General features: G+C 39.3%; 46 protein-coding genes (2 of these 46 cut by a window edge). 18 read left to right on the forward strand and 28 right to left on the reverse strand.

Going from position 1 to position 57,671, the window contains the following annotated elements; all coding sequences use genetic code 11:
* Together ACST15_RS12195 and ACST15_RS12200 are read right to left on the reverse strand one after the other, a co-directional pair.
* Positions 1–358: the 5' end (the start) of a sugar phosphate isomerase/epimerase family protein gene (locus tag ACST15_RS12195; protein ID WP_459454939.1), read on the reverse strand. It extends 503 nt beyond the left edge of the window; only the first 358 of its 861 coding nucleotides appear in the window; its start codon is at positions 356–358; its stop codon lies off the left edge, out of view.
* 194 nt (positions 359–552) lie between these two features.
* The gene (locus ACST15_RS12200; RefSeq protein ID WP_459454940.1) at positions 553–918 is read right to left on the reverse strand and encodes a LytR/AlgR family response regulator transcription factor; all 366 of its coding nucleotides are present in this window, start codon (positions 916–918) and stop codon (positions 553–555) included.
* Positions 919–1,206: 288 nt separating this feature from the next.
* Here ACST15_RS12200 and ACST15_RS12205 point away from each other — a divergent pair, with 288 nt between their 5' ends.
* Positions 1,207–2,178 (forward strand): aldo/keto reductase, encoded by a 972-nt coding sequence (locus ACST15_RS12205; protein WP_459454941.1) that lies wholly within the window; start codon positions 1,207–1,209, stop codon positions 2,176–2,178.
* Here the strand turns inward: ACST15_RS12205 and ACST15_RS12210 are convergent.
* Complete coding sequence (locus ACST15_RS12210; RefSeq protein WP_459454942.1) at positions 2,159–2,878, reverse strand: thioredoxin domain-containing protein; 720 nt, start codon at positions 2,876–2,878, stop codon at positions 2,159–2,161. The genes ACST15_RS12205 and ACST15_RS12210 overlap by 20 nt on opposite strands.
* 137 nt (positions 2,879–3,015) lie before the next feature.
* Between ACST15_RS12210 and eno the strand changes: the two genes are divergently transcribed.
* Complete coding sequence (eno, locus tag ACST15_RS12215; RefSeq protein WP_109321895.1) at positions 3,016–4,293, forward strand: phosphopyruvate hydratase; 1,278 nt, start codon at positions 3,016–3,018, stop codon at positions 4,291–4,293.
* A 4-nt stretch (positions 4,294–4,297) separates the two neighbouring features.
* Positions 4,298–4,615: an FtsB family cell division protein gene (locus ACST15_RS12220; protein ID WP_459454943.1), complete on the forward strand. Its 318-nt coding sequence runs from the start codon at positions 4,298–4,300 to the stop codon at positions 4,613–4,615.
* A gap of 156 nt (positions 4,616–4,771) precedes the next feature.
* On the opposite strand, the gene ACST15_RS12225 is transcribed toward ACST15_RS12220, so the two are convergent.
* The 3 genes from ACST15_RS12225 to ACST15_RS12235 are packed head-to-tail and all read right to left on the reverse strand — an operon-like array spanning position 4,772 to position 7,741.
* Positions 4,772–5,431: an acetyltransferase gene (locus ACST15_RS12225; protein WP_459454944.1), complete on the reverse strand. Its 660-nt coding sequence runs from the start codon at positions 5,429–5,431 to the stop codon at positions 4,772–4,774.
* A gap of 54 nt (positions 5,432–5,485) precedes the next feature.
* Positions 5,486–7,006 carry a 2,3-bisphosphoglycerate-independent phosphoglycerate mutase gene (gene gpmI / locus ACST15_RS12230; RefSeq protein WP_459454945.1) on the reverse strand — a complete coding sequence of 507 codons (1,521 nt, stop codon included), beginning with the start codon at positions 7,004–7,006 and terminating at the stop codon, positions 5,486–5,488.
* A gap of 51 nt (positions 7,007–7,057) precedes the next feature.
* Complete coding sequence (locus ACST15_RS12235; RefSeq protein WP_459454946.1) at positions 7,058–7,741, reverse strand: NAD-dependent epimerase/dehydratase family protein; 684 nt, start codon at positions 7,739–7,741, stop codon at positions 7,058–7,060.
* A 46-nt stretch (positions 7,742–7,787) separates the two neighbouring features.
* Here ACST15_RS12235 and ACST15_RS12240 point away from each other — a divergent pair, with 46 nt between their 5' ends.
* Together ACST15_RS12240 and ACST15_RS12245 are read left to right on the forward strand one after the other, a co-directional pair.
* Complete coding sequence (locus tag ACST15_RS12240) at positions 7,788–8,183, forward strand: Dabb family protein (protein WP_459454947.1); 396 nt, start codon at positions 7,788–7,790, stop codon at positions 8,181–8,183.
* Between the two features lie 24 nt (positions 8,184–8,207).
* On the forward strand, positions 8,208–9,605 hold the full coding sequence (locus tag ACST15_RS12245) for a Gfo/Idh/MocA family protein (protein WP_459454948.1): 1,398 nt from the start codon (positions 8,208–8,210) through the stop codon (positions 9,603–9,605).
* A 3-nt stretch (positions 9,606–9,608) separates the two neighbouring features.
* Here the strand turns inward: ACST15_RS12245 and ACST15_RS12250 are convergent, their stop codons facing one another.
* Together ACST15_RS12250 and ACST15_RS12255 are read right to left on the reverse strand one after the other, a co-directional pair.
* Positions 9,609–10,847, reverse strand: a complete 1,239-nt coding sequence (locus ACST15_RS12250) for a DEAD/DEAH box helicase (RefSeq protein WP_459454949.1) — start codon at positions 10,845–10,847, stop codon at positions 9,609–9,611.
* Positions 10,848–10,952: 105 nt separating this feature from the next.
* Positions 10,953–11,624 (reverse strand): TVP38/TMEM64 family protein, encoded by a 672-nt coding sequence (locus ACST15_RS12255; RefSeq protein WP_459454950.1) that lies wholly within the window; start codon positions 11,622–11,624, stop codon positions 10,953–10,955.
* A 92-nt stretch (positions 11,625–11,716) separates the two neighbouring features.
* On the opposite strand from ACST15_RS12255, the gene hisH reads away from it, so the two are divergent.
* Genes hisH through ACST15_RS12280 form a run of 5 tightly spaced genes read left to right on the forward strand, consistent with a single transcriptional unit; the run spans position 11,717 to position 14,753 of the window.
* Positions 11,717–12,304, forward strand: coding sequence for an imidazole glycerol phosphate synthase subunit HisH (gene hisH / locus ACST15_RS12260; protein WP_459454951.1), 588 nt, complete (start codon positions 11,717–11,719; stop codon positions 12,302–12,304).
* 3 nt (positions 12,305–12,307) lie between these two features.
* Positions 12,308–13,042, forward strand: coding sequence for a 1-(5-phosphoribosyl)-5-[(5-phosphoribosylamino)methylideneamino]imidazole-4-carboxamide isomerase (hisA, locus tag ACST15_RS12265; RefSeq protein WP_459454952.1), 735 nt, complete (start codon positions 12,308–12,310; stop codon positions 13,040–13,042).
* Positions 13,036–13,791, forward strand: coding sequence for an imidazole glycerol phosphate synthase subunit HisF (hisF, locus tag ACST15_RS12270; protein WP_459454953.1), 756 nt, complete (start codon positions 13,036–13,038; stop codon positions 13,789–13,791). The genes hisA and hisF overlap by 7 nt, the downstream gene beginning before the upstream one ends.
* Positions 13,792–13,816: 25 nt before the next feature.
* Positions 13,817–14,413, forward strand: coding sequence for a bifunctional phosphoribosyl-AMP cyclohydrolase/phosphoribosyl-ATP diphosphatase HisIE (hisIE, locus tag ACST15_RS12275; protein ID WP_459454954.1), 597 nt, complete (start codon positions 13,817–13,819; stop codon positions 14,411–14,413).
* 1 nt (position 14,414) lies between these two features.
* On the forward strand, positions 14,415–14,753 hold the full coding sequence (locus tag ACST15_RS12280) for a phage holin family protein (protein ID WP_459454955.1): 339 nt from the start codon (positions 14,415–14,417) through the stop codon (positions 14,751–14,753).
* On the opposite strand, the gene ACST15_RS12285 is transcribed toward ACST15_RS12280, so the two are convergent.
* Entirely contained in the window at positions 14,754–15,143 is a 390-nt protein-coding gene (locus ACST15_RS12285; protein WP_459454956.1) for a hypothetical protein, read from the reverse strand. It lies immediately after the preceding gene.
* A 68-nt stretch (positions 15,144–15,211) separates the two neighbouring features.
* Between ACST15_RS12285 and ACST15_RS12290 the strand changes: the two genes are divergently transcribed.
* Positions 15,212–16,363: a glycerate kinase gene (locus ACST15_RS12290; RefSeq protein ID WP_459454957.1), complete on the forward strand. Its 1,152-nt coding sequence runs from the start codon at positions 15,212–15,214 to the stop codon at positions 16,361–16,363.
* On the opposite strand, the gene ACST15_RS12295 is transcribed toward ACST15_RS12290, so the two are convergent.
* From ACST15_RS12295 to rpsA, 10 genes are all read right to left on the reverse strand, one after another.
* Entirely contained in the window at positions 16,358–17,503 is a 1,146-nt protein-coding gene (locus ACST15_RS12295) for a methionine aminotransferase (protein WP_459454958.1), read from the reverse strand. The genes ACST15_RS12290 and ACST15_RS12295 overlap by 6 nt on opposite strands.
* A 1-nt stretch (position 17,504) precedes the next feature.
* Entirely contained in the window at positions 17,505–18,596 is a 1,092-nt protein-coding gene (gene nagA, locus ACST15_RS12300; protein ID WP_459454959.1) for an N-acetylglucosamine-6-phosphate deacetylase, read from the reverse strand.
* 9 nt (positions 18,597–18,605) lie between these two features.
* The gene (gene ggt, locus ACST15_RS12305) at positions 18,606–20,294 is read right to left on the reverse strand and encodes a gamma-glutamyltransferase (RefSeq protein WP_459454960.1); all 1,689 of its coding nucleotides are present in this window, start codon (positions 20,292–20,294) and stop codon (positions 18,606–18,608) included.
* Between the two features lie 280 nt (positions 20,295–20,574).
* The gene (locus tag ACST15_RS12310; RefSeq protein WP_459454985.1) at positions 20,575–23,943 is read right to left on the reverse strand and encodes an efflux RND transporter permease subunit; all 3,369 of its coding nucleotides are present in this window, start codon (positions 23,941–23,943) and stop codon (positions 20,575–20,577) included.
* Positions 23,944–24,018: 75 nt separating this feature from the next.
* Positions 24,019–25,131, reverse strand: coding sequence for an efflux RND transporter periplasmic adaptor subunit (locus tag ACST15_RS12315; RefSeq protein ID WP_459454961.1), 1,113 nt, complete (start codon positions 25,129–25,131; stop codon positions 24,019–24,021).
* Between the two features lie 21 nt (positions 25,132–25,152).
* A complete protein-coding gene (locus ACST15_RS12320; protein ID WP_459454962.1) occupies positions 25,153–26,493 on the reverse strand; it encodes a TolC family protein in 1,341 nt (446 codons plus the stop codon).
* Between the two features lies 1 nt (position 26,494).
* Positions 26,495–27,094, reverse strand: coding sequence for a TetR/AcrR family transcriptional regulator (locus tag ACST15_RS12325; RefSeq protein ID WP_459454963.1), 600 nt, complete (start codon positions 27,092–27,094; stop codon positions 26,495–26,497).
* Between the two features lie 116 nt (positions 27,095–27,210).
* Positions 27,211–27,720, reverse strand: coding sequence for a cupin domain-containing protein (locus tag ACST15_RS12330; protein WP_459454964.1), 510 nt, complete (start codon positions 27,718–27,720; stop codon positions 27,211–27,213).
* A gap of 78 nt (positions 27,721–27,798) precedes the next feature.
* Entirely contained in the window at positions 27,799–29,232 is a 1,434-nt protein-coding gene (locus tag ACST15_RS12335; protein ID WP_459454965.1) for a Gfo/Idh/MocA family protein, read from the reverse strand.
* Between the two features lie 240 nt (positions 29,233–29,472).
* Positions 29,473–31,305, reverse strand: a complete 1,833-nt coding sequence (rpsA, locus tag ACST15_RS12340) for a 30S ribosomal protein S1 (RefSeq protein ID WP_459454966.1) — start codon at positions 31,303–31,305, stop codon at positions 29,473–29,475.
* Positions 31,306–31,452: 147 nt separating this feature from the next.
* Here rpsA and ACST15_RS12345 point away from each other — a divergent pair, with 147 nt between their 5' ends.
* Positions 31,453–32,601 (forward strand): aldose epimerase family protein, encoded by a 1,149-nt coding sequence (locus tag ACST15_RS12345; RefSeq protein ID WP_459454967.1) that lies wholly within the window; start codon positions 31,453–31,455, stop codon positions 32,599–32,601.
* A gap of 50 nt (positions 32,602–32,651) precedes the next feature.
* Here the strand turns inward: ACST15_RS12345 and mazG are convergent, their stop codons facing one another.
* Together mazG and ACST15_RS12355 are read right to left on the reverse strand one after the other, a co-directional pair.
* Complete coding sequence (mazG, locus tag ACST15_RS12350; RefSeq protein WP_459454968.1) at positions 32,652–33,452, reverse strand: nucleoside triphosphate pyrophosphohydrolase; 801 nt, start codon at positions 33,450–33,452, stop codon at positions 32,652–32,654.
* 271 nt (positions 33,453–33,723) lie between these two features.
* Positions 33,724–34,587, reverse strand: a complete 864-nt coding sequence (locus ACST15_RS12355; RefSeq protein WP_459454969.1) for a glycoside hydrolase family 16 protein — start codon at positions 34,585–34,587, stop codon at positions 33,724–33,726.
* 78 nt (positions 34,588–34,665) lie between these two features.
* On the opposite strand from ACST15_RS12355, the gene uvrB reads away from it, so the two are divergent.
* The gene (gene uvrB, locus ACST15_RS12360; RefSeq protein WP_459454970.1) at positions 34,666–36,690 is read left to right on the forward strand and encodes an excinuclease ABC subunit UvrB; all 2,025 of its coding nucleotides are present in this window, start codon (positions 34,666–34,668) and stop codon (positions 36,688–36,690) included.
* 76 nt (positions 36,691–36,766) lie between these two features.
* On the opposite strand, the gene pdhA is transcribed toward uvrB, so the two are convergent.
* On the reverse strand, positions 36,767–37,777 hold the full coding sequence (pdhA, locus tag ACST15_RS12365; RefSeq protein WP_459454971.1) for a pyruvate dehydrogenase (acetyl-transferring) E1 component subunit alpha: 1,011 nt from the start codon (positions 37,775–37,777) through the stop codon (positions 36,767–36,769).
* A 180-nt stretch (positions 37,778–37,957) separates the two neighbouring features.
* On the opposite strand from pdhA, the gene recF reads away from it, so the two are divergent.
* The gene (gene recF / locus ACST15_RS12370) at positions 37,958–39,061 is read left to right on the forward strand and encodes a DNA replication/repair protein RecF (protein WP_459454972.1); all 1,104 of its coding nucleotides are present in this window, start codon (positions 37,958–37,960) and stop codon (positions 39,059–39,061) included.
* On the opposite strand, the gene ACST15_RS12375 is transcribed toward recF, so the two are convergent.
* A complete protein-coding gene (locus ACST15_RS12375; protein ID WP_459454973.1) occupies positions 39,056–40,240 on the reverse strand; it encodes a glycosyltransferase in 1,185 nt (394 codons plus the stop codon). The two genes, recF and ACST15_RS12375, sit on opposite strands and share 6 nt — an antisense overlap.
* Positions 40,241–40,364: 124 nt before the next feature.
* Between ACST15_RS12375 and ACST15_RS12380 the strand changes: the two genes are divergently transcribed.
* The gene (locus ACST15_RS12380) at positions 40,365–43,997 is read left to right on the forward strand and encodes a sialate O-acetylesterase (protein WP_459454974.1); all 3,633 of its coding nucleotides are present in this window, start codon (positions 40,365–40,367) and stop codon (positions 43,995–43,997) included.
* Between the two features lie 62 nt (positions 43,998–44,059).
* Here the strand turns inward: ACST15_RS12380 and ACST15_RS12385 are convergent, their stop codons facing one another.
* The 5 genes from ACST15_RS12385 to ACST15_RS12405 form a co-directional block, all read right to left on the reverse strand.
* Positions 44,060–45,778, reverse strand: a complete 1,719-nt coding sequence (locus ACST15_RS12385) for a GMC oxidoreductase (protein WP_459454975.1) — start codon at positions 45,776–45,778, stop codon at positions 44,060–44,062.
* 23 nt (positions 45,779–45,801) lie between these two features.
* A complete protein-coding gene (locus tag ACST15_RS12390) occupies positions 45,802–46,404 on the reverse strand; it encodes a gluconate 2-dehydrogenase subunit 3 family protein (protein ID WP_459454976.1) in 603 nt (200 codons plus the stop codon).
* A gap of 283 nt (positions 46,405–46,687) precedes the next feature.
* Positions 46,688–48,355, reverse strand: coding sequence for a RagB/SusD family nutrient uptake outer membrane protein (locus ACST15_RS12395; RefSeq protein ID WP_459454977.1), 1,668 nt, complete (start codon positions 48,353–48,355; stop codon positions 46,688–46,690).
* Positions 48,356–48,368: 13 nt separating this feature from the next.
* Positions 48,369–51,296, reverse strand: a complete 2,928-nt coding sequence (locus ACST15_RS12400; protein ID WP_459454986.1) for a SusC/RagA family TonB-linked outer membrane protein — start codon at positions 51,294–51,296, stop codon at positions 48,369–48,371.
* Positions 51,297–51,578: 282 nt separating this feature from the next.
* Positions 51,579–52,598 (reverse strand): LacI family DNA-binding transcriptional regulator, encoded by a 1,020-nt coding sequence (locus ACST15_RS12405; RefSeq protein ID WP_459454978.1) that lies wholly within the window; start codon positions 52,596–52,598, stop codon positions 51,579–51,581.
* A gap of 176 nt (positions 52,599–52,774) precedes the next feature.
* Between ACST15_RS12405 and ACST15_RS12410 the strand changes: the two genes are divergently transcribed.
* The 3 genes in view from ACST15_RS12410 to ACST15_RS12420 are tightly spaced (at most 4 nt apart) and all read left to right on the forward strand, a layout consistent with a single transcriptional unit that may run on beyond the window.
* Complete coding sequence (locus tag ACST15_RS12410; protein ID WP_459454979.1) at positions 52,775–54,145, forward strand: MFS transporter; 1,371 nt, start codon at positions 52,775–52,777, stop codon at positions 54,143–54,145.
* Positions 54,146–54,149: 4 nt separating this feature from the next.
* Positions 54,150–55,619, forward strand: a complete 1,470-nt coding sequence (locus tag ACST15_RS12415) for a DUF1501 domain-containing protein (protein ID WP_459454980.1) — start codon at positions 54,150–54,152, stop codon at positions 55,617–55,619.
* Positions 55,616–57,671: the 5' portion of a DUF1553 domain-containing protein gene (locus tag ACST15_RS12420; protein ID WP_459454981.1), read on the forward strand. Its footprint extends 734 nt past the window's final position; the window shows 2,056 of its 2,790 coding nt (coding positions 1–2,056); it begins with the start codon at positions 55,616–55,618; its stop codon lies beyond the right edge, outside the window. The genes ACST15_RS12415 and ACST15_RS12420 overlap by 4 nt, the downstream gene beginning before the upstream one ends.

The raw sequence follows: 57,671 nt of genomic DNA on the forward strand, positions 1-57,671 counted from the left end.
GATGTAAATCTTCTACTGCTTTTTGCCAACCGTCAGACAAAGTACCTTTGGACTTAATGGCAATACCTGAGGTATGGTGAGAACTAACCACTTTTAAACCTACACGGTCTAAAATACCTTTAAATTCATGTGCGGTTTTCCCAAAAAATGTACCATTGTATCCGTAGATTTCTAAGTTTTTATATCCTAGGCCTGCTAATTTTTCTAAAGACCCTTCAAGATCCCTGGCAACAGCATCACGTACCGTGTATAATTGTACACCCAAAGGTCCTAAATAGGGATTGGATGCTAAGCTGGAGTGAGCATATAAGCCAGAAACTCCTAAGGCTAAGCCTTTTAAAAATATTCTTCTTTCCATTGTATTAATATGATAAAATAGATATCTACGAATTTAACTATTCGCATAAATAAATGAAATTAATTGGGTAATTAGTTTTACTATCCTCAAGATTTCAGGAGATACGCAGATTTCAAAGTCTTGCTTTTCGACAAGATTTCATCGAAAAACAGACTTCTATAAATTAAAAGAACAAAGGAATACAAAAAATGAATTTATGAGGCCACGATCAAGGCTTGGGCAGTCATGAAGTCGCGCAGTGGTCTAACTTGTCGCCGAGATATAGAAATATTCACGTCATTTGTCAACTTGATGACCTTTCCATGTTTCAAATCAACTGAAGAAATACTTTTAGGGTTAACTAATGCAGATTTGGAAGGACGAATGAATCCATACCCTTGTAATAAAGTTTCGTAAAATTTTAAGGTACGGCAGGAAAGAACTTTACGACCGTCATTCAGAAAAATATTGGAATAATTGCCCTCTCCGCGGATGAACAAGATACAAGATGGGCAAACTTTAAAAGTTCCTAAATTAATTAATAACTTTTCGTCTTGATTAACAGGTTTAACATTATTCATAAATTTGAGTAGATTAGTGTAACACATGGAACTAATACGATGTAAAGCTAGGCAATGTTCTCAAATAAAATCTAACCATTCGCGTTATTTGTGTTATTAACGCATTTAAAGCCCATTAAGGCGAATAAAATTCCATATTTAATCTCAAAAAAATAATCTGTACAAACATAATTCTTTTTATAATTTCAATCATATTGAGAAAAATAAGTTCTTACAATATACCCAAATACTTATTTAACAGGTCAAAGTCCTTTTAGAAAATCCCTACCTTTAAGAAAAAAAACAACTATGAAATACAGACGTTTTGGCAAAACAAATTGGCAAATAAGTGAAGTAGGCTATGGCATGTGGGGCCTAGCTGGTTGGACGGGCTCCGATGATAATGAAGTACAAAAATCCCTCGAATTATCGGTAGAATTAGGTTGCAATTTCTTCGACACTGCCTGGGGCTATGGTGAAGGATTATCCGAACAAATTTTAGGTGCCTTGCTCAAAAAACATGCAGATAAGCAATTGTATGCTGCCACTAAAATTCCACCAAAAAATTTTATTTGGCCCTCGAAATCACATTTTGAATTAAAGGATTGTTTTCCTGCTCAACACATCATTGAATACACCGAAAAAAGTTTGAAAAACTTAGGTGTAGAGCAAATTGATCTTCAACAATTCCATGTTTGGGAAGATGCTTGGGCGGACAACGATGATTGGAAAGAAGCTGTCCAAAAATTAACCCAAGAAGGAAAAGTAACACATTGGGGAATCTCTGTTAATCGTTGGGAACCTGCTAATTGTTTGCGTTCATTAGAAACCAATTTATTTTCAGCGGTACAGGTGATTTACAATATCTTTGACCAAAACCCAGAAGACCAATTGTTTCCACTATGTCAAAAATTAGACATCGGCATCATTGCACGTGTACCCTTAGACGAGGGTAGTTTAACCGGTTTATTGGATTATAATACCACTTTTCCTGCGGACGACTGGCGTTCAACCTATTTTGTTCCTGAAAATTTGATATCAAGTGTAGATCATGCAAATGCATTGAAACCACTGGTTCCTGCCAATATGGATATGCCTGAAATGGCACTTCGATTTATATTGTCGAATCCTGATGTGGGAACGATTATTCCAGGAATGAGAAAAATCAAACACGTGAAAAGTAATATCGGAACTTCAGATGGACATGGATTAAGCCCAAGCCTATTGGAAGAATTGAAAAAACACCGCTGGGAAAGACAGCCTACCGAGTGGTCTCAATAGATTGATCAAATAGTTCCTTTAACTGAGCCTCTTCACGGAATCCCGATGTTTTTTGGAGTAATTTTCCTCCTTGGAAAACCAAAAAGCTCGGGATTTCATCAATTCCGAATGACTGTAAGATCGCCTGATTCCCATCAGCCTCCACTTTCAAGACTGTCACCTTTCCTGCGTAATCTTGAGTCAATTTATCGACGGTGGGCATCATTTTTAAACATGGGGCACACCATTTGGCATAAAAATCAACGACCACTGCTTTTTCTTGTTGGACTTTCTTGGTAAATTCTGCTAAATCCCAGCCTTTATCATGGGCTACTTGAGGAACACCCTCCAAAGGTTTTAACTTAGTTGTCCATTTCAAATAACCGCCTTTCAGCTCCGTCACTTGAAAGCCTTCCTTTCGCATCAATTCCGCAGCTTGTGCCGAACGTCCTCCAGACAAACAGTATATTAAAACCGGCTTATCCTTCGGCAATTTTTTGATTTGCTCCGAAAAATCAGCTGACCTGAAATCAATGTTTAATGCCTTTGGCAAATGGCCTCCTCCAAATTCACCGGATGTTCTAACGTCAAGTAAAATAGCATTGGGAGTTTCTTGAATCTTTTTTTCAAAAACCTCAACCTCAGCAGACTGAGCATGAAGCGAAGAAGTTAATAAAAGAGCAAAGGCGAAAAGAGTAGGAAAAAGTATTTTAGCTTTCATTATTATTTCATTAATTATCAGCGATTTAAGTAGCTGACTTTCGGTAAATCAGTGATATTATCTAAAAATTACGTTATTTTGCAGGGCAATTTAATCAATTACAACGTAATCCATTTATTCACAATAATAATTATACGATGAGTGCAATACAGTACGTTCACGCAAGACAAATTTTAGATTCACGTGGAAATCCCACAATCGAGGTAGACATCAAAACTGAAGATGGCGCTTTCGGTCGTGCAGCCGTTCCTTCTGGAGCCTCTACAGGTATCCACGAAGCAGTGGAATTACGCGATGAAGACAAATCTGTTTATGTAGGAAAAGGTGTTTTAAAAGCCGTAGAAAACGTAAACACAACTATCGCAGAGGAATTATGGGGCCTAGAGGTATCTGAGCAGAACATGATCGACCGTTTGATGATCGAATTAGACGGTACACATAACAAAGGAAAATTAGGTGCTAACGCTATTTTAGGTGTTTCTATGGCTGTTGCTAAAGCGGCTGCACAAGAAGCAGGTCTTCCATTATACCGTTATATCGGTGGAGTAAACGCTAATACTCTTCCTGTTCCTATGATGAACATCTTAAATGGTGGTTCTCATGCGGATAACAGCATCGACTTCCAAGAGTTTATGGTAATGCCTGCAAAAGCGGAAAGTTTCTCTCATGCTTTACGTATGGGAACAGAAGTTTTCCATGCCCTAAAAGGTGTATTAAAAAGCAAAGGTTATTCAACCAACGTAGGTGATGAAGGAGGTTTTGCTCCAAATATCAAGTCGAACGAAGAAGCTATCGAAATCGTTTTACAATCGATTGAAAAAGCAGGTTACAAACCAGGTGAAGAAATCTTCATCGCCATGGATGCTGCATCTTCTGAATTCTTTGATGAGAAAACAGGATTGTATACTTTCAAAAAATCGGATGGCAAGCAATTGAACAATATGGAAATGGCTGCTTATTGGCAGACTTGGGTAAATAAATACCCTATCATTTCTATTGAGGACGGTATGGCTGAAGATGATTGGGCAGGTTGGGCTGAGCAAACTAAATTGATTGGTTCCAAATGTCAATTAGTTGGTGACGATTTATTTGTAACCAATGTGAAGCGTTTACAGCAAGGTATTGAGCAAGGTGTTGCTAATGCTGTTTTGGTTAAGGTAAATCAAATTGGTTCTTTAACAGAAACCATCGATACGGTTAACTTAGCGAAACGCAATTCATACAAAAACATTATGTCGCACCGTTCTGGTGAAACAGAAGATGCCACCATCGCTGACTTGGCTGTAGCTTTAAATACGGGTCAAATCAAAACTGGTTCTGCTTCTCGTTCTGACCGTATGGCTAAATACAACCAATTACTTCGTATTGAGGAGGAATTAGGTGCAAATGCATATTTCCCAGGTTTAAATTTCTAAGAATATGGACCGCATTAAAGGGCTTTTTCTTGGACAATATCGTTTCTACGTAATTTCAACCAGCATCTTGTTGGTTTGGATGTTCTTTTTAGATACGAATGACCTTAGAGTCCAGTATCGACTTTGGAACGAACTTAGGGTGATGAAAAATGAAAAAGCTTTTTACCAACAAAAATTAAAAGAACTGGAAAAAGAGCGCCGAATGGTGATTGGAAACCCAGCCTTGTTGGAAAAATATGCGCGAGAAAAATATCTGATGAAACGACCCAATGAGGATATTTTTGTCATCGTTGATGAGGAAAATAAGCCCTTGGAACCTTAATAAAAAAGCTCCCTTTGAATGGGAGCTTTTTTTATTGCTTTGAATCAATTTCTTTATCAAGAAATTGGACAATATGGTAAAATCTTAAACGTTTTCCACAACGCTGTCAAGGTTTGGAACCTTGCCAGCGTTAAGGGAAAAAATCAATTTCATTAACTAAAACTTCAAGTCCTTACTGGAAATAGTTGATTTCTCTGCCGCATTTCCTTTCCAAACACTCCAAGGCTCTGTTCTTTGCTTCATGACCGTAGCGCCCATACTCACAAAAGTTCCTTCGCCAATCACTGAGCTATCTCGGATGGTGGCATTTACGCCAAAGAAACAATAATCATTCACCTGGCAATTTCCCGAAAGAACAATTTGTGAGGTGAAAAATACATGGTTCCCAATTTTGCTATGATGACCAATGTGATTTCCTGACCATAATACGCAGTTATTTCCAATCTGAACGTATGGTTGAATGGTATTGTCTTCCAAAATAAAACAGTTTTCTCCTATTTTATCGGTTAGGACAGTCGCATGTGAACTGATGTATGAAATGTATTTATAGCCTTTTTCAAGACCTTGCTCATAAACTCTGGCTCGAACTTGATTCATTCCTGCCGCCGTCATAGGCGCAAAAAATAGGTATTCCGCAGGAGGAAAACGCTGTTCCACCGTTTCAAACGGAACCAAAGGCAAACCATGAAATTCATTCTCTTTGATATACTGCTCCTCCACAGTAAAACCAGCTACTTCATGTTCACTATCGTTCTTTAAGTAATATAATGCTAATTCGGCAGACTGTGTATTTCCAAAAATGATAACCTTTCCCATATATTCAATCGATAGAATGACTCAAACACAAAACGTAAATGTGGCAGAAATTGTTTAAAATAACGCAAAGCCTGTCATCTCTTTAGGTTGCTCTACTCCCATCAATTTTAAGATGGTCGGGGCAATATCTCCTAATTTTCCATTGGACAAGCTTGGGTGATCATGAGCATCCACTAAAATGCAAGGTACTAAGTTGGTGGAGTGAGCTGTATTAGGTGAACCATCTTCATTTATCATGACATCCGCATTACCGTGATCAGCAATGATGATGAAAGTATAACCATGAGCTAAACCTGCTTTAACCACTGCCTCGGCACAGCGATCAACTGTTTCTACCGCTTTCACTACCGCAGAAAACACACCCGTATGACCCACCATGTCAGGATTTGCAAAATTTAAACACACAAAATCCACTTCTCCTTTCTCCAATTCCGGAATCAAAGCATCTCTTAAATCAGCCGCAGACATTTCAGGTTGCAAATCATAAGTAGCCACTTTCGGTGAATTTCTTAGGATGTTGGTTTGGCCAATAAAAGGCGTCTCGCGACCTCCTGAAAAGAAGAATGTTACGTGTGGGTATTTCTCTGTTTCCGCAATTCGAATCTGCTTTTTACCTGCTCCTTCCAAAACCTCTCCTAAAGTCATCGGTAAATTAGAATCATTGAAAATGACATGAACATTCGTAAACTCTTTGTCGTACTCCGTCATAGTCAAATAATACAAATTCAACTTATGCATGTTTTCCTCATGGAAATCCTTTTGCGTCAAAGCTTGGGTGATTTCTCGCCCACGATCCGTACGGAAATTGAAACATATCACCACATCTCCTTCTGTAATCTTGGCTAAAGGCACCCCATTGGCATCTGTGGCTATGATGGGCTTAATAAATTCGTCCGTCACATCGGCAGCATAACTATCCTTGATAGATTGAATAACATCTTGTGTCAAATGACCTTCTGCATCCACCATGGCATGGTAGGCTAAAGCCACACGCTCCCAACGATTATCTCTGTCCATGGCAAAGTAACGACCCGTTACCGAGGCAACATGGGCTCCCGTTTTTTCACAATGCTGAACTAAATCAGTCATGAACTTCAATCCTGACTTAGGGTCCGTATCACGTCCATCTGTAAATGCATGTACAAAGACCTTAGGCAATTCTGCTTCTTGAGCCGTACTTAATAAAGACTTTAAATGTTCAATATGGGCATGAACTCCGCCATCAGAAACAAGACCCATAAAATGAACCGCCTTGCCCTCTTTTTTGGCATAGTCAAATGCTTTTGCCAATTCGGGTTCTTGTCCTAAGGTATTTTCAGTCACCGCTTTATTAATCCTAACCAAATTTTGGTAAACGATTCGACCAGCACCTAGGTTCATGTGACCTACTTCTGAATTACCCATTTGACCTTCAGGAAGACCAACGGCCAATCCTGAGGCCTCTAATTTAGCATGTGGGTATTGGGTATATAAGGACTTAACAAATGGGATATTGGCTGCATCTATGGCAGAAACCTTTGGGTTGGTAGCAATTCCCCAACCATCTAATATCATTAGTACAACTTTCTTATTCACAGTATTTCATTTATTTCCTATAAAATTAGCCAAATTCAGGGAAAAAATCGGCTATTCATCCTTCAGAACTTTCGATAAGCGAACAATATCTGCTACTTCTATGGCAGTTTTGTCATAACCATGAATGGTAACAGCAATCATCGCTTGCCCTAACTCCTTCAAGGTACAAACCATATTGGGGGCCGCCCAACGTAAAAATGGGTACATCCAATTGATGTATTTATAAAATGGTAAAGCGTGTTGTAAACCCTCCGTAGGATGAAGCATTCCAGGTCTAAATGCATAAGCCGCTTTAAAACGTAATTTTCTTAGGTCATTTTCCGTTTTTCCTTTGACCCTTGCCCACATTAAACTCCCTTTCTCAGTTGAATCGGTACTTTTCCCCGAAACATAGATAAACGTGAGCTCGGGATTATTTTTTTCAATAGACTTCGCAAATCCCAAAGTCAAATCGTAAGTCAACCGCGTGTACACTGCTTCATTTTTACCGATGGACGTAACTCCCAAACAAAAATAGCATGCATCATATCCCTTTACTTGGTCTTGCAATTCCTCCGTTTGATAAAAATCTTTCAAAATAATCTCCTTTAATTTGGGGTGGGATTTACCTGAAGGACGGCGACTTATGACCAATACTTCTTCTACATGAGGTGATAGCAAACATTCCTGCAAGACTCCTTCCCCCACCATACCGGTAACCCCCGTTACGATTACTTTGATTTTTGAATTTTTCATGGTAGAATTGAATTAAAATAATTTGAGTTTAAATTTAAATGAACACATGAACAATCGTCGCGAATTTTTACAACAATCTGGCCTATTAGCCGCAGGTTCAGCACTAACAGGTTCAGCAGCTACTCCTTCTATGAATTTCATCCACCACGTTTTATTTTGGGCCAAAAATCCAAGTAACGAAGCCGAAAAAACCCAACTTTTCAAAGCGCTCAAAGCGCTAGGAGGCCTTCCAATGATCCAATCTGCTCATGTGGGCAAACCGATCATTACGGAGTTTGACAAACCAGTTACTGAGGGAAGTTATACTTTTTCTGTCGTATTGACTTTTGCCGATGCAGAAAAGGAAAAAGAATATTTATATCACCCTTTACATAAAAAGTTCATAGATGACAACAAGCATTTGTGGGGGAAGGTTCAAGTAATTGACTCTCAAGCTATATAATTTGAATAAAACCTATTAAAAACTATGAATAATAATCGAAGAGACTTTCTCAAACTTAGTGGATTAGCCGCATTAGGTGGATCCGCTAAATGGGAAATTAAGGACTTGGCTACGAGCATGCAAGTAGAACAAGGCAAGCAAACTTTTAACATGTCGGGCTATGCCGCGCCAAAAATTGAAACCGTACGTATTGGATTTATCGGTTTGGGAAACCGTGGTTCTGGTGCTATTACCCGCGTCAATCGCATTGATGGAGTAAAGACGGTTGCGGTTTGTGATATCCGAAAAGAAAAAACGGATGCCGCTTTGAAAGCCTTGGGTAAAATGGGTATTCAACCTATCGTTTACACCGAGAAAGAGGAAGCTTGGAAAGCGATGTGTGATCGACCGGACATTGATTTGATCTACATTGCCACCCCTTGGCATTTACACACCCCTATGGCTGTATATGCCATGAAACAAGGCAAGCATGTGGCGGTAGAAGTACCGGCAGCCACCACCTTAGAAGAATGCTGGCAATTGGTTGAGACTTCTGAGAAGACTAAAAAGCATTGTATGATGCTGGAAAATTGCTGCTATGACTTCTTTGAGTTATTAACTCTCAACATGGCTCGCCAGGGATACTTTGGAGAAATTATCCATGCGGAAGGTGCTTATTTGCATGATTTATTAGACCATAATTTCACGCAAAGTACCTATTACCAAAGCTGGCGCTTAAAAGAAAACCTACGCAACGGCAATTTATACCCAACCCACGGCCTAGGACCTATTTGTCAATTATTGGATATTAACCGAGGTGATCAAATGGATTATTTGGTATCTACCTCTACCAATGATTTCTCTATGCACCAACGAGCGGTAGAGTTAGCCCAAAAAGACCCTTTCTACCAACAATTCACCAATAAGAGTTTCCGTGGGAATATGAATACCACCACGATTCGTACCGTGAAAGGTAAAACCATGATGGTTCAACATGATGTTTCTACACCTCGCCCCTATTCCCGAATCCATTTGTTAAGTGGAACTAAAGGTATGGCTGTAAAATATCCTGATCCTAAAATTTCTGATCACCACCATAACTGGATTTCAGCCGCTGAGATGGCAGAATTGGAGAAAAAATATGCGCCACCGATTGTAGCCAAGATAGGTGAATTAGCCAAGCAAATAGGCGGACATGGAGGCATGGACTTCATGATGGACTGGCGATTAATTGATTGCCTACGCAATGGATTGCCTTTGGATCAAAATGTTTACGATGCCGCCGCTTGGAGCTCGATAGGACCATTAAGTGAAATGTCCGTTAAAAACAGATCTAGATCCATGAACGTCCCTGATTTTACCCGCGGAAGTTGGAAATCCAATACCCCGGTGGATATCACTTTAGCACAAGGAGGAACTACGGGAGTAAAAGCCCAAAAATAAGCTTTACTTTTTCTTTTTCCCCCAAAACTTCTTACCACCTTTTTTAGGTCCAGAAAAATTTCGCCCCTTATCGCCAGCCTTTTGTAAGGCTGGCTCATAAGCGGGGCCAGCTCCAAACTCTTCTGGAATAGGTGATTTTGTCACTTCTTTTTCTAACAACTTTTCAATACTCGCAAATTTTCTCTGTTCGGCAGGACTGATTAAAGTATAGGCGGTACCTTGACTTTCTGCCCTTGCCGTACGACCAATGCGGTGAATATAATCCTCTCCATCATTAGGGACGTCGTAATTGATGACCAACTCAATTTCGTCGATGTCAATGCCTCGACTTAAAATATCTGTGGCTACTAAAATAGTCGTCTTTTTATTTCTAAAATCCTGTAATACTTGTTCACGAACATCTTGTTCCAAATCCGAATGGATTTCCTCTACTTTGAATTTGGCCCTCTTTAAATCGTTAGTAAGTGTTTTTACGTTTTGCTTTCTGGAACAAAAAATAATCACACGACTATACTCTTTTAATCGCAATAGGTGCTTAATCAAAGGTGATTTTTGCTCCTCAAAAACTACAAAAGCTTCTTGAACAATTTGCTCAGGGGGTTTTGAAACAGCAATATTTATCTCTACAGGATTTTTCAATAACTTTCTGGCCAATTCCCGCATTTTATGCGGCATAGTAGCTGAAAATAAGAGGTTTTGACGCTCTGGACTTAAAAAAGAGGTGATTTTGATTAGATCATCTTGGAAGCCCATATCCAACATCCGATCAGCCTCATCCAACACCAAGTATTTGACCTCTTTGAGATTAACATAACCCATATTTAAGTGGGCAATCATACGACCAGGCGTACAAACTACAATATCGCAACCACTGGTTAAAGCGGTTTTCTCCGTCGTAAAAGACTGGCCATCCCCACCACCATAAACGGCGATGCACGATACATTAGTAAAATACCCTAAACCTTCCATATTATCCGCAATTTGTATGGCCAATTCACGGGTAGGAACAATGATTAGAGCATTGATTTTATTTTCAGCATGTGGCTCAGTGATGATTTTATTTACAATAGGCAGCAAAAAAGCAGCAGTTTTACCCGTACCTGTTTGTGCTGATGCAATAATATCTCTCCCCTCCAAAATCGGTTGAATAACTTGAGACTGTACGGGAGTTGCGGTCTTATAGCCCATGGAATCAATTCCTGCTAAAAGGCTGTCGGCCAGACCTAATTCTTTAAATGTCAAAATCGTTTGATTAAAATGATGCCTCTTCCGAAGATGGAATTGGAAAGACAAATTTACGCCTTATATCTCACATTTCTTTCACTTTACCTTTGGACACCCTACAGACTAGGCTTTGACCTGTCTTTTAGCCAGGAAGTACATTCCTAAGCCGGAAAATACTAGTAAAACCACACTTGCTCCGTCTTGCCAGGTAAACGATTCTGGATGATGCAAAAGATATTTCCAACTCTTTGCTTGAGTCCCTGTCCAAACAGCCAAAGCGGTTCTTGGTAACATACCTATCATTCCTGCCAAACAAAAATCCAGGAAACTTACTCCTAAAAACGACATCATGGCATTGGTGATAGCAAAAGGAAATATAGGCGAAAGGCGAGCTAAAAATACCCATGAAAATGATTGCGCCTGCACATTGGACAAAAATTGTGCACCTTTTTTCGTACGTTTTATCCAGCGAATCATGGCTTGACCTTTCCATAATTTGGCCATACCAAAACCCAACATTGACGCTAAACTATAGGCAAAAATCAAAGGCCAAATACCTTGAAAACCCCAAATATAGCCTACAAATAAGGCCAAAAAAGTAGTTGGGCACAAGGCCAAACCCATCACAAATACAGTAGCTAACCAAAATAATATTTGTTGACTTAAACTAAAGTCTAAAAAAAAGCTTGGATTAGATACGGCAAAATAACCTAAGGCTAAACTTGAAATAAAAGGTAATAGACCCATCCACAAAAGGTAAGCCATTTCTAAAAAAAGTTTTTTACGAAAGCGCATGTGGTATGAGATAGAACAACAAAGATAGGGGAATTTCATAATCCAGCCTATTTGCCTACCTTTGCAAGGCTGTTTACCCAGAAAGAAAGCCCATGGAAATTGCCATCGTTAAATACAATGCCGGGAATGTTGCCTCCGTGATGTACGCACTTGATCGAATCGGAGTGCCGTATCGCTGGACAGACGATGAGACGATTTTACGCCAAGCAGATAAGGTGATTTTTCCTGGCGTAGGAGAAGCTAGTACGGCCATGGCGCATTTAAAAGAGAAGGGCTTAGATTTACTTATTCCTCAGTTAAAGCAACCCGTTTTAGCTACTTGCATTGGTATGCAACTTCTTTGTAAACACTCAGAAGAAAACGATACAACTTGCATGGGAGTATTTGATGTGGAAGTAAAACGTTTTCAGTCGCAGGACTTAAAAATCCCGCATGTAGGATGGAATTCCATCCAGGCCAATCAAGCGAATCCTTTGATGGAAGGCTTAAAAAATGAAGAATACGTTTATTTTGTTCACTCGTATTATGTGCCTGTAAACCCTCTGACCACAGCCATATGTGATTATGTACAGCCATTTTCAGCCATGCTTCACCAAGACAACTTTTATGCTGCCCAGTTTCACGCAGAAATTAGTGGAATGGCAGGCCAACGAATTATAGAAAATTTTCTCGCATTATAAATCATGTTTCAACTTATCCCCGCTATAGATTTAATTGGAGGCCAATGTGTTCGCTTGACCCAGGGTGATTATGCTCAAAAAAAGGTATATCATTCGGACCCATTGGAGATTGCAAAGGAATTTGAGGGGGCAGGTATCCAACGATTGCATTTGGTAGATTTGGACGGGGCAAAGGCTAAAAAAATTGTCAATGCGCATGTTTTGGAAAGAATTGCCAAAGGAACGAACCTTCACATTGATTTTGGTGGAGGTGTACAATCCGACGAAATGATTGATATCGCCTTTTCAGCAGGAGCCCAACAGATTACGGCTGGTAGCATTGCCGTTAGTCAGCCAGAATTAGTAAGAAGTTGGTTGAAAAAATACGGTGCTGACAAAATCATTTTAGGCGCTGATGCCCACAATGAGCAAATTGCCGTTTCAGGCTGGCAGGAAAATTCCCAAATTTCCATCTTTGATTTCCTAAGAGACTATTGTGCTGCAGGAGTAAAATATGTGATATCAACGGATGTGGCCAAAGATGGCTTATTGCAAGGACCTAGTTTTGATTTGTACGAAAAAATACAAGCTCAAGAGCCTGACTTACAGCTCATTGCAAGTGGCGGGGTGGCTTGTTTAGATGATTTATACCGACTGCGCGACATGAACATTTTTGGTGTGATAGTTGGAAAAGCCTTTTATGAAGGACGAATTAGTTTAGCTGAATTAGCCACCTTTGCCAAAGAATCTGCATGTTAACCAAAAGAATCATTCCTTGTTTGGACATCAAAGATGGGAGGACCGTCAAAGGAACCAATTTTGTGGATTTACGTGATGCAGGAGATCCTGTAGAGCTTGGAGCTTTATATGCTCAAGAAGGAGCCGATGAATTGGTTTTCTTGGATATCACTGCTACCGTAGATGACAGGAAGACCTTGGTTAATTTGGTACGAGAAGTGGCAAGACATGTGAATATTCCTTTCACCGTGGGAGGGGGAATATCTTCTATACAGGATGTTTCAGCCTTATTAAACGCTGGGGCAGATAAAGTTTCGATCAACTCCTCAGCTGTTAGAAATCCTGATTTAATTGATGAATTAGCCTTACAATTTGGCTCACAATGTATCATTGTGGCCATTGACACCCGTTGGGTTGATGGAACAGATTGGGTACATACTCATGGAGGAAGAAAAATTACGGATATCCAAACCATTCCATGGGCCAAAGAAGTTGAGAATCGAGGTGCTGGAGAAATTCTATTGACTAGCATGGATGCTGATGGAACGAAAGCTGGATTTGCCAATAAATTGACATCTACAATCTCCCTTAATTCCTCCATACCGATCATCGCCTCGGGTGGAGCGGGTAGCATGGAACATTTTTATGAAGTATTTACGGAAGGGAAAGCCGATGCCGGATTGGCGGCCAGCATTTTCCACTTCAAAGAAATCGATATTTTAGATTTAAAGAATTACCTAGCCAGCAAAGGAATTCCGATGCGTATTTAATAAATTCACCAGTATTTTTGACAAAATGAACTCAAGCCCCGACTTTTCTAAAGGATTAATACCTGCTGTTATTCAGGATGCCTCCACTCTACAAGTATTAATGCTTGGCTATATGAATGAGGAAGCCTATGTAAAAACACAGTCAGAAAATATTGTCACTTTCTATTCTCGATCAAAAGAGCGATTATGGACCAAGGGAGAAACTTCCGGAAATTTCTTTCATGTTAAAAATATTCATTTAGATTGTGACCAAGATACCCTGTTAATCCAAGTTAACCCGGTAGGCCCTGCTTGCCATACAGGTGCAGATACCTGCTTTAATACCTCTAACCAAGACAATGCCGCTTGGCTTGACTATTTAAAACACATCATTCGCTCTAGAAAAGGAGCTTCTGCCGATACTTCATATACCGCATCTTTATTCCAAAAAGGAACCAATAAGGTAGCTCAAAAAGTAGGAGAAGAAGCCGTAGAACTCGTGATAGAAGCTATGTCAACTAACGATGAATTATTTAAAGGTGAGGCGGCGGACTTAGTTTTTCACTTATTGGTTTTATTAGAAGACCGAGGAATTGGATTGGAAGAAATCATAAAATTATTACAGCAAAGACACGCGAAATAACATGATAGGGTTCATCATTCGATACATCATCATTGCAGGGGTCATTTTAGTCATCCCGCGCTATTTAAAGGGAATTGTCGTTGACGGATTCACCACTGCTCTTTTAGTAGCCTTAGCCATGGGCTTTTTAAACTCATTTGTAAAACCCTTTTTGCAAATCATCAGCTTTCCTATCACCTTTATGACCTTGGGGTTGTTTTCTTTGGTCATCAATGTGGCCATGGTTTACTTGACAGAATTATATGTTCCAGGTTTTCAAGTAAGTGGTTTTGTGGCTCCCTTAATCTTTAGTTTTCTCGTAAGTTTTTCTAGCACCGTGGTGGGCTGGTTTACCAAATAATCATGGCAAACCACGTTGAAAGGTGATTTCAGTAGCTAAACCAATGGCACTAAAACGAAATGCCATGGAATAAGCTTGTGATGGATTTGTCATTTTATCACAATGAGGACCTTTTTCCAAAAAATACACATAGTATTCTTGATTTCGATCTGCCAATTGTTGGATATCCGGTTTGCCAAAAATATCCTCAATATCATTGGAACTAACCCCCTTTAAATTCTCTTTGTGGGATTTCAACCAATCAACTTGAGAGCCTCTGCTACCTTGACATCCAGCTTCATCTTGTACAAATTTATTGACATCAAAACCACTTAAATCGGGCTGTTTGGTACAAGAGGACAAAAGCCATATTAGTAACAAAAAGCAGGATATTCGAAATGAAAACGACATAGGGCTTTATTTATTTATTCAAAAATACCAAAAGGATTCCCGTCAGGAAAGCACTCGAGGATAAATTCATGGATTTAAACAAATTGTTGGTAAATTCAGGTCAAATTCACGTGATGCGCATATTACTTTGTCCTGATAAATTTAAAGATTCCCTTAGTGCCGCCGAGGTTTGCCAGGCTTTAGCCAAAGGGATTAAAAAATCCTATCCAGATGCTATCATCCAATCGCTGCCATTAGCAGATGGTGGAGAAGGGACATTGGATGTCATTCACGAAATTTTTGGAGGAGAATGGATGCATCTCAAGGTCAATAACCCACTCTTTCAACCTATTCATGCCCCCTACCTTTGGGTAAAAGAAAAAAAACAGGCATTTATCGAGATGTCAAGAGCCTCGGGGATAGAATTATTAGCACCCAAAGATCGTAATCCTGCATTAACGAGTACCTATGGCACAGGAGAGCTAATCCGACATGCCTTAGAATTAGGGGCTAAAAAAATCACCTTAACCGTGGGTGGATCTGCCACGAATGATGCAGGAATGGGTATGGCGGCCGCTTTAGGATTCCGTTTTTTAGATGAACAAGGAAATGAATTAGCTCCGATTGGAGAAAATTTGATACATATTCATCGAATATTGCCTAGTAATTTGCAGGATCAATTAAGTCAGATTCAGTTTCAAGTAGCCACAGATGTTCGAAATGTTTTGCATGGGCCTCAGGGTGCAGCATACGTTTTTGCCAAGCAAAAAGGAGCTGACGAAATCATGATTGAGCAATTAAATGAAGGTTTAATACATCTAGCAAAATTCTTTCCAAATGCTAGCATGGCACATACACCTGGAGCAGGAGCAGCAGGAGGTTTAGGAGCAGGAGCCTTGTTTTTTCTTCAAGCTAGTATTCACCTCGCTTCTGAGTGGATATTAGAATTAGTGTCATTTGACCAGCATGCTGCCCAAGCAGATGTCATCATCAGTGGTGAAGGAAAAATTGATGTCCAATCTTGGGAAGGGAAATTAATATCTACCCTAATTCAACATAGTCAAGCCTGCCAAAAGCCCATCATCCTAATTTGTGGTGGACTACAAGATGTAGGGAAAATTCCTGCATCGATGCAACACATACCTGTTTATCCCATTTTGGTGCCTCCCATTCGATTAGAGGATGCCATGACTCATGCCGCAGACTATCTAAGCCAAATAGGGCAAAAATTAATCTTATAATTGAACGAGTCTTGCAGCCGCTTCCAATAAAACCTCATCCGATTTGGCGAAGCAAAAACGCAAAATTGTATCACCGGGAGCCTTTTCATAAAAAACAGAAATAGGAATAGACGCCACTTGGATTTCTTTAGTTAACCTTTCTGCTAAATCTACATCTCGTTCTTGGCTGATTGCACTATAATCCATGCATTGGAAAAAACTGCCATGACTTGGTAATAATTTCCATTTACTTCCTTCAAAAGCCGAAGCAAATAAATCCCTTTTTCTTTGGTAAAATTCAGAAAGTCCCAAATAATGTGCAGGTTCTTTAAGGTAATCCGCAAGGGCATATTGCAATGGAGTGGCACTGGAAAAAGTCACCCATTGGTGTAGTTTTTGAAACTCCTTGGTCAAATAGGCGGGCGCCAAACAGTAACCAATTTTCCAACCCGTTATGTGATAGGTTTTACCAAAAGAACCACAAACAAAACTTCGTTGACGAAGCCCTGGGTGCAACAATACGGAATAATGCTTTTGACCGTCAAAAACTATGTGTTCATATACCTCATCGGAAATAATCAGGATATTGGTCCCTTTCACTATTTCAGCCAAGGCATTTAAATCATTTTCAGTCCAAATGGAGCCCGTTGGATTATGCGGACTATTCACCATGATGGCCCGTGTCTTGGGACCAATGGTACGAGCCAGCTCTTCCCAATCTATTTGAAAGCCCCGCTGCGCATCCATGGATAAATGAATGGGTATGCCGCCTGCCAAACGAACAGCAGGGTCATAAGCATCATAACTGGGGTCAAACATGATGACTTCATCACCCGGAAAAACGCAACAATGAATGGCACAAAATAAAGCTTCTGTAGCCCCGGAAACAACTGTTACTTCCTTATTAGCATCGACGTCAATACCATAAAACAAACTAGTTTTATCCGCTATGCTTTGTTTAAAAACGGGCACTCCAGCCATAGGAGCATATTGATTATGGCCTTTGGAATAGAATGCCAACAAAGATTGAAGTTCTTCCGAACAGTCAAACCCAGGAAAGCCTTGCGACAAATTTAAGGCATTGTGCTCGGCTGCTAGAGCCGACATTTTAGTGAAGATAGTGGTTTGTACTTGCGCTTGTTTGGAAGGAAAACTAATCATATTAATCCATCAAAGGTTCACCGTCCAACCATACTTGTTGAACTTTTAAATCGTCACTCATATGTATCAAGCAGGCCTTTTTCCCTACTTCGACCGATCCTATTTCTCGATCTAAATTGGCCACTTGGGCTGGATAAAGGGTAGCCATACGAATGGCTTCTTCCACATCTATCCCCACCTGATGCACGCAATTTTGAACGGCCTGTTCCATCGTTAAAGCAGAGCCCGAAAGCGTACCCGATTCATTAGAAAACTTTCCATCCTTTTTTTCAAATAAATAAGGGCCAGACACATCATGAGTCACGGCATCGGTAATCAAAAATAAACGATGTTTCTTCAATTCTTTGGCCAACTTCACAGAACGAAAATCACAGTGTAAGCCGTCCACGATAATACTAGTCCAGGCATCGCTCGACAAACTAGCTCCCACAAGCCCCAATGCTCGGCTTTGCCACTGTGACATGGCATTAAATAAATGTGTAATCCGATGAGCCCCCTTGGATAAAGCATTATTTGCTTGGTCAATAGTTGCATCTGAATGCCCCAAAGAAACCATGATGGGGCTTTTGATGATATAATCTAATTCCTCTTCCGAAAACATTTCCGGAGCGATGGTCATGTAGATAGGCAAATCACCAGCACGATGCACAATTTCTTGGATGTAGTCAATGGAAGGCTTTTGTACAAATTCTTCTTTATGAGCCCCCTTTCGTATAGGGTTGAAAAAGGGCCCTTCTAAATGTAAACCAATCAAACCTTTGCCTCCCTTTGCCAGATAGGCTTTACAAGCATCAATAGCCTTCCACATGGTTTCCTTAGGGGAGCAGTTCAAGGTAATCTGAAAATGGCTTGTCCCTGTTTGCTGATGCTCTTCAAAAGTTTTGGCTATAGCCGCTTCAGTAGGATGGTTGGAAAATAAAATTTCGCCTCCACCATACACTTGCAAATCAATAAAACCGGCACAGATAAAACCAGATCCCTCTAAATCACCTTCCACTGATTTAATCTCCTGAATACGACCTTGATGCACATGAATTTGTTGATCGATCAACCATTCATGTCCCGTAAAAACGCGTTTTGCTAATATAACCATTGACCTTTATTAATAACCAGCTGCTTGTCCGTCTTTTCTAGACTCAGACGCGCCAAAATAAACTTTTCGAACGGGATCCCATTTGATGGCTTGATAACCACCATAAATTCCATTCATAAAACCAACTTGATGACCTTTTTGTAATAATTCTCGAATGACTTCATAAGGGTATCCGCTTTCCAGCGTAATTGTTCCACCCGTCAATTCCATCGCCTCCCCAGTAGGTTCAGAAGACCCTTCGTGATTTAACCTTGGCGCATCTCCAGCTTCTTGAATATTCATACCAAAGTCCACTACATTCATCACAATCTGCACGTGGCCCATCGGCTGAAAAGCTCCACCCATAACACCAAAGCTTAAAAAAGGCTGACCATCCTTGGTAACAAAAGCCGGAATGATGGTATGAAATGGACGTTTTCCAGGGGCATAGGTATTATTTTCTCCTTCATTCAAACTATACATTTCCCCACGATCTTGGAACATAAATCCGAGTCCATCCGGCATCATACCAGAACCAAATCCACGGTAATTACTTTGAATCAATGAGACCATGTTGCCATCTTTATCGGCTACTGTCAAATAGATGGTATCTCCCTCTTTTAAAGCTGGATTTCCTGCGTCATAATGCCTAGCAGCACGGTTCGCTTGAATTAGTTTTCTTCGCTCAGCTGCATAGGATTTTGAGATTAAATTAGCCACTGGAATTTTGGCAAATTCAGGGTCGGCATAGTATTTAGCTCGATCTTCAAACACCAATTTTTTGGCCTCTGTAAATAAGTGAATGTGCTCTGCACTACCATGCTTTATTTTGGAAAAATCGTAACCTTCTAAAATATTTAACATTTGTAAAGCTGCAATTCCCTGACCATTGGGTGGCAATTCCCAAACGTCATAACCACGGTAATTAACCGACACAGGATCAATCCAAGTGGAGGTATGGGTCGCTAAATCCTCATAGCTTAAAAATCCACCATTCTTTTTCATAAATGCATCCATGGTTCTTGCCATATCGCCTTTATAAAACACATCTCGGCCTTCCTTTCCGATTCTTTCTAAGGTATTTGCCAAGTTAGGGTTTTTAAACACATCCCCCACAACAGGAGCTTTTCCAGAAGGATAATAGTGTTGTGCTACATTGGGAAACCTTCCATAATTCGCTTCTACCCGTTGCAAGGCTGAGGCAAATTCCCCATGCACAGGAAATCCATTTTTAGCATAGGAAACAGCCTTTTCCAAGACCTTTGACATAGGCATGGATCCAAATTTTTTATGTAATTCAAACCATGCATCGACGCAGCCCGGTACACTAACAGGTAAGGGACCTGTGCTTGGAATATGTTTCAATCCTCTTTTCTTCAATTCAGCAAGGGTCAAGGATTTAGGTGATCTACCAGAACCATTTAATCCGTATAATTTTTTGGTTTTCGCATCCCAAACGATCGCAAACAAGTCGCCACCAATTCCATTTACATGGGGCTCCACAACACCTTCCATGGCATTGGCAGCAATGGCGGCATCGATGGCGTTCCCACCAGCCTTTAAAACATCCAAGGCCGCTTGGGTAGATAATGGATGGGAAGTAGCAGCCATTCCGTTTTGGGCTATAACCTCAGAACGGGTAGCCCATAATTTTCCATATGGCCTATCTTGAGCCCAAAGGCTCACAGGAAATAACAATAATAAGAGTAGTTTTTTCATGATGAATGTAAGTTAAGGCCTTGAATTTAATGAGATTAATTTGATTATTTATGCGGATGTACCAAGCCTTAACGCTGGCAAGGTTCAAAACCTTGACAGCGTTGCGTTTTAACGATTAAATTTTCAAATATATTGTCCAGCAAATTGATAATCATTTAGCGTAAAAAAACCATGAGGATTGGGTCAAATATCCTATTTGTAGGAGTTTCCTGCTATACAAAAAGACCTCGGACAGCGCCCGAGGTCTTTCGTTTAATCCCCAAAATATAAAATAAGTGTACTATGCTGTTTTACGGATTTTTTGCTTGATACGTTCCGACAAATAATACATACATGGAACGATAATCAAGGTCAAAGCCGTTGAAAATGTTAATCCAAAAATGATGGTCCAAGCTAAAATCCCCCAGAATACGGCTGAATCAGACCCAAAGAAAATGTGTGGGTTCAATTCTGTAAACATAGCGGCAAAGTCAATACTCAAACCTAATGCCAAAGGAATCAAACCAAGCACGGCAGCCGATGCTGTTAATAACACAGGCGTTAAACGAATTCCACCTCCTTCAATGATGGCTTCTTTTAAATCATAACCACGCTTGAAACGAAGTTCCTCGATAAACTCAATTAACAAAATACCATTTTTCACCACAATACCTGCTAGAGCAATCACTCCCACACCTGACATCAATACAGAGAACGTCATGCCAAAAGCTAAGAATCCTAAAATTACTCCCACCAATGAAAGCAAAATAGTGGCGAAAATAATGATAGGTTTCACTGCAGAGTTAAATTGGGTTACTAAAATTAAGTAGATCAAAATCAAGGCAGAAATAAAGGCAATTCCTAAGAATGCACCTGTTTCTTGCTGCTGCTCTTGTTCTCCTCCCATTTTAATTTTATATCCCTGAGGCAATTCCATCGTTTCAAATAGACCATTCAATTCCGCCACAATCTCGTTGGCATTATATCCTTCAATCACATCTGATCCCAATGTCACAACACGCTCTTGATTTTTACGGTTAATTTGGCTAAAAGAAGAGGCATAACGAATATCAGCCACCGAGCTTAAAGGAACTTGACGAAGCATACCTCCAGAATTCATATCACGGTAGGTAATATTCATTGAAAGTAATTTTTCAATCTGATTTCTAGAATTACCTTTTAAACGCAATTGAATAGGATACTCATCTTTAACATCACGGTATTTAGATATTTCAACGCCAAATAAGGCGCCACGTATGGCCATAGCTACTTGAGCTGAAGAAATTCCTTCCCGACTAGCCTTCTCGCGATTGACATCCACGATAATTTCGGGCTTATTTGTCACCAAATCCGATTTCAATTCTTGGATACCTTGGATACCCGCCTTTTGAATTGAATTCAATACTTTTTTCTCCAAATCCAACAACACACCGAAATCATCACCGGAAATTTCGATCGAGATTGGCTTACCAGTAGGTGGTCCATTTCTTTCACGCTCGATAGCCATCTCAACACCTGGAATTGGACTAGACTTAAACGAATTTTGTAGTTTAGTCAATAAATCTTGTGTCGATAAGCCTCCTCGCATTTGAACTTTCTCAAAGGCAATCGTCACCTTACTTTTATGCGGAGTAGCACTACGATCTGGATTCATTGGATCGCCTGCGTTCTTTCCTACGTTGGAAATAACCGAATTGACAATACCCATGGCTTTTTCTTTTTTCAAGAAAGTAAACACGCGTCCTTCGATGACCTTGGTCATGGAATCCGTCACAACGGCATCTGTTCCAATAGGCATTTTGGCATAGATATAAACATAATCCGGATCTCCAGAAGGGAAGAATATCACTTTTGGTTTAACGATTCCAAATAAAACGAAAGAGAAAACCAATAGGCCGAAAGAAGCCAAGACAGCATAAACCGGTCTGCGACCTTCCAATACCCATGAAATAACCCGACGGTATGCATTTTTAAACGCTGGTAAGGTTTTATCTTGGAATGGAACAATCCATTTAGGCGTAACCACAAAGTGATTAAAGACATAAATGATGATGGCAAAAAGGAAGAAATTACCAAAGCCAAAATGACCTAATTGAAAACCTATCAAATATCCTCCTAAGGTAAGACTCAATAAAATCACGACCGTTTTACGGATATCAGAGAATTTAGGATTCTTGACATCATTCACCTCTTCATCATGACGTTTCATGAATGACATAGCAAAAACAGGATTCATCACATAGGCAACGAATAAAGAAGCAAACAAGGTGATAATCAAGGTGATTGGCAAGAATTTCATGAATTCCCCAACAATACCAGGCCAAAATAATAAAGGTAAAAAAGGCGAGATGGTCGTTAGGGTTCCTGATAATACCGGAACAAATACTTCAGAAGCTGCTAATTTAACCGCTTCTACAATGGTCAACTTTTTGAAGTTATTAAATAAACGGTGGGCATTTTCTATAACCACAATTGCATCGTCCACCACAATACCTAAACTAAGTAAAAAAGCAAATAACACAATGGTGTTCAAGGTGAAGTCGAAACTCGGCATGAACAAGAATGTCAATAAAGCCGATAAAGGCACAGATAATCCTACAAAAGCAGCATCACGAACACCCATAAAGAACATCAATACAATCACCACGAAAACGAAACCAAGAATAACTGTATTAATTAAATCAGCAATATCTCCACGGGTTCTTTCCGACTGATCCGCTGTAATAGACACGGTCAAACCACTTGGGAAACGTGTTTCTTTATATTCATCAATGGTTTTTTCAATTCTATCAGCTGCATCAATTAAGTTGGAACCAGCCCTCTTGATAACGTTTAGGGTAATTACCGACTTATTATTTAAACGAGCAAAATCTTGTTTTTCCTCAAAGCTATCTTGTACATCCGCTACGTCTTTTAGTCTCACTACCGCACCTGTACTAGAGCGAATGATGATATTAGACAATTGCTCCATGCTTTTAAATTCTCCAGTTACTCGCAAGGCCCGTCTAACACCATTGACAGGAAGTTCCCCACCTGATATGTTCACGTTTTCCCCTTGCACAACGGATTGAATGTCGTAAAAGGTTAAACCATAGCTCTGCATTTTCGCCAGATCCAAGTTTATTTGAATCTCACGCTTGAGGGCACCAATGATGTCCACCCGATTAATTTCAGGCATTCCTTCGATTTCATCCTGCAAGTCTTCGGCATATTTCTTCAATTTATCCAATGGGTAATCCCCGGCAATATTGATGTTCATGATGGGGAACTCCGAAAAGTTCACTTCCGCTACCGAAGGTTGTCTTGTTAGATCCTTAGGTAAGTCCGTGACAGACTTATCTACCGCATCCTGTACACGTTGTTTGGCCACTGGAACTGTTACATCGGTATTAAACTCAACGATGATCACAGAAACATCTTGCAAGGCATTCGACTTCACACTTTTTACCCCAGTAATAGCTTTTAACTGCTTTTCAATGGGCTTGTTAATAACATTTTCAATGTCTGTTGGCGTAGTACCAGCATAGACTGTTTGAATGACCATTTGTGGAACGACAATATCCGGGAATTGCTCCTTGGGCAATTGCTTGTAGATACCCATACCCGCCACAAAAATGATGAAGGTAAAGATGTATATGGTGGTACGATTTTGCCCCAACCAATCTATCATGTGATAGATAAGTCCTTTTCCTTCGGGCAATTGCTCGTTTTTTATATTTTTTTCCATGTTGTGGATTCTTTCAGATTAGAATGAAATGGCTTGACCGTCAACTAAGTCTTGGTATCCTTGGGTAATCACTTGATCTCCCACTTTAATACCCGAAGTAATCTCGGCTTGACCATTGTAAGATAAGCCAATGGTTACTTGACGAGCACGGGCCACTTTCTTGCCAGCTTCGTCTACTGCTACATAAATCAAATTCCCTTTTTCAGTTTTTTGAATTAGGTTCTCATCCAATACAATGGCATTCGCTTTGGAAACATCATTGATATTGATAACAGCTAATTGATTTGGCTTTAACTCATTGCCTACATTTGGTATACGAGCCTCGATATCAAATGTACGAGACAAAGGATTTACCAATTGGGAAACCAAGGTAATTTTTGCTTTCAGCTCCTTGTTGATATCTGGGAATTTAATCACGATTGGATCGCCAACTTTAACAGAACCAACATAGGTATCCGAAATCTTAGCCGCTACTTTTAAGTTTCCTAAATTCACAATCTGAACGATGGGTAAACCTGGAGAAGCCATTTCACCAGCTTTTTGACGAACAATTTCTATCGTTCCAGAAATAGGCGCAATGACTTTCGACATGGCCAATTGAGCTTGTAAGGTAACCAAACGTTTTTCTAAGGATTCTTTGTTTGACTTAGCACTCAAATACTGTACTTCTGTACCAATTTGTTGATCCCAAAGTGACTTTTGTTTATCAAAAAGGATTTTGGCTAAAGACAATTGGTGTTTCACTTCTTCCATTGACTCCTTTAAAATATTATTATCAAGCGTTGCAATCAATTGTCCTTTTTTAATCGCTTGACCTGCCACAACCGGCAAAGTAAGGATGGCTCCAGCAGTTTGCGGGCTAACTAAAACCGTATTTTCAGCTAATACGGATCCTTGGGCTTCTACAAAATGGTTGAAATTTTGAGCTTGAATTGGACTTACCCCAACAGCCACTACTTTTTCAGCAGCTTTAGGATTTTCCTTGCCAATCTCCTTTTCGATAGCAGTAATTTTTGCATTAATTTCTTGAGCTTGCTTCTTCAAATCAGCTAACTCTTGTTTTTTATCTACTGACTTGGCGCAAGCTGCAACAAGCAATACGGCGGCTAATAATATGGTAAGATTTTTCATGAGATGTTTGTTAAAATCGTGTTATTCTGAGTATAGGGTACCGTTGGCCTTTTCTAATTCCACCTTGGCAATCAAGGCATTATAAAGGGAGGTGAAATAATTTGCTTGAGATTCTTTGATGGAAGTTTCTGCATTTAATACTTCCAAGTTAGACCCCACACCTTGCTGGTATTTCACGCGAGTCACTCTGGAAATTTCATTGGCTAAATCCAAATTAGCCTTTTGCTCCTTCAATGATTCCAATGAGTTTTTCAAGGTAATTAAAGATTGGCTGCGTTGTAAGTCAATGGAAGATTTCACTAAATCATAGCTTTGACGAACCTTTTGAAGGTTATTTTGCGATTGAATGGTTTTATATTTCTTCGAGAAACCATCAAATATGGGAATCTGAAGTGAAAAACCTAAAGTCGAATTATCAAACCAAGATTGACTAACCAAATCACTAAAAGTTTTACGTCCATTGGTAAAACCATAATTGAGGTTGAACAATAATCGAGGAAGATAACCGGCTTTCTGACTACGCACATCAAGCTCAGCTAATCCTTCTTGGGTTTTAAGAATCGAATACTCAATGCGGTTGCCATAATTAAAGGGCAAATTTTCATCAATGGCATTGAATTTTAAGTCTACTTGCTCCAAAGTCAAGGATAATCGAATAGGCTCATCCATAGGATAACCCATTTGGAATTTCAATAAAGAATATCCCAAATCTTGAATACGAATCACATTTTCCAATTCTGTTTTCAAGTTATTGGACTGAACTTCTAATCGCTGCACATCAATTTTTTCAACAAATCCCTGCTTATTCAAAGCTCTAGTTTCTTTCAATAAAGAATCCAAGCGGCCCACATTGGCTTGTAAGATCTGTAAGCGTTTCTCGTTAACCAAAATACCGTAATAAGCTTTCATTACGCCTTCGGCAACTTGTTGCTTAGTCTGAAGTAAATTTTTTGTAGACAACTCCTTATAAACCTCAGAAGCTTTTAGCCCTAATAAATAGGTTCCGTCAAAAACCAATTGACTTAGTCCGACATTAGCCATGGCTGAGTTCCTTACACCAAATTCAGCCGCAATGATTTCTCCTTCTGCTGCAGCAGGATTAAAGGTTTTGGCAGGAATAAACATTCTTTGAATGATCAAGTTATTGGTGTAATTCACCCCAGCATTGACTTGAGGCAATCCTATAGCCTTGATTTCATTAATTTTGGCACTTGCATTCTGCAAATCCAAATGGCTATTTTTTACTTGAACATGATGGCTAATAGCATAATCAACAGCCTCTTTTAGACTGAAACTTTGTGCCAATCCCGACCATGACAAGAAACAAAATAGCCCGATAAAATTGAGTTTTTGGCGAATCATGTTAGTTGTTATTTTGGTAAGATAAGTAGAGAGATAGACCTTCTTCTGTGAGAATGCCTCGCATGAAATGATCTAGTAAAATTTGTTGTGTATCAAAAAATGAAAGTTTACTATGGGAATAAAAATTAGGATCAAAGGATAAATCCACTTCTCCCATACGTAGTCGAGCTATTAATTCCACTTCCAATTCAGGGCGAAAATAGCCCTGCTCAATTCCCGTTCTTAAATCCACTTGGAGGGTATTCAAAATACAATCTTCCTTATACTTGGAAAATAATTCATACGCTTTCGGAAAATATTTCTTTACCTCATACAATAAACGCGGGTTCATTTCAGATAAAGTAGACTTCATAATTTCCAAGGATTGCAAGGTTTTATGAATCACATCCTTGGAGGTTTTATCCAACTCTTCCCATTTAGATAAGTCATTTTGAATGAATGATTCCAATACCTGGTATACCATGGCATCTTTATCTGGAAAATGTTGATAAATCGTTTTTTTAGAAATGCCCAATTCTGAAGCAATTGTATCCATCGTTACGGATCTTACCCCGTATCGGAAGTACAATTCTGCCCCCTTTTCAAGTATTCTACATTTCATGCTCTAAAATTAATTTAAATTCGAGAGCGTAAAACTAAGGAAACTTTTAAGTACTACAAAGTTTTTTGTATTATTTTTAGATTATCGGCTTGAAGAAATGATGAATGGTAATGGAATTAGCGACCAAAATCATCCTGTAAACGAACGATATCAGATTCATCGGATGGATGCTCCAAATCAGTATGTTGCCAAATTTCTGCTACTAAGCCCCATTGATCCAAACCAATAAGGCGATGTCTTTGCCCTTTGGGTAATTCAATGACATCCTGTTCTTGATATATCCCATAATCGCCTTGTACATCCGTGGAAGAAATGGCAACGCCGATAGGTCCACGGACAACTGTCCATATTTCAGCGCGTCGGAAGTGATATTGCCAAGAAAGTCGCTGATGTGGGGCCACTACTAAGAATTTGGGGCTGAGCTTCTGGGTGATTTGAATATCATCCAGGCTTAATTGAGGGAAATACTGAGATACAAATTTTGCCACTTGGCTTTCATCCAGAACAAAAAATCCACCCCAGGGTCTAGTGAAATCTTGATCGATGATGTGGAATCCTGCCTTTTCAATATAGGCTTGGACTTCTTGAAAAATAGCTGCTTTAGGCAAATTTGAGTCAAAATGCATACGTAGAAATTAATTAGGCAAAAATAGAAAAAGGACGGGGATTTACCCGTCCTTTCATTATTTACCTGGTAAAAGATATTACAAAGTCCAGCCTGCGCGGTATTCTCTTCTGACAAATTGGTTAGCAGGGTCAAAATTGGTAATACGCATATTCGTTGCATCCCAATTTAACTTTTGACGGCCAATGTACTTGGCAGTACGACCTTCTCCTTCACGTAACATATAGGAACGAATAGCTAAGTTACCCATCAAAACGGATTCCGTAAATGGACCTGCATAGTCAAACGGAGAACTAACCTCCATTTTTCCAAAACCTGCTTTACAAGCTTCTACCCATTGTGTATTATGGCCACCGTCTCCGCCAACTACTCGTGGTAATTTAGCTTTTGGAAGTTCTTCTGCAGGAACTTGTTTTCCATTTTTGAAAACTTTTGGATACATACCATAAGTTCCACAAGTCATAATACCTTTTGAACCTATCAAAATAACTCCATTTGATCCATCTGGGTCACCAATGGTCTCTGTGGATGGAATTCCATCTGGATGAGGGGCACGTAAACCACCATCATACCAAGTTAAGGTAACAGGTGAAGGATTACGTTTCGTGGCCGCATAATGTAGCGTAACCATGGATGATGGAGGACATCCTTCAGGAATCCACTCAGGTACCCAATCATTCAAAAATACGGATCCAACAGAACATTCCACGTCAATAGCGTCTCGGATACCCAATACTTTAAACGGAGGATCTAAAAGGTGACAACCCATATCTCCTAAAGCACCTGTACCATAGTCCCACCAACCTCTCCATTTAAATGGCAATAAGGCAGGATTATACTCTCTATATTTAGCTGGTCCCAACCATAAATCCCAATCTAATTCTTTAGGTACTTCAAAGCCTGCAGAAGGGTATTTAATCCCTTGTGGCCAAACAGGACGGTTTGTCCACACTTGTACCGTATGAACTTTACCAATAACACCACCGTCAAACCATTCGATCATAGTTCTAACACCATCTCCTGAAGAGCCTTGATTTCCCATTTGAGTAACCACTTGCATTTCACGAGCTTTTTCAGCGATCACACGAGCCTCATAAATGTCGTGAGCCAAAGGCTTTTGAACATATACGTGTTTCTTACGACGCATAGCCTCCATGGCGATGGTTGCGTGGGTGTGGTCAGGAGTAGACACGATGACTGCGTCTACATTGTTTCCTTCTTTGTCTAAAGCAGCACGAAAGTCTTTATAAAAATTTGCTTTAGGTAAGTCTTTCTTAATTCTAGCTACTTGGCGGTCATCTACATCCACAACCGCTACAATATTTTCAGCTCCTTTGTTATAGGAATTCATGATATCACTATATCCTTTTCCTCCTCCACCAATACCCATGATATTTAATTTATCAGAAGGGGCTTGATATCCTTTTCCAAGTACATGGCGAGGGACAATGTAAAACGAGGCAGCTGCGACGGACGCATTTTTAATAAAATCTCGCCTTGAATGATTACTCATAGTATTTGCTAGTTTTAAAAGGTTATTACTTATCAAAGATTTGTCAACGTTGACAACGTTGACAAATCTACATTTATCTTAGTAAAATTGTCAAAAAATCTTCAAATGACAAATCTATTTCTTGATATTTTACCAATTGCGAATTATGAATCAAGTAATTAATATTTGCCCATCAAAACCGATAAGACATAAAAAAAGGGGCTTGCTCTCGCAAACCCCTTCCAGCAAACCTTAATTTACTTATTCAGCTTTCTTGGATTTTTTCTCCAATTTTTTGATCGCTTGAGCACGCTCAGCACCTTCCATCTGCTCTTTCAAGGCAGATAAAGCTCCGATATCACCCATCGTTGATTTTTCTGCTGTTACCGTTGTCTTCTCAGAAGACTTAGCGGCTGCCTTTTTCTTTTCAGGCTTAGCAGCTGCTGCGGTTTCCTCTGCAGTTGGTGCAGTGAAAGTACGTGTGTGAGAAAGAATAATCTTACGATCATCTTTTTGGAATTCAGTTACAATGAAATCCAAAGCCTCACCCACTTCCGCTACTGAATCATCTGATTTAGTCAATTGCTTCAATGGTGCTAATCCTTCGATACCGTATGGCAATTCTAACACAGCCATTTTATCATTTTTCGAGATGATAGTAGCTTTGTGAGAAGAACCTACTGTAAATACACTTTCAAATGTATCCCAAGGATTCTCTTCTAATTGTTTGTGTCCAAGAGCCAAACGACGGTTATCAGCATCTAATTCGATTACGATAACATCTAATGAATCTCCAACTTTTACAAACTCAGATGGATGTTTGATTTTCTTAGTCCAAGATAAGTCTGATACGTGAACAAGACCATCGATACCTTCTTCTAACTCAAGGAATAAACCAAAGTTAGTTAAGTTGCGAACAGTTCCTTTGTGCTTTGTACCTACTGCATATTTAGACAACAAGTCAGTTTTAGTCCAAGGATCTTCTGTCAATTGCTTAATACCTAAAGACATCTTGCGCTCAGCACGATCTAATGTTAACACAACGGCTTCCATTTCATCACCTACTTTCAAGAAATCTTGTGGATTACGTAAGTGCTGAGACCATGACATTTCTGACACGTGGATTAACCCTTCAACACCTGGTAAAACCTCTAAGAATGCACCGTAATCTGCTACGTTAACAATCTTACCTTTTACCTTAGATCCTACTTCTACGTCAGCCGCTAAAGCTTCCCAAGGATGAGCTTGTAATTGCTTCATACCTAAAGAAATACGCTTCTTGTTTTCGTCGAAATCTAATACTACAACTTGGATCTTCTGATCTAATTTCAACACCTCTTGTGGGTGGTTGATACGACCCCATGAGATATCTGTAATGTGCAATAAACCATCTACACCACCTAAGTCGATGAACACACCGAAATTAGTCATGTTTTTGATCACACCTTCTAATACTTGACCTTTGTCTAAGTTGTTCAAGATCAACTGACGTTGCTCCTCTAGATCTTTCTCAATCAATACCTTATGAGAAACAACTACGTTATCATTCGTATGGTTAATCTTAACTACTTTAACCTCCATGTTCTTTCCAACAAAAATGTCGAAATCACGGATTGGCTTAACATCAATTTGAGAACCTGGCAAGAATGCCTCGATTCCAAAAATATCTACGATCAAACCACCTTTAGTACGACGCTTAACGAAACCATTGATAATGGTATCTTCTTCTAAAGCACGCTCAATATTGATCCATGCTCCCATTACTTTCGCAAGCTTACGAGAAAGAATCAATTGGCCGTTTGAATCTTCTTGGTTTTCAATATACACTTCTACCTCGTCACCTGCCTTTAAATCAGGCATATCACGAAACTCTGAAGCAGATACCAAACCGTCAGATTTGAATCCAATGTTTACAATAACTTCACGGTCAGTTTTGCTCACTACAATACCTTTCACCACTTCCTTCTCTGTAACCGAATTCAAAGTAGCCTCAATGGCTGCTTCCATTTGTTTCTTTTGCTCAGCAGTGTAATTACCGCCGAAACCTTTACCATCGATCTGATCCCAGTCGAAATCTTTTTGTTTATTAGACATAATTTTTGCCCTTGCTACATCAACATGCTGGGCTAACATGCTGAAATTTAGATTAATAATTAATTTTTAAATGGGGTGCAAAGATAAATAAAATAATTTCAAATTCAACTGAATTCCTTAAATTAGAAGCCTCAAGACCATGACAACATGAAAAAAATCGCCATTTGGCTACCAATTGCCTTCCTTTGTACTCAAATTTTATCAATTTCTTTATTAGCAAAACCTATTCAAGGCCCTATGTCCCTTACATCCAAACCATTTGGCAAAACCCAAGCCGGAGAACCTGTTACTTTATATACCCTGAAAAACAAATCTGGCATGGAAGTTCAGATTATGAACTACGGTGGTATTATTACCAAAATTTTATGCCCAGATAAAAACAACAAAATTGAAGATGTTGTATTAGGCTATGAAACTCTTCAAGAATACGAAAAAGGATCCCCATATTTTGGGGCCATCATCGGAAGATATGGCAACCGTATTGCCAAAGGAAAATTTACTTTAGATGGCAAAACCTATGAATTGTATACCCAAAATATGGGAAACCACCTGCATGGTGGCAAAGTAGGCTTTGATAAAGTTGTCTGGAAAGTCTTAGCCGCAGAAGGTGACGACAAAGGATCCAAATTAGTATTATCCTACCTATCAAAAGATGGTGAAGAAGGTTATCCTGGTAATCTACAAGTTCAAGTAACCTACACGCTGAGCCCTTCTAATGAATTGGGCATTGAATATAAAGCCACGACTGACAAGGCAACCGTACTAAACTTAAGCAATCATACCTATTTTAACTTATCAGGAAATGCCAAAAGGGATATAACTGGACATCAAGTTCAACTAAATGCCAATAAATTAGTAGCTGTCGATGAAACCTTGATCCCTACAGGTGAGCTCATTGATGTAAAAGGTGGAGCATTTGATTTTCTTCAACCACACTTGATTTCAGAGCGAGTTGACGCAGATGATATTCAAATCAAACGGGGTGGCGGATATGACCACTGTGTCGTTTTTGATAAAGCTCCAGGAGTTTTTGCCAAAGTTGGTAAGGTTGTTGATCCAGTATCAGGAAGAAGTGTAGAATTATCAACTTCTGAACCAGCTACCCAGTTTTATACCGGTAACTTTTTAAATGGCACCTACTCTGGCAAATACGGGGTTAGTTATACCAAAAGAATGGGATTTTGCCTAGAAACGGAACATTTCCCAGATTCCCCTAACCACCCAAGTTTCCCTAGCACCGTATTACGTCCGGGTGAAACATATTCGAGTAAAACAGTTTATCAGTTTGCTCATTAAAAAATAACCTTAATGTCAAATTTACCCTGTAACTTAACGCTGTCAAGGTTTTAAACCTTGCCAGCGTTGCTTTTTTTAGCCTCCTCCCAATATACATCCATCTCAGCTAAAGTCATTTCAGAGAGAATTTTCCCCGCTTCTTTTGCTTTCTTTTCCAAGTACTGAAATCGATAAATGAATTTACGATTGGTTCGCTCAACAGCCGTTTCTGGATTAATATCAATAAAGCGAGCAAAATTAACTAAACTGAAAATCAAATCACCCAATTCCCCTTCTGCCATCTCTTTTTCTTCATCAGATAGCTTCTTGCCTACAAATGTCTCCTTAAATTCTCCTAATTCTTCTTCTACCTTGGCCCAAACCTGCTCTTTTTCTTCCCAATCAAAACCTGCTCCGCGTGCCTTTTCTTGAATTCTCATTGCCTTCACCAATGCAGGCAATGACCCAGGCACTCCTGATAAAACAGATTCGTTCCCCTCTTTGAGTTTTAATGCCTCCCAATTGGCCTTAACTTCTTCCTCTGTATCTGCTTTAGCATCTCCATAAATATGCGGATGTCGTGAAATCAACTTTTCGGCTATGCTATCAAGTACATCTTTAACATTAAAAGCATGGTTTTCTGACCCGATTTTACTGTAAAAAATCAGATGCAAAAAAAGATCTCCAATCTCTTTTTTAACCTCCATTTGATCGCCATCTAAGATAGCATCTGATAATTCATAGGTTTCTTCAATGGTCAGATGACGTAAAGAATCCATGGTTTGTTTCTTATCCCATGGGCATTTTTCCCTTAAATCATCCATGATACATAAAAGTCTGTCAAATGCTTCTGCAGCCTCAGGATATCTCATAGTATTGTTGTTTGTAAGCAAATATTCCAAAATAATCAATCAATTTAAGCTGGTAAACCTAAATCATCTACTCCCATAAAATCTTTACCGTTTCCGTCAAAGGCAATAACAGCAATAAACACCTCTTGCATTGAATGCTTTGTTAAGTCGAAAAAATGCTACATGATTAATATCAATTACTTGATTAAAATGATGCAATTATTTTGAAGAAAAAAACGTTGTAGCCTTAACGCTGTCAAGGTTTAGAACCTTGCCAGCGTTGAGAAAAAATTTAATTATTTAACCCATACACCCGCACATAATCAACCAGCATCTTGGCTGGGAAAATAGCATCATCTACCCCTTTTTGTCCTCCCCAATTTCCCCCAACAGCTATATTTAAAAGTAAATGTTGCTTTTTATCAAATGGCCACTCTTCCCACCCTTTGCTGGTGTTTTGAAAGGTAAAATATAACTTACCATCAATAAAGGCCTTGATGTAGTCTGGAGTCCAATCAATTCGATATTCGTGAAATGATTGATCAAAATCTGACACCAGTTGCGTAGCCGCTTTTTGCGTGTTGATCACATGATTAAAAGCTTTGGTATGCACGGTAGCATGAACCACTCCGGGATCATATCCCACATGCTCCATGATATCTATTTCGCCGTTATCTGGCCAATAAGTACTGCCATATTCCGATTGACTGGCTAAAGTCCAAATAGCGGGCCAAGTTCCTCGACCCGAGGGCAATTTGGCTCTTACTTCAATGCGACCATATAAAAAATCTTTTTTACCCTTTGTCACCAACCTAGCAGATGTAAAATTTCTATTTTCGAAGCTCTCTTTTCTAGCTTCAATAGTTAAATACCCATTTTTCACATAAGCATTGTCCAAATCCGCTTTGGTATAAAACTGAAGTTCATTATTTCCCCAACCTGAACCTCCCACATCATAAGACCAGATTTTTTCGTCAGGCAATCCTGATTGCTCAAATTCATCTGACCAAACCGGGTTTTGAGTAAAACTATACTCTTTGGCCGCTACGCTTTGAATATTTTGAATATTCAAAGGCTCTGGAACATCTGAACCTTGTTTACAGGCTAAAAAAATTAGTAAAATAAGTCCCCCCAATAAGGATATTTGCTTTTTCATTTTTGACTATTTTAATATTAAATTAAGGAGAATCAGCTCAAAATTCCTAATTTGATTCGCGATTTTACCCGCCTACACATGGACTTCCAATTAGTATCTTCTTATCAACCTACGGGTGACCAACCTACTGCTATACAACAGCTGGTAGAAGGGGTTCAAAAAAATGAAGCCGCTCAAACGCTTTTGGGAGTAACCGGCTCTGGTAAAACCTTTACCATTGCCAATGTCATTCAACAAATCAATAGGCCAACGCTTATTTTGAGCCATAATAAAACTTTAGCCGCCCAGTTGTACGGAGAATTTAAATCTTTCTTCCCTGAAAATGCGGTTGAATATTTCATTTCCTATTATGACTATTACCAGCCTGAAGCTTTTATACCTACCACTGGGACTTACATAGAAAAAGATCTTTCTATTAATCAGGAAATAGAAAAACTGAGATTAGCCACCACCTCTTCGCTCATGTCGGGCAGGAGGGATATCATTGTGATTGCTTCGGTTTCCTGCATTTATGGAATGGGAAATCCTGATGAATACCGAAATTCCATTTTAAGAATTGGGGTGGGAGAAACCATTTCAAGAAATCAATTCTTATTCCGATTAGTGGAAATATTGTATGCGCGTACGGAAGGTGAATTTTTACGAGGTACTTTTCGCGTAAAAGGAGATACGGTTGACATCTTTTTGGCCTATGCGGACTTTGGTTACCGATTCATCTTTTTTGGGGATGAAATCGAAGAAATCCATCGGATAGACCCATGGACGGGGAAGAAAATTTCTACCGAAAAAATGGTGGCAATATTCCCTGCCAACTTATTTGTCACAGGGAGAGAAACTTTAAACCAAGCCATCTCCTTCATTCAAGCTGATTTAGTTGCCCAAATCAAACACTTTGAATCAGAAGGCCGATTATTAGAGGCGGAGCGTATCAAGCAAAGAACGGAATTTGACCTAGAAATGATGCGGGAATTGGGTTATTGTTCGGGAATTGAGAATTATTCTAGGTACTTTGATCAAAGGAAGGCAGGCCAAAGGCCATTCTGTTTACTTGACTTCTTCCCAGAAGACTTCCTCATGGTAGTAGACGAAAGTCATGCTACCATGCCTCAAATTAGGGCCATGTGGGGTGGCGACCGCTCGCGCAAGGAATCTCTGGTGGAATATGGCTTCAGGCTTCCATCTGCCATGGATAATCGACCACTTACTTTTCAAGAATTCGAGGATATCATTGGGCAAACCATTTTTGTTTCTGCTACTCCCTCCGACTATGAATTACGACGATCTGAAGGTGTAGTTGTGGAACAAATCATTCGTCCAACAGGCTTGCTAGATCCCAAAATTGAGGTTCGTCCAACTAAAAATCAAATTGATGATTTACTGGATGAAATATATGATCGCGTCAAGAAGAAAGAAAGAGTTCTTATTACCACCTTAACCAAAAGAATGGCGGAAGAACTTTCCAAATACTTAGACCGCGTGGGAGTAAAAGGACGGTATATTCACTCGGAAATTAAATCCTTAGAGCGTGTAGAGATATTACGTGAACTCCGACTCGGGGTTTTTGATGTGTTGGTAGGGGTTAATCTCTTGCGAGAGGGTCTAGATTTGCCAGAAGTGTCGCTCGTGGCCATCATGGATGCCGATAAAGAAGGATTCTTGCGTGATATCCGATCACTGATTCAAACCATAGGAAGAGCGGCCAGAAATGAAAATGGGAAGGTATTGATGTATGCCGACCGTATCACAGGATCCATGGAAAAAGCCATATCTGAAACAAATCGAAGAAGAGCGATTCAAATGGAATACAATGAAGCACATGGCATTACTCCTAAAACCATTTGGCGTAGCCATGATGAGATTTTGGAACAAACCTCCATTGCAGATCGTATGGCTAAGCCTACTAAAAACTATTTGATTCAACCAGAAGAAAAACTAGCCGCCGCCGATCCATTGTTGGCCTATATGTCGAAAGGCGACTTGGTCAAACAACGCGACAGCATTCGAAAAGAGATGGAAAAGGCCGCCAAAGAGATGGACTTCCCATTGGCTGCTAAATTTAGGGATGAATTATTGGCAGTAGAAAAACTTATTTCCGAAAAGTAAATAATTCATTTTCCTCAGGGACAAAATAAAAAATGCCCGAATTTCTTCGGGCATTCCTTCGATTTATCTTGAACTCTTATTCTTCAATAAAAGGATAATCCTCCTGAACATAAACATCTTTGTAAGCTTCATCTTTCGATGGGAATGGAGAGTTTTCTGCAAATTCCACTGATTCTTGTACTTGAATTTTGATCTTAGCGTCTATCTCGTCCAATTCCGCTTGAGTCATAATATTATTTTCCAAAATGGTCATTTTAACTTGCTCGATTGGATCACGTTCTTTGTAGGCTTCTACCTCTTCCTTAGAACGGTATTTTTGAGGATCTGACATCGAGTGTCCACGATAACGATAGGTTCTAAATTCTAAGAAAGTAGGCCCTTCTCCTGCACGTGCTCTTGCCGCAGCGCGAGAAACTGCCTCATGTACTGCTTCCACGTCCATCGCATCTACTGGCTCAGATGGCATATCATAAGCCTCACCAATGGTGTATAAATCAGTTACATTGGAAGTTCTAGCAACCGAAGTTCCCATGGCATAACCATTGTTCTCTACCACAAAAATTACAGGAATTTTCCAAGTCATCGCAATGTTGAATGTCTCATGCAAAGCACCTTGACGAACCGCACCATCACCAAAATAACAGATAGCTAAGTTTCCTGTTTTATTATATTTCTCAGCAAATCCTAAACCTGCTCCCAAAGGAATCTGTGCACCTACGATACCATGTCCTCCTACAAATCCTACACTCTTGTCAAAGATGTGCATCGATCCACCTTTACCTTTGGATGCTCCCGTGATTTTTCCATATAACTCCGCCATAATAGCGTTAGGTGATGTTCCTAAAGCTAATGGGATACCATGATCACGGTAAGCAGTGATGTATTTATCTCCTTCTCTTAAAGCTGATTTTGAACCAGAAGAACATGCTTCCTGTCCAATGTATAAGTGGCAAAAGCCTTTAATTTTTTGCATTCCATACAATTGACCGCACTTCTCTTCAAACTTACGTTGCAACTGCATCGACTCATACCAATAGCGGTAGGTCTCTTTCGAATACTTAGGAGCTTTTGTTTCTTTCTTTGCCATGATTTTATTCAAAAATTCATTTGGTTAGTCGAATGGGGAAATACCCATTGACCGAATCAGCTACGAAATTAAAACAAAAGCATTAAGCTGCCAAAAAATGAATGGATTTAGCCAAAATCAATCCGTAAAATCCATGATTATTCCTTATTTTTACGATTCAAGCCTTATTTCTAAGCCCGCATGTACCTTAAATCATTACAGGTCAAACAATTTAAGTCCTATGCGGAAGCTCAATTTGATTTTATCTCCAACATCAATTGTATCGTAGGTGAAAATGGAATCGGTAAAACCAATCTGTTGGATGCCATACATTTTCTATCCATGACTAAAAGTGCACGGGGCTTAGGAGATCCTCTTTGTATACAACATGGAGAAGATTATTTCATGATTCAGGGAAATTTTGTTTACAAAAAACAAGATGATACAAAGATCCCAGCCAGTGAAACACAGATAACCTGTGCCTACCAACGAGGGCAGAAGAAGACTTTTCTTCGAGACCAAAAAGCCTACCCTCGTTTGGCTGACCACATAGGTAATTTCCCGGTTGTGCTGATGGATCCGTATGACACCGACTTAATCCGTGAGGGGAGTGAAGAACGTCGACGATTTTTCGATGGAATGATGGCTCAAATGGACCGTGGTTTTTTAGATAATTTACTTCGATACAATCGAATCGTCCAACAAAGAAATACCTTATTAAAACACTTTGCTGAGCGAGGAAGCATAGATCGAATACAGCTCGACAGTTACCATGATCCGATGGTGCAACTTGGAGAAAGTATCGCGCTTGCTCGCGCCGAATTTCTAACTAAATACCTCCCCAATTTTCAATCGCACTATGCCAAATTATCCGATGACCGAGAACAGGTCAACATTCAAATAGAAAACACCTTCCCTTTAGGAGAGCTAGATAATTCATTAAGAAAAGCGGAAGCCCAAGATCTAGCTGCACAAAGAAGTACCTTGGGTATACATCGAGATGATTTTAGCTTTGAAATCAATGGATTTCCCTTGAAAAAATTCGGCTCTCAAGGACAGCAAAAAAGCTTTGTGGTGGCCTTAAAACTTGCTCAATTTGATACTTTGGCACAAGCCCACCCTAGAAAACCGCTCCTATTATTGGATGATATTTTTGATAAGCTGGATGACCGAAGGATTCAACGATTGGTACAAATGATGGCGGAGGATCATTTTGGACAAGTATTCATTACGGATGCTAGACCTGAAAGAACCAAATCACTACTCAAAAACCTTCAAGGCGAAATTAAGTACTTGGCCTTATAAAAATAGGCCTTGGTATAAGGTTTCGGCAAAGGCCTGTTCAGAGTTTTCATGCGCCATTTTTTCCATTTGCTCTTTGGAAAAACCTATGCCTAGATTCAAAAATTGCTCCAACTGCTCAGCTATTTGAACGGGGGATTGGGCATCTACTACAATTCCCAAATGCATGCTTTGAATTAATTTTCCAAGAAGGCCAAAGTTAGTACCCAAAACTACTTTTTGGGAAATACTTGCACGCACCAAGACTGAACTCATTCCCACGTGATTTTGATATAACATCAACACTAAATCGGCTGCTTCAAAACACAACTGAATTTCTTTGCCTTTCAATTCTTGAAAGATGGAAATGACCTCTAGCTCGGGATATTGGGGGAATAATTCTTCCAAATGTTTTTGATAGGCTGGGCTTATTGCCCCTGCCACCAAGAGACAAATTTGATTTAACTCTTCTTGATTTAAATGTTGGGTCGACTGCAGAAATGCTTCTATTCCTTTTCTAGGATCTAGGTAACCGAAAATTAAGCATAGCTTTTTGTTGGCAGGTAATTTCCACTTCTCTTTAAAATCCTCTACGTCCGCCGAACTCAGCTCATAAGCTCTTACTGGATCTGAAATTCTTAGGACTTGGGTTTTCCCAACCCATGGACGAATATGTTTGACAGCCTTATGATCTAAACTAAATAAGACTTTCATGGAAGATCTCCAAGTGGAGAATCGCAACATCCATTTTTTAATCAAGGCACTTTTCCAAGAAGCTTTACGATAGTAAAAATTGGGTCTAAAATAAATTCCTCCCAACTGGAAATGAGCTTTTTTGCCAAACAAAATCCCCAACTGGAAATAATCAAAATACATTAACAAACCATGAGATGCTTGCCAAGCTTCACTTATGTCCACATATAAATTCCATTCAGCTATGGACCTTTTATAGATGGATTGTCCATGCAAGCGCTCAATTGTAGAGGCATCTAAGGGATGAAAATGGATATTATTCCCTAAATCAAAACCCCAATTTTCACGATGATTTTTGAAACTTTGAATAAAGTTTTCTGGAACAATAAGTAAAAGCTCTACATCAGGCTTTTGGCTAAATTGATGTATCAAGTATGCTAGATAATCCGCATGATGACCGTCATCAATGGAGTCAAAAATTGATAATCTTTTTGTATTTACCTCAGCCATGAGGAGGTAAATTTAAGTATTAATTATTTATTTTTACTTTTTTGTGAGCTCCGTGTATATTTTAAAAGCATTAATTCATTTCAGATTTATAGCATGCGCCTTTCTGGTTATAGGAAGTTATCCCGTGCTGGCTCAGTCAATTAATGGAATTCTATTTGATAAATTACCTCAAGATTATCAGTTATACCCACGCAATAGCGATAATGTTAGCAAAATAACCATTTCGGGTTCTTGTAATTCTTCAGATTATAACGCTGTATCAATCTGGGTTTACAGAAATAATCAAAAATTTAGTTATGTAAAAACCCCAACTAGTCCAAAGCAAGGGAGAGGTTTTTTTCAGACAGAGGTTACTATCAAAGCTGAATTGGCCAACTATGAAGTAAGAGTTTATGCCATAAAAAACTTGGATTCGTTCTTAGTGGTCAATAAAAGAAATATTGTTTCAGGAGACGTATTTTTAGTTAGTGGGCAATCTAATTCATATAATGGTAAAGAGAATTCACAAGTTTATAAAGGGGAGTTTGCACGAAGTTTTGGGAAATATCCAGAATATACCAACACCTCAACTTATAATCCTGCAGACACCTTATGGTCTATTTCCAATAGTCCCGCAGACGTAGGTTTATGGGCTTCTCAAATCCAAAAACATATCATAGAGGAACAAAAAATCCCAGTCTGCATCATCAATGGAGGCTCTGGAGGTTCATCCATGGAATATAATTTAGCCAGAGGGACAGAAAAAACAGATTTAACTCAGTCGAGCGGCCGTTTATACTATCGAGTGATGAAGGCAGGTTTATTAAATTCAGTTAAAGCTTTTCTATATCGTCAAGGAGAAAATGATGCCAATGGTAATGCGCAAGGTTGGTTATCAAATTTCAAAAAGCATGTTGAATTACTTAAGCAAGAGTATCCTACTATTGAAAAAATTTATTTGCCTCAAATCAATGTAATAAATGGCGATTTTATTCTCCAAAGTCTATTGAGAAATGACCAAAGAAAAATTTTACAAGAAAATCCTTTTATACAAGGATTTGCCACAGTAGGTACTAAAGGACATGATGGCATTCATTATACCCCTGAAGGTTACTTTCAAAGTGCATGGGAAATGTACCGATTATTAGACCGTGATTTTTACAGTAAAAAAATCAATAAAAGTTATGAGAGTCCAAATATAAAAAGAGCCTTTTTCGGTACTGAAGACAAAAAAAGTATCATTTTAGAGTTCGATGATATGCAAGAAATGGTTGTTCAAAACGATACGACTCTGATAAACAAAAGTGGCCAAAATTATACCAGAAAAATTCAGGAAAATTTTTATTTGAACGCCATTGCATACCCCCAACTTAGATATAATGAAATAACAACTGTTCAAGCCTATAAAAACAGAGTCATTTTAAGTCTTTCAAAAGCCCCTGAAGAAAAAAAAATATCTTATTTACCAAGTTATTTTCCCAAAGAAAATCTTGATGTTTTCCCAGGTCCATACCTTAAGAATAAAGCTGGAATGAGAGCTTTTTCTTTTGAAAATATTTCTATTGAACCTTTTGTAAATCTGGACCATAAAAGTACTTTTTACGCTATTCCTCAAAACTACCAACTATATCCAAGGAACCCACAAACAAATCTTGGTGAAATAGTAATTAGTGGGGATGAAAAAAGTGAAAATTATAAACAAATATCAGCTATTTTAACTGCAAATAATGTCATCAAAAAGTACATTAAATCTACACTTCAATATGAAAATAAAAAGGCGGAATGGTTATTTAAACTTCCTATAAAAGCAGAAAGAATTAATTATTCGGTTGATATTTATTTAATAACAAGCTCGGAGGATTCTATCAAAATTTTATCGAGAGATCATTTAGTCGCCGGAGATATTTTCCTAATGAACGGTGGAATTAATGCGAGTGCTGCATTGAATGAAAGTGATAAAGATGAGTTTGCGAGAACCTTTGGAGGGAATACCCTTAACAATAATATAGGAGACTATTCCAATTCAGATACACTATGGTCTGTAAGCAATTCATTGGGGTACAAAAATAATGTTGGCACTTTCGCTTTTTCATTTCAAAAAACAATAACAGAATCCCTTCAAATTCCTATTGCCCTATTGAATCTTAGCGACCATCACTCCACCACGGAAGGTTTATTGAAATCGGCCATGGACCCTTCTTCGCTTAGAACAAACTATGGCAAAATGCTCTATCGAATCGAAAAAGCTGGACTAAAGAATCAGGTTAAAGCCTATATTTTCCGACATGGTGAAATCGATTCGGATAAGATAGCTCAGTCGACCATCACTTCTGTAAATCAGCTAATTCAGGATTTAAAAGATGATTTCCCGGGCTTAGAGAAAATCGTACTTTGTCAAAATGACATTGGCGACCACCCTAGTGAAAATGGCGCTATTTTACGAGAATTTCAAAGGACAATTACCCGAAAATTCCCCATGGTAATCCCTTTCAGTACGCTGGGAACTAAGGGCTTTACAGGTTCCATTTATTCCAAAGAAGGATACCAAAGTAATGGTAGAGAAATTGCCCAACTATTACTCCTGCAAGTCTATCAGCTAGGAAATTCTGATGTTGAAAACGGAGCACCCAATTTAAAAAAGGTATACCAATCACGCGCGAATCCAGAAAAATTGACCTTAGAATTTGAAAAAGGGCAAAACATTCAGTTTCCAGGTACCTTCACTCATCCCTCTGGCAAAAAATTGGAAATCAATGAATTTATCAATGTGGATAATTTTGCCTTTCAAATTAAAAAAGCCACAGTCAATGGTCATAAAATTGAATTGGATTTAGTCTCTAATACCCCCAAAAATACGATCTCATATTTACCTTCTTTCGTAAGTAGCAATTACTATTTTTTCCCCTATTTAGGCCCATATATCCAAAATTCTAAAGGGAAAAATGCCTTTTCATTTTACCAAGTTAAGATTCAAAAAGCTCTAAGTGCGCCCAAAATACTAGAAAAGCAGAAAAAATGGGATTTGATTTCCATTCAATGGGAGAATTTACCTCAGGCCTCATCCTACCAACTTCTAAGAAAAAAATCAGGTGAAACTAATTTCCAGGTAATGGGTCAATTTACGCCATCAACGAATTCATTTAGTGAGATTCCAGCAAAGCTCAACACGTCGTATGAATACCAATTGATTGCCCAAAATGATTCCACAGAATCTGATCCAGCCATGATTACCATAAGTGTACCTGACTCGTTAAATAGTATTCCGTTGAGTTTAGTCAAGCAAGAAAAACTAAGTATTCCATTAATCTGGCCTAAAGTCGCTGATGCTAGTAAATATGTCTTATCAAGACAAGGGCCAGGAGAACCTTTTAAGACTATTTATCAAGGAAACGAGATACAATTTGAAGATAAAGAAATTACTGCTGGAATAAGTTATGTGTACAAAATGCAATACTTTACGGAGACAGGAATATCTCAAACTAGTTATTTAAAAGCCAAAACAGAATTAACCTTAGGTACCGAAAATGAAGCTAAAAATGGTATTCGCATTTTCCCTAACCCGAGTAAAAATCAAATGACCTTAGAATTTGGGGAGCATATTTCAGGTCAAGTTTTCCTAGTTAATATGAATGGAATGCACTTAAAACAATGGGGGATTTTTCATCAAAATTCCTTAGAGATTTCTTTGGCAGATTACCCAGAAGGCAGCTATTTCATTCAAATACAAAACGAGCAATGGCCCTCAGATTTAATATATAAAGTTGTACGTATACCTTAGTACAAAAAACTAATAAATAAAAAAAGGGGCTCGATGAGCCCCTTTCTACTAAGATTAATTCATTATAAATTACGCTTCTTCAATTCACTCACGGCAAAATCAGCTGCACGAGCAGTTAATGCCATGTAAGTCAATGATGGGTTCACGCAAGAAGCCGAAGCCATTGCAGCACCATCAGTAACAAATACGTTTTTAACGTTGTGAATCTGGTTATGCTTATTCAATACCGAGGTCTTAGGATCACGACCCATACGAGCAGTACCCATTTCGTGAATACCTAAACCGATATGTGTATTAGAATTATTGTAGGCATTGATATTTTTAAAACCAGCTGCTTCTAACATTTCAGCCGCGTCATTCATCATATCCTGACGCATTCTAATTTCATTTTCACCAAATTCTGCTTCAAACTCTAAAACTGGAAGGCCCCACTTATCTTTTTGTGTTTGACTTAAAACAAAACGGTTATTAGGATTTGGAAGAATTTCTCCAAAACCACCGAAACCAATAGTCCATGAACCTGGCTGAGTTAAACTCTCTTTAAACTCAGCTCCAAATCCATCCATGTTGGTACCACGTCCCCAGCCTGCACGGCTAGCTCCACCTTGGTAACCGAAACCACGAATATAGCTACGCTTATCATTACCCCAGTTACGGAAACGAGGGATATATAGACCATTTGGACGGCTTCCAAACATGTAATCGTCGTTAAATCCTTCAATTTGAGCAGATGCCCCTACACCTAAATGGTGGTCCATGATGTTGCGGCCTAATTGATCGCTATCATTTCCTAAACCATTGGTGAAGCGGCTCGACTTAGAGTTCATCAAAATGGAGGTAGAACCTATGGCCCCTGCATTAACAAAAATGATTTTAGCAAAATATTCTGTCACTGCCATCGTGTTTTGGTCAATCACGCGAACCCCTTTTGCCTTTTGAGTAGCCTCGTCATAAATAATTTCAGAAACGATGGCATTGTGAATCATGGTCAAGCGCTTAGTACGCATGGCAGCGGGTAAAGTAGCCGAAAGTGAACTAAAATAACCACCATATGGACATCCACGCATACATTTGTTACGATACTGGCATGCACCTCTACCCAAAGCCGTGTGGTGAGCACCAGGCTGGGTTAAGTGAGCTACGCGACCGATAGTAACCGGACGACCTAATTTCTTATTTAATTGCTCTTTGAAATATACCTCTGGGGCCGTTAAAGCCATAGCCGGTAAGAATTCGGAATCAGGTAATACGTCCAACCCTTCTCTTTGACCTGATATACCAGCAAATTTTTCTACATAAGAATACCATGGAGCTAAATCCTCGTAGCGAATAGGCCAATCTGTCCCAATACCATCCTTGGCATTTGCTTCAAAATCTTCTTTATTCCAACGATAAGATTGACGTCCCCAAAGTAATGATTTACCACCAGTATGATAAGCACGAATCCAGTCGAAACCACCCTTTTTCTCGATGTAGGGATTTTGCTTATCGTTTTCAAATAGGTAACGATGCTCTTCATTCGGTGTATAACCGGTACGCATACCTGCCCAATATTCTTCCGCCGCCATATTGGTTGGACGACCACGGTGAGGGAAATCCCAAGGATCTTTCAATGCGGTCTCATAGCCTTCTACGTGCTTAATTTCACGGCCACGCTCTAGCACAGCTACTTTTAATCCTTTTTCAGTTAATTCTTTGGCAGCCCAGCCACCTGATATACCAGAGCCTACGACAATAGCATCGAAGGTCTGACTTTTTATTGCATCTATGTTAAGATTCATATAAGTAATGATATTTGATCAGATTAATATTGATATGCTTTTTGGCCCGGCTTCAATTTGGTTGGTTCAAATTTGCCTGGAACTGTTACATATTCAAAAGAAGAGGTAATTCCTTTTTCAGAAGTAAAGTAACCCAAAAGCGTTAGCTCTTTGATTAATCTCCAGAATGGTACTCCATTATTTCCTTCCAAGGTTTCTTTATCAACATTATCGCCCACTTTTTGTTGTTTCAAACGATAAGAACTCATGAGCTCTTTGGTGTTGCTTTCCAACAATTTCAGCATGGCTATTTGACCACTTGCGTTTTGACTTAAAAAACCAGCCTTGTCTAAATCAGAAACCCCTTTTAGAAAGCTTCTTTGCTCAGCCAATTTATAGCAATCAGTTAACATTAATTCAATAAATGCAGGAACTCCAGCTTCAATAGCTCCTGGGGTGGACGTTTTAGGAATAATGTGTTCTGATACGGCAGCCACTATTTTCCTTTGAGTCTCCGACAAGCTAAATGATTCAGCCAAGTTAGCCTTGCCAAGGTGTTTCGCTTCCATAGCCATTAATGTCGGAGCGGTAATTGCACCCCCTAACATCACAGCTATTTGTGAGATAGCATCTCTTCTTGTAAGCATAATTTTATGGGTTAATAAGTTCTTTAAAGTATCCGTTTACTCAATCAAAATGATACGAAAACAAAATTAATCAGAATATTGATTTTTCAAGAAGAAATACAAAAAAAAGGGGCTGATTTGATTCAGTCCCTTTATAAATAATTAAATCAACGAATGTATTCTCAAAAAAGAGAACCTATTCATTTTTTATCAAGTAGTTGAATAGGTTTAGAGGGGATTTTGGGGGATTTTTACCAACGCTGTCAAGGTTTAAAACCTTGACAGCGTTGGTAAAAAAACAGATTTAGTATCCCGGATTTTGTTTTAAATAACCCGTTAAGTTAGATGCTCCATCAATCGCAGTTTGAGGAATAGGGAACAAACGCATGTTTTTATCCGTATTATTTTTCTCTGTCCAAGAATCTTCATATTTACCAAAACGAATTAAATCCGTTCTACGTTGATTCTCCCAATAGAATTCAAAACCACGCTCACGAAGTAAAGTATTTAAATCAATACTTGTTAAAGCTGGAGCTGGCTTGGTACGTGCTGCACGAACAGCATTAACATCTACCAAGGCACCTGCTGCATCTGACTTACGTAATTTAGCTTCTGCACGCATTAAGTAAGCATCAGCTAAACGAATAATCACGATATCTGCCTCACCAAAGTTACGTCCAGAAGAAGACTTCTTGGAGAATTCATATTTCTCCACGCGATAGCCTGTGCTGTAATCACTACCTGCAGTGGTAAAGTTCACTGTCTCTGTATGAATAACTAAAGGATAAGGTGCTTTACCACGCGTATTATACAATGGACCTACTTTAAATTTACCATCTGGACATTTCACAAAGGCTCCGCTTTGAAAAACCAAGCCATATTGTTGACCTCTTAAAATACCACGGTCAATATTATATGAATTACCATCCACACACTCAACTTTAGGGTCTACATTTCTTCTATAAAAACGAGGATCTGCATCAGCTGGATCAACATTTCCATAAGCATTTACCCATGAACGATAAAAATCTGGAGTAATGGCAGGACCATCTGTACCATTAGCTGCTGGATAAGCAGGTAGAGGACGCTGGTCATTAGCTAAAGAGAAATAAGCCATACGGTTATGACCATTCAATTCAGCACGTTGATCTACTGCAAAAACCAATTCCTTATTGGAGTGATTATCATTACCAAAAATTGCAAAATAATCTGCTGATAAGGCATACTGACCAGAACTAATAATCTTGGTTGTATATTCAATCACTTTATCCATATCAGCTGCTGAATGGTTTAACGTAGCTCCATAAGGATCACGGTAAGCAGCTGCATTTAGGTGCAATTTGGCTAATAAACCCCAAACAGCTCCTTTAGTAATACGACCCGGACCTGTAGTGGTTTCTACAATTGGCTCAATAGCTAATAATTCGGTACGAATATATTCTACGGCCTTATCCGTTCTCAAAATGGTAGAAACATCTCCCAAATCTTCCTTTTGAAAAGCAACACCAAATAAATCCAACATCAATAAATTGTAGAATGCACGCATACCACGAGCTTCAGCAATGTAAAGCGTAGATGAGGCATCTTTGTTCACCTTTAAGGAATTAATGGCCGTAACCGAACGAGAAATTCCTTGTAAAATAAGGTTCCAAGTATTTCTTACGTTAGGGTCTGTACTCGTCGTTTGGTGACGGTGCAATGACAAATAGATACCATTATCACCCCAGTCTGTACCTCCACGATATGGAAGGATAGCCTCATCTGTTGAAATTTCAGTTAAGGCAAACAAATTGGTATGCTGGTAAATACTAGGCAATAAAGCATAAGCTGGCGCCAAAATTCCATCAGCCGCCTGTTTATCGGTCACTTTAGTAGCATTATACTCATCTAAAATGATTTCATTCAAATTGGTACAGCTATAAAAAGCCATCATACCAAAAAGAACTATGGTTATTTTTCCTATCTTTTTCATTTTTGTTTAACGATTAAAATGTAAGATTTAAGCCGAAGATGACAGATTTAGCTTTTGGATAGCTTAAGTAGTCAATTCCATAAGATAATACTCCGTTCATAGAGCTATCTTTATTTACCTCTGGATCAAATCCATCGTAATTGGTAGCAATCCATAAGTTTTGTCCTGTTACAGATAAGCGTAAAGTTGAAACCCACTTACTAATTCCTAGTTTTTGTGTGTCAAACGTGTATCCCAAAGTAGCGTTGTTCAAACGTAAGAAACCGCCATCTTTTAAGAAACGAGTAGACACAGGAGCTGCATTACTGTTCGATTCTCTTGAATCAGCAAATGCTGCCGGCGTTGTATTGGAGTTTTTCGCAATTTTCAACTTATAGAAATTCGAGTTGGCTGTATTATCATAAATTTTATTTCCAGCAACTCCGTTGAATTGTAAAGACAAGTCAAATCCTTTGTAAGCTAAATTTCCAAAGAAGTTATACTGTGTTGATGGCAAGGCTGTTCCTGCTGCAATACGATCTTTATCTGTTACAATTCCATCACCATCCACATCACGGTAAACACTCATACCTTTGTCATCATATCCAGTAAATTCTTTCAAGAAGAATGTACCGATAGGCTGTCCATTGATATAACCATTGATGGTAGCTGATGTCAAACCTGAACCAGAGGCAGAACCTGAAGGTATTACTGTGTAAGGTGAGCCTACAACTTCGTTTTTAATCAAAGTCAAGTTACCACCTAAACTATATTTCCAACCAGTTTCAGTTGTTCCTTTATATTCCAAATCCAATTCTAAACCACTGTTATTGATTTTCATATCTTTCACGTTTGCCCAAACTGATGAAGCAGGTTGAACAGGATCTGAAGGAATTACTTCCAATAACATGTTGTTAGAAACTTTGTTGAAATAATCTATCGATCCAGAGAATGCTCCATTTCCGAATGCAAAATCCAAACCAATGTTACTTTGCGTTGAAACCTCCCATTGAATATCTGGATTAGCTAAACGAGAATAGGTAATTCCTGATGGGAAAGTTGAAGTATTATCCAAAGGATAAGAAGTTGTTCCAGAGATGGTCGAAGTAAACAAAGGCTGTGTAATTTTCGAAGGTATCTCTTGGTTACCTGTTTGTCCCCAACCTGCACGTAATTTCAAGTTGCTGATATCGGTATTCTTCAAGAAAGCTTCTTCAGAAATTCTCCATCCTAAAGAGAAGGAAGGAAACACACCGTATTTGTTATTAGCACCAAATTTAGATGAACCGTCAGCACGAACAGTGGCTGTCACCAAGTACTTATCTTTATATTGGTAGTTAAAACGACCAAAATAAGATTGTAACTCATTGATAAATGCTGAACCACCTGGTTTATTCGTTGCCATCGTTAATTCTTGACCTACACCTGGGTTATAGATTGGGTCAATTGGCAAATCCGCAGGGAATTTATTGATACTCCAGTTACGGTATTGAACTTTAATTTTTTGATATGAATGACCTACCAAAGCAGAGAAATTATGATCTCCATTGTCATAGGTATACGTCAAATAGTTCTCAACCAAACGGTTGTTATTATTAGCTAAATATGAATCTAAACGACCATCTTGTTTTGGAATGTTACTACCTAATGATTGAATATCACGCGTTGAGGTTGAATTATCCAAACCAAAGTTCAAACGATACACTAAGCCTTTCACAATTTTCAAGGATGGTGAAATGCTAGCAATCGTACGGTTGATGGTTGTAATGTCTTTAAACAACGTCAATCCTAACAAAGGGTTAGAAGCTGTGGCATAACGAGCCAAAGATCCATCTGCCGCATAAGCAGGGAGTGTCGGGTTGTTCGCAATGGCTGTTCCTAACAATCCTTCAATGGATGGACGCTCATTATTAGTATTGGTTACATTTAAATTAGCATCAACAACCAAACGATCCTCCCAAAACTTCTGAGTCACATTGATACGACCTGTGTAACGATCTAATTGGTTATTTTTCAATATACCTTCTTGAGTTTGTGCTCCAAAAGAAGCATAGTAAGAAAGCTTATTGGCTCCACCACCCAAACTCAAGTTATAGTTTTGAGTTAAAGCCTGACGTGTAACTTCTTTTTGCCAATCTGTATTTCCTCCGAAATCTTCCAAGTTACCGCCATTGGCTACTACTTGTTTACGGAATTCAGATGCTGATAAAACAGGTAATGCACGAGCGATGTTTGAAACAGCTAAACTAGAGCTGAAATTCAAAGTTGAAACACCCGCCTTACCCTTTTTAGTAGTAATTAAAACTACACCATTGGCACCACGAGCACCATAAATAGCAGTGGCAGATGCATCTTTTAACACGTCAATGGTTTCAATGTCCTGAGGATTCAAGAAGTTCAATGGATTTCCTCCACCTGTACTTGAATTATCCAAAGCTAAACCATCAATGACAAATAATGGTGTGCTTCCTGTACGAATACCTCCTGGTCCACGAATCGTAATCCCTTGATTACCACCTGGCTCACCCGTGGCAGAGGTAACATTAACACCAGCCACTTTACCCTGTAATAATTGCTCTGGAGAGTTAATGATACCTTTATTAAAGGCCGCACTTTGAACCGACTTAACAGAACCAGTTACATCACGCTTGTTTTGTGTACCATAACCTACCACAACTACCTGTGCCAAGTCAGCGGCATTGGCCACCATGGCAATTTCTAATGATGATTTAGAACCTACGCTTACTTCTTGAGTAGCATAACCAAGGTAGCGAACTACCAATACCGCGTTGTCATTTGGTATTGAAATAGTAAATGCACCATTTACATCCGTGCTTACTCCTTTGGTTGTACCCTTAAGAATTACGTTACCGCCGATGAGTGCCTCTTTGGTAGTGGCATCAAACAATCGACCTTTAATTTGTTTACCCGCTTGTGCATTCAAATCGAATGTCCCAAGCATGATGATACTGGCTACAAAAAATAGTACTATCCGAGTACTTGCATTTCGTAACAAAGCACACCATAATGGATCGTGTAATTGTTTTTTCATGAATTGATTTTTTGAAATGGTAATTTTTGGGTTTAAAAATTTTTGAAATTTACCGATTAATAATTGTAATATCTTCACAAATTTTTACGCAAACGTTTGCATTTGAGGCCATATGGCTATTACAATCCCGTAAAAGTAGAATGCAATGGTGATTACTCCATAAATACCATATTAAGGTATTGTTAACAAAAACTAGGATCGAAGGGAGGATTCCCGAATGATTAACTTGGGATCCAGAGAAATAGTAACCGGATCTAGCTTTTGATCTTTTTTGGATAAAAACAATTTGGCAGCTTCTTCTCCTATCTTTCTACTTTGTCTGGAAACAGAACTCAGAGGAGGATGACCAAAGGAAGCAAGTGGAATATCATCAAATCCAACAATGGCTACTTCTTCTGGAACAGCTATACCCATTTCCCTCAATACATACATCGCCGCTATACATACTTCATCATTCACCCCAAAAATGGCATCCGGCTTGATTGGCCCCTGCATTAAATATCGGGTTGCCTCAATGGCACTTTCTGCCGAAAAGTGAACATATTCAATCAGGTCTACATCCACTTGTCGTCCATGCGCCTTCAAACAATCTTGGTACCCCATAAAACGCTGTTGAGACACACTAATTCCTGAAGGACCATGCAAATGAGCAATGCGCTGACAGCCCATGTCAATCAAATGTTGGGTGGCCATATAAGCCCCTTGGTAGTCATCTGTCACTACGCGGTCCGAAGCCACACCATGATTAGGGCGATCAATAAAAATCACAGGCAATGACCTTTGAATGACCCGATCAATATGCTCACCCAATTGTTGGTCATAACTTTCCTGGGCCATGGAAATAAACAAGCCATCTACCCGATTGGCCAATAATCGATCTATATATTCTTTTTCAATAGTGTGCGACTCGTTACTTACGCAGATATTCAACAAATAACCTGATTTCAGTAGAATTTCTTCCATTCCTTCCAATATGGAAGACTCATGATAGTGGGTAATTGATGGCAAAACAAGTCCCAAGGTCATGGAACAATTATTCAACAAACTAAGCGAAAGGGTATTTTTTTGATAACCGACCTTTAGGGCATATTCTTGAATGGTTTTCCTCGTTTCAATATTAATAGCAGGATGATCATTCAATGCCCGCGAGATAGTAGATGGCGCACATTTAAACTTCTTAGCTATATCTTTTATAGAAACAGAATTATTCAAGTTATCAGTATATTGGTAAGTATTTCAAATATATAATTTTTTTGTGTGAAAAATCGTTTTCAAGCCTAAAGGCTGTCAAGGTTTGAAACCTTGCCAGCCTTAGGCGGAGAGTTCTTTTTAGATTAGGATTTTCAAGGCAATGTTGTTAATTTCATATTTTCTAAACCTTTAGTTATATGACTACTTCGAATCCTGAATTCGATAATAATAAGATTCCCGTAAAGAAACTTTGGCAAGTAATCATCGCCTCCTCCGTTGGAACCGTCATTGAATGGTATGATTTCTATATTTTTGGTAGCCTTTCAGCCATCATCTCTCTTTCCTTTTTCCCAAAAGATGATCCTACTGCTGCCTTTATCTCCACATTGGCTGCCTTTGGGGCAGGTTTTGTAGCCCGGCCGTTTGGTGGTATCATATTCGGTCGACTAGGCGATCGGATAGGCAGAAAATATACATTTTTATTAACCCTGGTTTTAATGGGTGGTTCTACCTTTGCCATAGCCTTTATTCCAAGTTATTCAGATATTGGAATCATAGCACCGGCCATATTACTTTTATTAAGGATTATTCAAGGGCTAGCACTAGGTGGAGAATACGGAGGTGCTGCTACCTATGTAGCCGAATATGCCCCTGATGCGCATCGAGGTAAATACACGGCCTATATTCAAACTACGGCTACTTTAGGTTTCTTTGTTTCCATCATCGTTATTTTGATTTGCCAAAAAATCATGGGAGATGTAGAATTCAAAGCTTGGGGCTGGCGTATTCCCTTTGCTCTATCAGGAATTTTGGTCATCGTTTCCTACTTCATTCGTAGAAATATGCATGAATCCCCTCTTTTTGCACGACTGAAAAAAGAAGGCCGTCTATCTGAAAACCCATTAAGAGAAGCATTTGCTAGCAAGTCCAATCGTCGATTGATGCTAATTGCTATGTTTGGGGCTATTGTTGGACAGGGGGTCGTTTGGCATACGGGTCAATTCTATGCTCAAATTTTCATTAATAAAATTTTGATGGTCGATTTCACGACCACCAATTTAATTATTGCGGCATCTTTGGTCGTAGGGACTCCCCTCTTTGTTGTTTTTGGAAGTTTATCTGACCGAATTGGTAGAAAAAAAATCATGCTAGGCGGAATGGCCTTAGCAGCCATAAGCTATTATCCTTTGTTTGCTTGGATGTCTGATATCGTGGCGCAAGAAGGAACCTTGGTGGATGGAGTCTATTTATTAACTACCACAGGAACAGTCAAATTAGCATTCATATGCATCTTGTTGGTCACCTTTGCGGCTATGGCCTATGGACCTATTGCCGCTTTTTTAGTGGAATTATTCCCTACTAAAATTCGCTATACTTCTCTATCAATTCCTTACCATTTTGCCAACGGGGTATTTGGGGGTTGTGCTCCCTTTGTGGCTACTTGGTTAGGTGCCATAACACATTCCAATTTCTCTGGTATATTTTATCCCATCACGCTAGCTGCACTTACAGTTATCATTGGGGCTATTTATTTACCAGAAACAAAAGGACGAGCTATAATGGATTAAGGTCATGAACAAAATTATACAAGAAGCTCTCCAACGAGAGGCCCAACTAGCTACAAGAAGGCACTTTTTAAGTAGTCTGGGTACAGGACTTGGCTCTTTGGCTCTTGGTAGTTTTTTGACCAATTGTAGTTCCGATACAGGTAAGCAATTTGCTTCTCCCTTGGCCGCAAAAAGTTCCCCAAAACTAGGTAAAGCCAAGTCGGTCATTTTTTTACACATGGCAGGGGCTCCGTCCCAGCTTGAGTTATTTGATTACAAGCCAAGTTTGGCCAAATTTGATGGTAAAGAATGTCCGCAAGAATTATTGGCTGGCAAGAAATTCGCCTTCATTCGCGGAGTGCCTAATTTACTTGGCCCCAAAGCTCATTTCGAACAAAGAGGACAAGCTGGGCACTGGATTTCAGATTACCTTCCACATTTAGCTAGTCAAGCAGATCGTGTAAGCTTCCTAAAAGGGATGCATACTGACCAGTTTAACCATGCCCCAGCACAACTTTTAATGCATACAGGATCAGCTCGCCTAGGCAGACCCAGCATGGGTTCATGGGTGAGTTATGGCCTTGGAACAGAAAATCAAAATCTACCTGGATTCGTGGTATTGGCCTCCGGTGGAAAAAATCCGGACGCTGGAAAATCAGCCTGGGGAAGTGGATTTTTACCCTCCATTTACCAAGGCGTGCAATGTCGCTCAGAGGGTGAACCCATCCTATTTATTCAAAACCCTCAAGGTATCAATGCTGATGTTCGAAAAGCAAGTATTGAAACCATCAACCAAATCAACCAAGAAACTTACCAAGAATTTGGTGACCCTGAAACCGTAGCCCGCATTGCCCAGTACGAAATGGCCTATAAAATGCAAAGCTCCGTACCCGAGGTGATGGATATTAATAAAGAACCTGCGTATATCCATGAAATGTATGGCACCGAACCAGGTAAAGAATCTTTTGCCAATAACTGTTTATTGGCTAGAAAGCTGGTGGAGCAAGGGGTACGCTTTGTGCAACTGTTCGACTGGGGTTGGGATACCCATGGAACGGGATTAGATGGTTCTGTAGATTATGGCTTACATCAAAAATGCCGACAAATAGATAAAGCATCCACTGCACTTTTATTGGATTTGGAGCAGCGTGGTTTATTGGATGAAACCTTAGTTGTTTGGGGAGGAGAGTTTGGTCGAACACCCATGCAAGAAAATAGAGAGGGAAAACAACTCGCTTACTTTGGAAGAGACCATCATACAGAAGCCTTTACTATGTGGTTAGCAGGAGGAGGGATCAAACCTGGCGTTTCTTATGGTGAAACGGATGATTTAGGCTATTCAACCATTTCGGGAAAAACTTCGGTCTATGATTTACAGGCTACCATACTCCAATGTTTAGGTTTTAACCATGAGGAATTCACCTATCCATTCCAAGGTCGTAATTTCCGGTTAACCGATGTTTTTGGCAAAGTAATTGATCCTATTTTGGCATGAAAAACCTCATCATTATCTCCATTTTAAGTATTGTAGGCTTTTTTGTCGTCAAGCCATTTTGGGGAAATGATACACGCATTGATTATAATACACAAGTAAAACCCATCTTAAATAAAAACTGCATAAGCTGCCATGGTGGAGTCAAAAAACAAGGCGGTTTCAGTCTTTTGTTCAGAGAAGAGGCTTTAGGGAAAACAAAATACAATGCTGCGGCTATTATCCCTGGGCATCCTGAAAAATCGAGCTTCATTCGTCGTTTGACCTTGAAGGATCCAGAAGAAAAAATGCCTTATAAAAGGCCTGCTTTGTCTCAAAAAGAAATCGATATTTTAACCCAATGGGTCAAAGAAGGTGCTCAATGGGGGGAACATTGGGCCTATCAACCCATAAAAAAACCATCCGTCCCTTACAGCTCTTGGTGGAAACAAGCTCTTTCATGGATAGGCATCAATGCCGGATGGGAGGAAAATGAAATAGACCATTTTGTAGGAGCTAAGCAATCAGAAATGGGACTGGGCCATCAGTCTAAGGCTGAGAAGGCCGACTTACTAAGGCGGTTAAGTTTAGATTTAACTGGACTTAGCCCCACAGAAGCAGAATACAGGGCATTCGAAAAAAATGATTCCAAAGATGCTTATGAAAAAAAGGTGGATGAATTATTGAATTCCCCCAGATTTGGAGAAAAATGGGCCAGTATGTGGATGGATTTGGCCAGATATGCGGATACCAAAGGATATGAAAAAGACGACAAACGAAGTATCTGGAGATACCGTGATTATGTCATTGAATCCTTTAATCAGAACAAAGCTTATGAACAATTCATTACAGAACAATTAGCTGGTGATTTATTACCCAATCCCAAAGAAAGTCAATACGTTGCAACTGCCTTTCATCGAAATACAGCGAATAATGATGAAGGTGGAACAGAGGATGAAGAATTCAGGGTGGCGGCCATCCTAGACCGGGTAAATACCACCTGGGAGGCACTTCAAGGAACGAGTTTTTCTTGCGTTCAATGCCATTCCCACCCTTATGACCCAATCCGCCATGAGGAATATTACCAATACATGGCTTATTTCAATAATACCAGAGATGAAGATGTTCCCGACGAATCTCCCTATTATCGACATTTCAAATCATCCGATCAACAACGTGTTGATTCCCTATTACAATTTATCCAAATCAAATATCCAAAAGACCATCAAGCTTGGAAACGAAGTATTCAATTTGTTGAACCCAAAATACATCCTCATTGGGCCGATGAATTTGTCAATGGAGCCCTACAAGACAATAAGTATTTAGCTGTCCGTCCGGGTGGATCAGTCCGATTTAAAGCCGTTCCGATGAATGGCAAAACAGAAATGTTAATTGCCTATAAAAATACCAATGAGGCTCCTACTCAATTAGTGATTCGGCAGGGCTCATTACAGGGTAAGGTGATCAGCCAAATAAAACTAGATACCACTTTATCCGAAAAGGAGGGCCTAAAAAAAGGTAACTGGGCACATGGCTGGACTTATGCCTTTTTCACCCTACCTGCCTTGGAAGGAAAACAAGATTTATATTGGTCATTTAGCAATAAAACCTGCCAAGCAGATCAAAATACGGCCGTCATTGCATATTGGATGTTATTACCCAAAACACCGGAAGCTTTAAAAAACACGAACTTTTTATCAACAGTTAAACGATTAATCAGTACGCAGCCAGAGGGCACAACGCCTATCTTATTAGAAAATCCAGAGGAATATAGTCGCAAGACCCCCGTATTCGAAAGGGGAAGCTGGTTGGTACCCGGTAAATACGTAGAGCGATCTATCCCTCATTTATTTGCCAAGCAATACAATAAACCTGTACGAAATCGATTGGAATTAGCTCACTGGATGAGCAGCCCACAGAATCCTCTCACCGCGCGAGTGGCGGCAAATCGTTTTTGGGAACAACTGTTTGGCACGGGCCTAGTGGAAACTTTAGAGGATTTAGGAAGTCAGGGCCTTTCTGCCAGTCACCAAGACCTATTGGATTTTTTAGCTTACCAATTTCAATTTACCTTTC

The sequence above is a fragment of the Aquirufa sp. Wall-65K1 genome (assembly GCF_054558475.1).

Excerpts from the sequence above, each read along its gene's own strand:
- ACST15_RS12200 (WP_459454940.1), bottom strand. The coding sequence starts at position 918 with ATGAATAATGTTAAACCTGTTAATCAAGACGAAAAGTTATTAATTAAT.
- ACST15_RS12205 (WP_459454941.1), top strand. The coding sequence starts at position 1,207 with ATGAAATACAGACGTTTTGGCAAAACAAATTGGCAAATAAGTGAAGTA.
- ACST15_RS12210 (WP_459454942.1), bottom strand. The coding sequence starts at position 2,878 with ATGAAAGCTAAAATACTTTTTCCTACTCTTTTCGCCTTTGCTCTTTTA.
- eno (WP_109321895.1), top strand. The coding sequence starts at position 3,016 with ATGAGTGCAATACAGTACGTTCACGCAAGACAAATTTTAGATTCACGT.
- ACST15_RS12220 (WP_459454943.1), top strand. The coding sequence starts at position 4,298 with ATGGACCGCATTAAAGGGCTTTTTCTTGGACAATATCGTTTCTACGTA.
- ACST15_RS12225 (WP_459454944.1), bottom strand. The coding sequence starts at position 5,431 with ATGGGAAAGGTTATCATTTTTGGAAATACACAGTCTGCCGAATTAGCA.
- ACST15_RS12235 (WP_459454946.1), bottom strand. The coding sequence starts at position 7,741 with ATGAAAAATTCAAAAATCAAAGTAATCGTAACGGGGGTTACCGGTATG.
- ACST15_RS12240 (WP_459454947.1), top strand. The coding sequence starts at position 7,788 with ATGAACAATCGTCGCGAATTTTTACAACAATCTGGCCTATTAGCCGCA.
- ACST15_RS12245 (WP_459454948.1), top strand. The coding sequence starts at position 8,208 with ATGAATAATAATCGAAGAGACTTTCTCAAACTTAGTGGATTAGCCGCA.
- ACST15_RS12255 (WP_459454950.1), bottom strand. The coding sequence starts at position 11,624 with ATGCGCTTTCGTAAAAAACTTTTTTTAGAAATGGCTTACCTTTTGTGG.
- hisH (WP_459454951.1), top strand. The coding sequence starts at position 11,717 with ATGGAAATTGCCATCGTTAAATACAATGCCGGGAATGTTGCCTCCGTG.
- hisA (WP_459454952.1), top strand. The coding sequence starts at position 12,308 with ATGTTTCAACTTATCCCCGCTATAGATTTAATTGGAGGCCAATGTGTT.
- hisF (WP_459454953.1), top strand. The coding sequence starts at position 13,036 with ATGTTAACCAAAAGAATCATTCCTTGTTTGGACATCAAAGATGGGAGG.
- hisIE (WP_459454954.1), top strand. The coding sequence starts at position 13,817 with ATGAACTCAAGCCCCGACTTTTCTAAAGGATTAATACCTGCTGTTATT.
- ACST15_RS12280 (WP_459454955.1), top strand. The coding sequence starts at position 14,415 with ATGATAGGGTTCATCATTCGATACATCATCATTGCAGGGGTCATTTTA.
- ACST15_RS12285 (WP_459454956.1), bottom strand. The coding sequence starts at position 15,143 with ATGTCGTTTTCATTTCGAATATCCTGCTTTTTGTTACTAATATGGCTT.
- ACST15_RS12290 (WP_459454957.1), top strand. The coding sequence starts at position 15,212 with ATGGATTTAAACAAATTGTTGGTAAATTCAGGTCAAATTCACGTGATG.
- ACST15_RS12295 (WP_459454958.1), bottom strand. The coding sequence starts at position 17,503 with ATGATTAGTTTTCCTTCCAAACAAGCGCAAGTACAAACCACTATCTTC.
- nagA (WP_459454959.1), bottom strand. The coding sequence starts at position 18,596 with ATGGTTATATTAGCAAAACGCGTTTTTACGGGACATGAATGGTTGATC.
- ggt (WP_459454960.1), bottom strand. The coding sequence starts at position 20,294 with ATGAAAAAACTACTCTTATTATTGTTATTTCCTGTGAGCCTTTGGGCT.
- ACST15_RS12310 (WP_459454985.1), bottom strand. The coding sequence starts at position 23,943 with ATGATAGATTGGTTGGGGCAAAATCGTACCACCATATACATCTTTACC.
- ACST15_RS12315 (WP_459454961.1), bottom strand. The coding sequence starts at position 25,131 with ATGAAAAATCTTACCATATTATTAGCCGCCGTATTGCTTGTTGCAGCT.
- ACST15_RS12320 (WP_459454962.1), bottom strand. The coding sequence starts at position 26,493 with ATGATTCGCCAAAAACTCAATTTTATCGGGCTATTTTGTTTCTTGTCA.
- ACST15_RS12325 (WP_459454963.1), bottom strand. The coding sequence starts at position 27,094 with ATGAAATGTAGAATACTTGAAAAGGGGGCAGAATTGTACTTCCGATAC.
- ACST15_RS12330 (WP_459454964.1), bottom strand. The coding sequence starts at position 27,720 with ATGCATTTTGACTCAAATTTGCCTAAAGCAGCTATTTTTCAAGAAGTC.
- ACST15_RS12335 (WP_459454965.1), bottom strand. The coding sequence starts at position 29,232 with ATGAGTAATCATTCAAGGCGAGATTTTATTAAAAATGCGTCCGTCGCA.
- rpsA (WP_459454966.1), bottom strand. The coding sequence starts at position 31,305 with ATGTCTAATAAACAAAAAGATTTCGACTGGGATCAGATCGATGGTAAA.
- ACST15_RS12345 (WP_459454967.1), top strand. The coding sequence starts at position 31,453 with ATGAAAAAAATCGCCATTTGGCTACCAATTGCCTTCCTTTGTACTCAA.
- mazG (WP_459454968.1), bottom strand. The coding sequence starts at position 33,452 with ATGAGATATCCTGAGGCTGCAGAAGCATTTGACAGACTTTTATGTATC.
- ACST15_RS12355 (WP_459454969.1), bottom strand. The coding sequence starts at position 34,587 with ATGAAAAAGCAAATATCCTTATTGGGGGGACTTATTTTACTAATTTTT.
- uvrB (WP_459454970.1), top strand. The coding sequence starts at position 34,666 with ATGGACTTCCAATTAGTATCTTCTTATCAACCTACGGGTGACCAACCT.
- pdhA (WP_459454971.1), bottom strand. The coding sequence starts at position 37,777 with ATGGCAAAGAAAGAAACAAAAGCTCCTAAGTATTCGAAAGAGACCTAC.
- recF (WP_459454972.1), top strand. The coding sequence starts at position 37,958 with ATGTACCTTAAATCATTACAGGTCAAACAATTTAAGTCCTATGCGGAA.
- ACST15_RS12375 (WP_459454973.1), bottom strand. The coding sequence starts at position 40,240 with ATGGCTGAGGTAAATACAAAAAGATTATCAATTTTTGACTCCATTGAT.
- ACST15_RS12385 (WP_459454975.1), bottom strand. The coding sequence starts at position 45,778 with ATGAATCTTAACATAGATGCAATAAAAAGTCAGACCTTCGATGCTATT.
- ACST15_RS12390 (WP_459454976.1), bottom strand. The coding sequence starts at position 46,404 with ATGCTTACAAGAAGAGATGCTATCTCACAAATAGCTGTGATGTTAGGG.
- ACST15_RS12395 (WP_459454977.1), bottom strand. The coding sequence starts at position 48,355 with ATGAAAAAGATAGGAAAAATAACCATAGTTCTTTTTGGTATGATGGCT.
- ACST15_RS12400 (WP_459454986.1), bottom strand. The coding sequence starts at position 51,296 with ATGCTTGGGACATTCGATTTGAATGCACAAGCGGGTAAACAAATTAAA.
- ACST15_RS12410 (WP_459454979.1), top strand. The coding sequence starts at position 52,775 with ATGACTACTTCGAATCCTGAATTCGATAATAATAAGATTCCCGTAAAG.
- ACST15_RS12415 (WP_459454980.1), top strand. The coding sequence starts at position 54,150 with ATGAACAAAATTATACAAGAAGCTCTCCAACGAGAGGCCCAACTAGCT.